55 protein-coding genes and 2 pseudogenes (1 of these 57 cut by a window edge) are annotated in these 55,222 nt (G+C 72.2%); 33 read left to right on the forward strand and 24 right to left on the reverse strand.

Features of this window, described 5'->3' with window-relative positions:
- Positions 1-50 precede the first annotated feature (50 nt).
- Positions 51-1,193, forward strand: coding sequence for an acyl-CoA dehydrogenase family protein (locus ACH34R_RS35780; protein WP_397566020.1), 1,143 nt, complete (start codon positions 51-53; stop codon positions 1,191-1,193).
- Between the two features lie 13 nt (positions 1,194-1,206).
- Here the strand turns inward: ACH34R_RS35780 and ACH34R_RS35785 are convergent, their stop codons facing one another.
- From ACH34R_RS35785 to ACH34R_RS35810, 6 genes are read right to left on the reverse strand one after another with little or no spacing between them, the layout of a single operon-like run.
- Positions 1,207-2,313, reverse strand: a complete 1,107-nt coding sequence (locus tag ACH34R_RS35785; protein ID WP_397566021.1) for a CaiB/BaiF CoA transferase family protein — start codon at positions 2,311-2,313, stop codon at positions 1,207-1,209.
- Complete coding sequence (locus ACH34R_RS35790) at positions 2,310-3,137, reverse strand: SDR family NAD(P)-dependent oxidoreductase (protein ID WP_397566022.1); 828 nt, start codon at positions 3,135-3,137, stop codon at positions 2,310-2,312. Before ACH34R_RS35790 ends, ACH34R_RS35785 begins: the two co-directional genes overlap by 4 nt.
- 23 nt (positions 3,138-3,160) lie before the next feature.
- Complete coding sequence (locus ACH34R_RS35795) at positions 3,161-3,559, reverse strand: MaoC/PaaZ C-terminal domain-containing protein (RefSeq protein ID WP_397566023.1); 399 nt, start codon at positions 3,557-3,559, stop codon at positions 3,161-3,163.
- Complete coding sequence (locus tag ACH34R_RS35800; protein WP_397566024.1) at positions 3,556-4,014, reverse strand: MaoC family dehydratase N-terminal domain-containing protein; 459 nt, start codon at positions 4,012-4,014, stop codon at positions 3,556-3,558. Before ACH34R_RS35800 ends, ACH34R_RS35795 begins: the two co-directional genes overlap by 4 nt.
- 4 nt (positions 4,015-4,018) lie before the next feature.
- Positions 4,019-5,203: a lipid-transfer protein gene (locus tag ACH34R_RS35805; protein WP_397566025.1), complete on the reverse strand. Its 1,185-nt coding sequence runs from the start codon at positions 5,201-5,203 to the stop codon at positions 4,019-4,021.
- On the reverse strand, positions 5,203-6,792 hold the full coding sequence (locus tag ACH34R_RS35810) for a class I adenylate-forming enzyme family protein (protein ID WP_397566026.1): 1,590 nt from the start codon (positions 6,790-6,792) through the stop codon (positions 5,203-5,205). Before ACH34R_RS35810 ends, ACH34R_RS35805 begins: the two co-directional genes overlap by 1 nt.
- 213 nt (positions 6,793-7,005) lie before the next feature.
- Between ACH34R_RS35810 and ACH34R_RS35815 the strand changes: the two genes are divergently transcribed.
- The 18 genes from ACH34R_RS35815 to ACH34R_RS35900 all read left to right on the forward strand — a co-directional run bounded on the left by ACH34R_RS35815 (position 7,006) and on the right by ACH34R_RS35900 (position 25,300).
- A complete protein-coding gene (locus ACH34R_RS35815; RefSeq protein ID WP_397566027.1) occupies positions 7,006-7,497 on the forward strand; it encodes an HIT family protein in 492 nt (163 codons plus the stop codon).
- Positions 7,498-7,519: 22 nt separating this feature from the next.
- Positions 7,520-8,458 carry an ABC transporter permease gene (locus ACH34R_RS35820; RefSeq protein WP_397566028.1) on the forward strand — a complete coding sequence of 313 codons (939 nt, stop codon included), beginning with the start codon at positions 7,520-7,522 and terminating at the stop codon, positions 8,456-8,458.
- Between the two features lie 10 nt (positions 8,459-8,468).
- On the forward strand, positions 8,469-9,341 hold the full coding sequence (locus ACH34R_RS35825) for an ABC transporter permease (RefSeq protein WP_397566029.1): 873 nt from the start codon (positions 8,469-8,471) through the stop codon (positions 9,339-9,341).
- Positions 9,338-10,327, forward strand: a complete 990-nt coding sequence (locus ACH34R_RS35830; RefSeq protein WP_397566030.1) for an ABC transporter ATP-binding protein — start codon at positions 9,338-9,340, stop codon at positions 10,325-10,327. The genes ACH34R_RS35825 and ACH34R_RS35830 overlap by 4 nt, the downstream gene beginning before the upstream one ends.
- Positions 10,324-11,310, forward strand: coding sequence for an ABC transporter ATP-binding protein (locus tag ACH34R_RS35835; RefSeq protein WP_397566031.1), 987 nt, complete (start codon positions 10,324-10,326; stop codon positions 11,308-11,310). The genes ACH34R_RS35830 and ACH34R_RS35835 overlap by 4 nt, the downstream gene beginning before the upstream one ends.
- A 50-nt stretch (positions 11,311-11,360) precedes the next feature.
- Positions 11,361-12,992: an ABC transporter substrate-binding protein gene (locus tag ACH34R_RS35840; protein ID WP_397566090.1), complete on the forward strand. Its 1,632-nt coding sequence runs from the start codon at positions 11,361-11,363 to the stop codon at positions 12,990-12,992.
- Positions 12,993-13,032: 40 nt separating this feature from the next.
- On the forward strand, positions 13,033-13,533 hold the full coding sequence (locus tag ACH34R_RS35845; RefSeq protein ID WP_397566032.1) for an HIT family protein: 501 nt from the start codon (positions 13,033-13,035) through the stop codon (positions 13,531-13,533).
- Between the two features lie 19 nt (positions 13,534-13,552).
- Positions 13,553-14,524, forward strand: coding sequence for an NAD(P)-dependent oxidoreductase (locus ACH34R_RS35850; RefSeq protein ID WP_397566033.1), 972 nt, complete (start codon positions 13,553-13,555; stop codon positions 14,522-14,524).
- On the forward strand, positions 14,521-15,225 hold the full coding sequence (locus tag ACH34R_RS35855; protein ID WP_397566034.1) for an RraA family protein: 705 nt from the start codon (positions 14,521-14,523) through the stop codon (positions 15,223-15,225). Before ACH34R_RS35850 ends, ACH34R_RS35855 begins: the two co-directional genes overlap by 4 nt.
- Entirely contained in the window at positions 15,215-15,991 is a 777-nt protein-coding gene (locus tag ACH34R_RS35860; RefSeq protein WP_397566035.1) for a gluconate 2-dehydrogenase subunit 3 family protein, read from the forward strand. The genes ACH34R_RS35855 and ACH34R_RS35860 overlap by 11 nt, the downstream gene beginning before the upstream one ends.
- Entirely contained in the window at positions 15,992-17,746 is a 1,755-nt protein-coding gene (locus ACH34R_RS35865; RefSeq protein ID WP_397566036.1) for a GMC family oxidoreductase, read from the forward strand.
- Between the two features lie 35 nt (positions 17,747-17,781).
- Positions 17,782-18,546 carry an SDR family NAD(P)-dependent oxidoreductase gene (locus tag ACH34R_RS35870; RefSeq protein ID WP_397566037.1) on the forward strand — a complete coding sequence of 255 codons (765 nt, stop codon included), beginning with the start codon at positions 17,782-17,784 and terminating at the stop codon, positions 18,544-18,546.
- Between the two features lie 19 nt (positions 18,547-18,565).
- Entirely contained in the window at positions 18,566-19,510 is a 945-nt protein-coding gene (locus ACH34R_RS35875; RefSeq protein WP_397566038.1) for a phosphotriesterase, read from the forward strand.
- Positions 19,511-19,521: 11 nt separating this feature from the next.
- Positions 19,522-20,976: an aldehyde dehydrogenase family protein gene (locus tag ACH34R_RS35880; RefSeq protein ID WP_397566039.1), complete on the forward strand. Its 1,455-nt coding sequence runs from the start codon at positions 19,522-19,524 to the stop codon at positions 20,974-20,976.
- A gap of 22 nt (positions 20,977-20,998) precedes the next feature.
- The gene (locus ACH34R_RS35885) at positions 20,999-21,775 is read left to right on the forward strand and encodes an HpcH/HpaI aldolase/citrate lyase family protein (protein ID WP_397566040.1); all 777 of its coding nucleotides are present in this window, start codon (positions 20,999-21,001) and stop codon (positions 21,773-21,775) included.
- Between the two features lie 37 nt (positions 21,776-21,812).
- Positions 21,813-22,484, forward strand: a complete 672-nt coding sequence (locus ACH34R_RS35890; protein ID WP_397566041.1) for a TetR/AcrR family transcriptional regulator — start codon at positions 21,813-21,815, stop codon at positions 22,482-22,484.
- Between the two features lie 295 nt (positions 22,485-22,779).
- Positions 22,780-24,102 carry an aspartate--tRNA(Asn) ligase gene (gene aspS / locus ACH34R_RS35895; protein WP_397566042.1) on the forward strand — a complete coding sequence of 441 codons (1,323 nt, stop codon included), beginning with the start codon at positions 22,780-22,782 and terminating at the stop codon, positions 24,100-24,102.
- A 169-nt stretch (positions 24,103-24,271) separates the two neighbouring features.
- Positions 24,272-25,300 (forward strand): methyltransferase, encoded by a 1,029-nt coding sequence (locus tag ACH34R_RS35900; RefSeq protein ID WP_397566043.1) that lies wholly within the window; start codon positions 24,272-24,274, stop codon positions 25,298-25,300.
- Between the two features lie 3 nt (positions 25,301-25,303).
- On the opposite strand, the gene ACH34R_RS35905 is transcribed toward ACH34R_RS35900, so the two are convergent.
- Both ACH34R_RS35905 and ACH34R_RS35910 read right to left on the reverse strand, forming a co-directional pair.
- A complete protein-coding gene (locus ACH34R_RS35905; protein ID WP_397566044.1) occupies positions 25,304-26,380 on the reverse strand; it encodes an ABC transporter substrate-binding protein in 1,077 nt (358 codons plus the stop codon).
- Positions 26,381-26,582: 202 nt separating this feature from the next.
- A complete protein-coding gene (locus tag ACH34R_RS35910) occupies positions 26,583-28,244 on the reverse strand; it encodes a TROVE domain-containing protein (RefSeq protein ID WP_397566045.1) in 1,662 nt (553 codons plus the stop codon).
- 1,120 nt (positions 28,245-29,364) lie between these two features.
- Here ACH34R_RS35910 and ACH34R_RS35915 point away from each other — a divergent pair.
- Positions 29,365-30,810, forward strand: coding sequence for an MDR family MFS transporter (locus ACH34R_RS35915; protein WP_397566046.1), 1,446 nt, complete (start codon positions 29,365-29,367; stop codon positions 30,808-30,810).
- A gap of 110 nt (positions 30,811-30,920) precedes the next feature.
- Positions 30,921-32,345, forward strand: coding sequence for a hypothetical protein (locus ACH34R_RS35920; protein ID WP_397566047.1), 1,425 nt, complete (start codon positions 30,921-30,923; stop codon positions 32,343-32,345).
- A gap of 196 nt (positions 32,346-32,541) precedes the next feature.
- On the opposite strand, the gene ACH34R_RS35925 is transcribed toward ACH34R_RS35920, so the two are convergent.
- The 5 genes from ACH34R_RS35925 to ACH34R_RS35945 form a co-directional block, all read right to left on the reverse strand.
- Positions 32,542-33,156: a TetR/AcrR family transcriptional regulator gene (locus tag ACH34R_RS35925; RefSeq protein WP_397566048.1), complete on the reverse strand. Its 615-nt coding sequence runs from the start codon at positions 33,154-33,156 to the stop codon at positions 32,542-32,544.
- Positions 33,153-34,613: an FAD-dependent oxidoreductase gene (locus ACH34R_RS35930; protein ID WP_397566049.1), complete on the reverse strand. Its 1,461-nt coding sequence runs from the start codon at positions 34,611-34,613 to the stop codon at positions 33,153-33,155. Before ACH34R_RS35930 ends, ACH34R_RS35925 begins: the two co-directional genes overlap by 4 nt.
- 74 nt (positions 34,614-34,687) lie before the next feature.
- On the reverse strand, positions 34,688-34,963 hold the full coding sequence (locus ACH34R_RS35935; RefSeq protein WP_397566050.1) for a hypothetical protein: 276 nt from the start codon (positions 34,961-34,963) through the stop codon (positions 34,688-34,690).
- Between the two features lie 101 nt (positions 34,964-35,064).
- Entirely contained in the window at positions 35,065-35,949 is an 885-nt protein-coding gene (locus tag ACH34R_RS35940) for an alpha/beta fold hydrolase (protein WP_397566051.1), read from the reverse strand.
- Positions 35,950-35,995: 46 nt separating this feature from the next.
- The gene (locus tag ACH34R_RS35945) at positions 35,996-36,991 is read right to left on the reverse strand and encodes a sigma-70 family RNA polymerase sigma factor (RefSeq protein ID WP_397566052.1); all 996 of its coding nucleotides are present in this window, start codon (positions 36,989-36,991) and stop codon (positions 35,996-35,998) included.
- Between the two features lie 97 nt (positions 36,992-37,088).
- Here ACH34R_RS35945 and ACH34R_RS35950 point away from each other — a divergent pair, with 97 nt between their 5' ends.
- Positions 37,089-38,477, forward strand: coding sequence for a dihydrolipoyl dehydrogenase family protein (locus tag ACH34R_RS35950; RefSeq protein WP_397566053.1), 1,389 nt, complete (start codon positions 37,089-37,091; stop codon positions 38,475-38,477).
- A 16-nt stretch (positions 38,478-38,493) separates the two neighbouring features.
- Here ACH34R_RS35950 and ACH34R_RS35955 read toward each other — a convergent pair whose 3' ends face one another.
- Both ACH34R_RS35955 and ACH34R_RS35960 read right to left on the reverse strand, forming a co-directional pair.
- On the reverse strand, positions 38,494-39,315 hold the full coding sequence (locus ACH34R_RS35955; RefSeq protein WP_397566054.1) for a universal stress protein: 822 nt from the start codon (positions 39,313-39,315) through the stop codon (positions 38,494-38,496).
- 66 nt (positions 39,316-39,381) lie between these two features.
- The gene (locus tag ACH34R_RS35960) at positions 39,382-40,038 is read right to left on the reverse strand and encodes a TetR/AcrR family transcriptional regulator (protein WP_397566055.1); all 657 of its coding nucleotides are present in this window, start codon (positions 40,036-40,038) and stop codon (positions 39,382-39,384) included.
- Positions 40,039-40,060: 22 nt separating this feature from the next.
- Between ACH34R_RS35960 and ACH34R_RS35965 the strand changes: the two genes are divergently transcribed.
- The gene (locus tag ACH34R_RS35965) at positions 40,061-41,410 is read left to right on the forward strand and encodes an MFS transporter (RefSeq protein ID WP_397566056.1); all 1,350 of its coding nucleotides are present in this window, start codon (positions 40,061-40,063) and stop codon (positions 41,408-41,410) included.
- A gap of 84 nt (positions 41,411-41,494) precedes the next feature.
- Here ACH34R_RS35965 and ACH34R_RS35970 read toward each other — a convergent pair whose 3' ends face one another.
- Positions 41,495-43,081 carry an amidohydrolase family protein gene (locus ACH34R_RS35970; RefSeq protein WP_397566057.1) on the reverse strand — a complete coding sequence of 529 codons (1,587 nt, stop codon included), beginning with the start codon at positions 43,079-43,081 and terminating at the stop codon, positions 41,495-41,497.
- Between the two features lie 27 nt (positions 43,082-43,108).
- Positions 43,109-43,687, reverse strand: a complete 579-nt coding sequence (locus tag ACH34R_RS35975) for an NADPH-dependent FMN reductase (protein WP_397566058.1) — start codon at positions 43,685-43,687, stop codon at positions 43,109-43,111.
- Positions 43,688-43,838: 151 nt separating this feature from the next.
- On the opposite strand from ACH34R_RS35975, the gene ACH34R_RS35980 reads away from it, so the two are divergent.
- A complete protein-coding gene (locus tag ACH34R_RS35980; protein WP_397566059.1) occupies positions 43,839-44,303 on the forward strand; it encodes a MarR family winged helix-turn-helix transcriptional regulator in 465 nt (154 codons plus the stop codon).
- A 6-nt stretch (positions 44,304-44,309) separates the two neighbouring features.
- On the opposite strand, the gene ACH34R_RS35985 is transcribed toward ACH34R_RS35980, so the two are convergent.
- Positions 44,310-44,495: a RidA family protein gene (locus ACH34R_RS35985; protein WP_397566060.1), complete on the reverse strand. Its 186-nt coding sequence runs from the start codon at positions 44,493-44,495 to the stop codon at positions 44,310-44,312.
- On the opposite strand from ACH34R_RS35985, the gene ACH34R_RS35990 reads away from it, so the two are divergent.
- Positions 44,494-44,679, forward strand: a complete 186-nt coding sequence (locus tag ACH34R_RS35990; protein ID WP_397566061.1) for a hypothetical protein — start codon at positions 44,494-44,496, stop codon at positions 44,677-44,679. The genes ACH34R_RS35985 and ACH34R_RS35990 overlap by 2 nt on opposite strands.
- Here ACH34R_RS35990 and ACH34R_RS35995 read toward each other — a convergent pair.
- On the reverse strand, positions 44,673-45,659 hold the full coding sequence (locus tag ACH34R_RS35995; RefSeq protein WP_397566062.1) for a helix-turn-helix transcriptional regulator: 987 nt from the start codon (positions 45,657-45,659) through the stop codon (positions 44,673-44,675). The genes ACH34R_RS35990 and ACH34R_RS35995 overlap by 7 nt on opposite strands.
- 83 nt (positions 45,660-45,742) lie before the next feature.
- On the opposite strand from ACH34R_RS35995, the gene ACH34R_RS36000 reads away from it, so the two are divergent.
- A complete protein-coding gene (locus ACH34R_RS36000; RefSeq protein ID WP_397566063.1) occupies positions 45,743-46,168 on the forward strand; it encodes a VOC family protein in 426 nt (141 codons plus the stop codon).
- Positions 46,169-46,194: 26 nt separating this feature from the next.
- Here ACH34R_RS36000 and ACH34R_RS36005 read toward each other — a convergent pair whose 3' ends face one another.
- Positions 46,195-46,725: a hypothetical protein gene (locus ACH34R_RS36005; protein ID WP_397566064.1), complete on the reverse strand. Its 531-nt coding sequence runs from the start codon at positions 46,723-46,725 to the stop codon at positions 46,195-46,197.
- Between the two features lie 195 nt (positions 46,726-46,920).
- Between ACH34R_RS36005 and ACH34R_RS36010 the strand changes: the two genes are divergently transcribed.
- From ACH34R_RS36010 to ACH34R_RS36025, 4 genes are all read left to right on the forward strand, one after another.
- Positions 46,921-47,055 carry a hypothetical protein gene (locus tag ACH34R_RS36010; protein ID WP_397566065.1) on the forward strand — a complete coding sequence of 45 codons (135 nt, stop codon included), beginning with the start codon at positions 46,921-46,923 and terminating at the stop codon, positions 47,053-47,055.
- An 87-nt stretch (positions 47,056-47,142) separates the two neighbouring features.
- On the forward strand, positions 47,143-47,736 hold the full coding sequence (locus ACH34R_RS36015) for a GDSL-type esterase/lipase family protein (RefSeq protein ID WP_397566066.1): 594 nt from the start codon (positions 47,143-47,145) through the stop codon (positions 47,734-47,736).
- 117 nt (positions 47,737-47,853) lie between these two features.
- Positions 47,854-48,468, forward strand: coding sequence for a DsbA family oxidoreductase (locus tag ACH34R_RS36020; protein WP_397566067.1), 615 nt, complete (start codon positions 47,854-47,856; stop codon positions 48,466-48,468).
- A 141-nt stretch (positions 48,469-48,609) separates the two neighbouring features.
- Positions 48,610-49,767, forward strand: coding sequence for a serine hydrolase domain-containing protein (locus tag ACH34R_RS36025; RefSeq protein ID WP_397566068.1), 1,158 nt, complete (start codon positions 48,610-48,612; stop codon positions 49,765-49,767).
- Between the two features lie 134 nt (positions 49,768-49,901).
- On the opposite strand, the gene ACH34R_RS36030 is transcribed toward ACH34R_RS36025, so the two are convergent.
- Positions 49,902-51,233 (reverse strand): MFS transporter, encoded by a 1,332-nt coding sequence (locus ACH34R_RS36030; RefSeq protein WP_397566069.1) that lies wholly within the window; start codon positions 51,231-51,233, stop codon positions 49,902-49,904.
- Between the two features lie 93 nt (positions 51,234-51,326).
- On the opposite strand from ACH34R_RS36030, the gene ACH34R_RS36035 reads away from it, so the two are divergent.
- The 3 genes and pseudogenes from ACH34R_RS36035 to ACH34R_RS36045 all read left to right on the forward strand — a co-directional run.
- Entirely contained in the window at positions 51,327-51,929 is a 603-nt protein-coding gene (locus ACH34R_RS36035) for a TetR/AcrR family transcriptional regulator (protein ID WP_397566070.1), read from the forward strand.
- A gap of 178 nt (positions 51,930-52,107) precedes the next feature.
- A pseudogene (locus tag ACH34R_RS36040) lies at positions 52,108-52,212 on the forward strand (acetaldehyde dehydrogenase (acetylating)); the annotation flags it as partial.
- Positions 52,209-52,328: pseudogene (locus ACH34R_RS36045) on the forward strand (4-hydroxy-2-oxovalerate aldolase); the annotation flags it as partial. The pseudogenes ACH34R_RS36040 and ACH34R_RS36045, both read left to right, overlap by 4 nt.
- Before the next feature lie 52 nt (positions 52,329-52,380).
- On the opposite strand, the gene ACH34R_RS36050 reads toward ACH34R_RS36045, so the two are convergent.
- The 3 genes from ACH34R_RS36050 to ACH34R_RS36060 all read right to left on the reverse strand — a co-directional run.
- Positions 52,381-53,826 (reverse strand): DHA2 family efflux MFS transporter permease subunit, encoded by a 1,446-nt coding sequence (locus ACH34R_RS36050; RefSeq protein WP_397566071.1) that lies wholly within the window; start codon positions 53,824-53,826, stop codon positions 52,381-52,383.
- Between the two features lie 2 nt (positions 53,827-53,828).
- The gene (locus ACH34R_RS36055) at positions 53,829-54,797 is read right to left on the reverse strand and encodes an NAD(P)/FAD-dependent oxidoreductase (protein WP_397566072.1); all 969 of its coding nucleotides are present in this window, start codon (positions 54,795-54,797) and stop codon (positions 53,829-53,831) included.
- Between the two features lie 189 nt (positions 54,798-54,986).
- Positions 54,987-55,222, reverse strand: partial view of an MFS transporter gene (locus tag ACH34R_RS36060; protein ID WP_397566073.1) — the end only. The gene runs 1,123 nt beyond the window's last position; only the last 236 of its 1,359 coding nucleotides appear in the window; the start codon falls outside the window, past its right edge — the gene reads right to left on this strand; its stop codon occupies positions 54,987-54,989.

Here is a 55,222-nt window from a genome sequence, read left to right on the forward strand (position 1 = left end):
TATCCAGTCAGTATTGTTACGAGTGCCGGACCATTGGAGGGAGCACGTCGATGCCGTTCACGTTCACGTCGGAGCACGCGGAGTTCGAGCGGGCCGTCGCGGACATCGCGCGCAAGGAGTTCTACGACGGCTACCTTGCCCGCGCCACGTCCGACGAGCCGTGCCGGGCGGAGGTGGCCAAGCTCGGCGCGGCCGGCCTGCTCGGGCTGGGGCTGCCGGAGGCCGCGGGAGGCCAGGGGGCCGACCCGATCAGCGTCGGGATCGCCGTCGAGCAGATCGCCAGGGCCGACATCGCCCTGGCGAGCCTGGTGGCGCAGACCTCCGCACTGCCGTCCTGCCTGTGGGACGGCCTGCCGCGCCACGTCGGCGGACCGGTGCTCAGATCGCTGACCAGCGGCGAGAGCGTGATGGCGCTCGCGCTGACCGAGCCGGGCGGCGGCTCGGACCTCACCGGCATGTCGGTGACCGCCCGCCGCGCCGACGGCGGCTACCGGCTGTTCGGCGAGAAGACCTCGGTGACCCTCGGGATGTGGGCCGAGCACGCGATCGTCGTCGCCCGCGCCGAAGGCGACGGCCCGAAGACCCGCCGCTTCCTCGTCCCCCTGGACCGGCCCGACATCGCCAGGCAGCGGTTCCAGGACCCGGGTTTCCGCCCGCTGGGCCGGGCGGCGCTCGGCTTCGACGGCACGTTCGTCCCGGCCGACCACGAGATCGGCGGTCCCCGCAGCGGCCTGTCGGCGCAGCTCGCCGACCTCGACTTCATGCGGACCCTGATCGGGCTGATGTGCGTCGGCCTGGCCCGCCGGGCGATGGACGAGACCGTCGAGTGGGTACGGCGGCGCGAGGCGTTCGGCGTGCCCATCGCCCGGCACCAGGGCGTGTCGTTCACCCTCGCCGAGCACGAGACCCGGCTGGAGGCCGCCCGCCTGCTGTCCTACCGCAGCCTCGCGCTGCGGGCGGCCGGGGAACGGCACAGCCGCGAGGCGTCCATGTGCAAGTGGTGGGCCCCGCAACTGGCCGTCCAGGCGGTCAACGACTGCATCGTGATCCACGGGCACACCGGCTGGTCCAACGAGATGCCCCTCCAGCAGTTGCTGCTGGACGTGAGCGGCCTCCAGATCGGCGACGGCACGCCGCAGATCCAGAAGCTGGTCATCGCCCGGGAGCTGATCGGGCGCGAGTACACCGGCTAGCCGGTGTACTCGCTCAGCCCAGCCAGTCGCGGACGATCTCCTCGGCGTCCCGGCCCGGCAGGCTCGGCCCGCGGCGCACCGATCCCGGCGTACGGGAGAAGCGCGGCGCGGGCGCGGGCTGAGTGACGCCTTCGACGTCGATGAACGTCTCCCGCTCCACCAGGTGCGGATGCCGCGCCGCCTCCCGCATCCCGAGCACCGGGGCCACGCAGGCGTCGCTTCCCGCGAAGACCTCCACCCACTCGTCCCGGGTGCGGGACGCGAAGGCGGCGGAGATGCGCGTGCGCAGCTCCGGCCAGGTCGCCGGGTCCAGGTGATTCAGATGATCGGCGTCGCCCAGGCCGAGGCGTGCCGCGAACTCCCTGAAGAAGGCCGGTTCCAGCGCGCCCACGGCCATGTACTCGCCGTCCGCGGTGAGGTGGACACCGTAGAAGGGGGCCGCCCCGTCGCCGAGGTTGGCGCCCCGCTCGTCCCGCCACACGCCGGCCGCGAGCAGGCTGTGGAACATCGTCATCAGGTGCGCCGCGCTGTCCACGATCGCGGCGTCCACGACCTGGCCGCGCCCGCTCGCCTGCGCCTCGCGCAGCGCGGCGAGCAGCCCCACGGCCAGGTAGACGCCTCCGGCGAAGTCGCCCACCAGGCCCAGCGGGATCTGCGGCGGCCCGCCGGCGGGCCCGATGGCGTGCAGCGGGCCGGCCAGCGCGATGTAGTCGATGTCATGACCGGCGGTGCGCGCCAGCGGCCCCCGCTGTCCCCAGCCCGTCATCCGCCCGTACACCAGGCCCGGCCGCCTGCGCAGGCAGACGTCCGGGCCGATGCCGAGCCGTTCGGCCACGCCGGGGCGGAACCCCTCGAACATCACGTCGGCCCGCTCGGCGAGGGCCAGCGTCAGTTCGACGCCGGCCGGCTCACCGAGGTCCGCCACGATGGACCGCTTCCCGCGGTTGAGCAGATCCAGCCCGGCGGGGACGAACCCGAAGCCCCCGCCGGGCCGGTCCACCCGGACCACGTCGGCACCCAGGTCGGCCAGCAGCATCCCGCAGAACGGCCCGGGGCCCAGCCCGGCGATCTCCAGCACCCGCATCCCGCCGAGCGGCCCGAGGACGGAAGTAGCGGTCACAGCGCGAATCCACCGCCGCACACCAGCGTCTGGCCGCTGATGTAGTCGGACTCCGGCGTGCACAGCAGGTACACCGCGCCCGCCGCCTCCTGCGGCGTGCCCGGCCGGCCGAGCGGGATCATGGTCCGCATCGCCTCCAGCAGCTCGGGGTTGACCCCGACCTTGATCTGCCGGCCTCCGACGGAGATGGTCCCCTCCCCCGCGCTCACGTCGGTCATCCGGGTCTTGATCCAGCCGAAGGCCACCGAGTTGACGGTGACGTTGTAGCGGCCCCACTCCTTGGCGAGGGTCTTGGTCAGCCCGGTCACCCCGGCCTTGGCCGCGGCGTAGTTGGCCTGCCCGGGGTTGCCGCCGAGCCCGGCCACCGAGGAGATGTTGACGACCTTGCGGCAGGGCACCGGCTCCCCCGCCGCGCGGGCGGCCTTCACCGCGGCGGCGATCACCGGCTGCGCGGCCCGCAGGATGCGGAACGGGGCCTTGAGATGGACGTCGAGGATGGCGTCCCACTGCTCGTCGGTCATCTTCTGGATGACCGTGTCCCAGGTGTAGCCCGCGTTGTTGACCACGATGTCCAGGCCGCCGAAGCCGTTCAGCGCGGTCTGGACGAACCGCTCGGCGAAGCCGTCCTCGACCACGCTGCCCGCGCAGGCGAGCGCCCGGCCGCCGGCCGCCTCGATGGCCTCGACGGTCTCCTTGGCCGGTCCCTCGTCCAGGTCGTTGACGACGACGGCGGCCCCGTCGGCGGCCAGCTTGCGGGCGACCTCGCGCCCGATGCCCCGGCCGGAGCCGGTGACGACGGCGACCTTGTTGTCCAGCTTTCCCATGCGGCGTCCTTTCGGAGGTGTGCTCAGCGGAGGTCGATGACCGCTTCGCCGGTGAGGGTGACGGTGCCGTCGGCGAGCGTGACGGCCAGTTCGAGCGTGGCCAGGCCGTCCTCGACGGAGGTCACGCGGCCGGTGCAGACCGGCCGCGCGTGGACCGGGGTGATCGCGGCGAACCGGACCCGGTAGGAGCGGATCCGGTGCTGCGGCACCCAGCCGGTGAGCAGCCTGCCCAGGTAGGCCATGGAGAGCATGCCGTGCGCGAAGACGTCGGAAAGGCCCGCGGCGCGGGCGACGTCGATGTCGATGTGCAGCGGCACGTGGTCGCCCGAGGCCCCGGCGAACAGCGCGAGCGTGGCGCGGGAGATCGGCTCCACGCGCAGCGGCGGGAGTCCGGTGCCCACGGCCGGTACGGTGGTGGTCATCCTCCGGCCCCCGGGTTTCGTACGACGAGTGTCATGGTCGCCTCCGCGACGGGTTCGCCGGCGCGGGTGATCTCGTTCCGCTTGACCAGGAACTCCAGCGCGCCGCCCCGCTTGGCGAACACGTCGACGATCCTGGGCCGCACGGTGAGGGTCTCGCCCGCGTAGGCCAGGGAGTGGTAGACGAAGGACTGCTCGCCGTGCAGCACCCGGGCCATGTCCACGTCCAGCTCGCGGAGGTACCGCAGGGCGTCCGGGCCTTCGAGGTCCAGGCCGAAGAAGAAGGTGGGCGGCACGGGCAGGTCGGGGTGACCGGCCTGGCGGGCGGCGTCCAGGTCGTGGTAGATCGGGTCGGTCTGGCCGGTGGCCTTGGCGAAGAAGCGCAGCCGCCCGCGTTCGATATCGACGGTCAGCGGCGCGAAGCGCAGCGCCTTGGCCGCCTCGGGATCGATGGGCACGCGCTCAGCCCACCTTCTCGTACAGCGTGACGACGGCCGCGCCGCCCAGCCCCACGTTGTGCTGGAGGGCCAGCGTGGCGCTCTCGACCTGGCGCGGACCGGCCTGGCCGCGCAGTTGCCACACCAGCTCGGCGCACTGCGCGAGCCCGGTGGCGCCCAGCGGGTGGCCCTTGGACAGCAGCCCGCCGGACGGGTTGGTGACCACCTGCCCGCCGTAGGTGTTGTCGCCGTCGGCCACGAACTTCTCCGCGGTGCCCTCCGGCGTCAGGCCCAGCACCTCGTACGTCAGCAGCTCGTTGACCGTGAAGCAGTCGTGCAGCTCGACCACCGGGATGTCGGCCGGGGCCACCCCGGACTCCTCGTACACCTGGCGCGCGGCCTCCTTGGCCATGCCCGTTCCGACCAGCTTGGCGAGGTCGCCCTCGAAGCTGTCGGGGGTGTCGGTGGTCAGCGCCTGCGCCCTGATCACCACGTCGGCGGGCAGGCCGTTGGCGCGGGCGAACTCCTCGCTGCACACCACCGCCGCCGCCGCCCCGCAGGTGGGCGGGCAGCACTGGAACCGGGTCAGCGGCCCGAAGATGTGCGGGGAGCCCATCACCTCTTCCAGGGTGAGCGGGTCGCGGAACACCGCGTACGGGTTGCCGGCGGCGTGCTTGCGGGCCTTGACGGCGATCGCGCCGAACGTCTCGGCCTTGGCGCCGTACTTGGACATGTACTCAAGGCCCGCCGCGCCGAAGTACCGGGCGGCCATGGGCACGTTGTCGTCCATGTCGCACACGGCGCTCACCACGCCATCGAACCGCTCCAGCACGCTGGGCCGGTCGTCCCACATCGGCTTGAGCGCGCCGCGCTGCATCTGCTCGAAGCCGAACGCCAGCACGCACTCGGCCGTGCCGCTCGCCACCGCCTGCCGGGCCAGCCACAGGGCCGAGGACCCGGTCGAGCAGTTGTTGTTGACGTTGACGACGGGGATGCCGGTCAGGCCGACGCGGTACAGGGCCTTCTGGCCGCTGGTCGAGTCGCCGTAGGCGAACCCGGCGTACGCCTGTCCCACCTTGGCGTAGTCGACCTTGGAGTCGGCCAGGGCGGCCCTGATCGCCGACTCCCCCATCTCCTCGTAGGTCTTGCCCTTGCTGGGCGTGGAGAACGGGACCATGCCCACCCCCGCCACGCACACACGCCGATTCATCAAGCACTCCGATCTGTTGAGGGGGTCGTTCCGCCGGTCGAGGGCGGGGCGCCGCATCCGGCGCAGTGCGCCTCGCGCGCGGCCCGCCGCAGCACCTTGCCGAGAGGGGTCTTCGGCAGCTCGGCGGCGAAGTGGACGGCCGTGGGCTTCTTGGTCGATCCCACGGCCGCCCGCATGAAGTCGATGAGTTCGCTTTCGGTGGCCGGGTCACCGAGGACGACGATGGCGTGCGGCGTCTCGCCCCACTTCTCGTGGGGCACGCCGACGACGGTGGCCTCACGCACGGCCGGGTGGCCGAGCAGGGCGCTCTCCAGCTCGGCGGGCCAGATGTTGAACCCGCCGGAGATGATCATGTCGTCCTTGCGGTCGGTCAGGTAGAGGAAGCCGTTCGGCGACAGATAGCCCATGTCCCGGGTGCGCATGTAGCCGCCGGGGGTGATGCGCGCGGCCGTCCCCTCCGGGTCCTTCCACAGGCCGGACATGGCCCCGGGGGTACGCACCACGATCTCGCCGATCTCGCCCGCAGGCAGGTCGCCGCCCTCGTCATCGGCGATGCGCACCTCCGCCCCAGGGCAGGGCCGGCCCGCCGAGCGCAGCCGGCCGATCTCCTCCTCGGTGCCTTCGAGGATGTGGTGCTCGGGCCGCAGGATGGAGATCGGCAGCGCCTCGCTCTGGCCGTACGCCTGGTACATGATCGGGCCCCACACCGAAAGCGCCTTGACCAGGGTGGGCCGGGGCATCGGGGCGGCGCCGTAGAAGATCGTGTGCATGCTGGAGACGTCCCGCCGCTCGACGTCGGGGTGCCCGAGGACCATCTGGACCATCGTCGGGACCAGCAGAGTCACCGTGGCCCGCTCCCGCTCGGCGAGTTCGAGGAAGCGGCCCGGGTCGAAGCCGCGCATCACGACCACGCCCGCGCCGCCCTCGATGACCGGCCACACGAGCAGTCCGGTGGCGTGGCTGATCGGGCCGGTCGCGAGATAGCGGTCGGCGGGGCTCCAGTGCCGGCCCCAGGCGGCCCGCCACAGGTCGCCCATCGCCATCCAGCCCTTGACGTCGTGGACGATGCCCTTGGGGCGGCCGGTGGTGCCCGCAGAGAAGCGGATCACATGCGTGTCGTCCTGTTTGAGCGGCACCTTCGGATCGTCGGCCGAGGCCGCGGCCAGTAGTTCGGTGTAGCGCGGACCGGCCGTCTCCTCCCCGATGACCATCGTCAGCCGCAGGCCCGGCACCGTGCCGAGCAGCGGGGCGAGCGCGGCGTGGTGCCGCGCCTGGACGATCAGCGCCGTGGCCTCGATGAGGCTGAGCAGGTACGCGTTGCCCTCGGCCGTGTGGTGGGTGTAGAGGGGGCAGTTGACGTAGCCGCCCAGCGCCAGCCCGGCGATGATCTCGATCGATTCCAGGTCGTTGTCGGCCAGCACGGCGACCCGGTCGCCCGGCTCGATCCCGGCGTCACGCAACGCGTTCGCCAGCCGGCACGCCCTGTCGTACATCTCGGCGTAGGTCTGGCGCCGCTCGTCGCAGACGACCGCGAGCGCGTCGCCGTGCGCGGAGACCGTCTCCCGTAACGTCGTGGCCGGGTCGATCATGGCTTTGATCCCTTCGGGATGGTGCGAGCAGCGATGATGATCCTCAACGATCGTCATTGTTAACTGCCCAGTATGTATTTATTACGCCGCCTGGAGGCGGCTCGTCAAGCGCTGCCGCCGACTCCTTGACGCACCCCCGGGCCCTCTGTAACGTCACCCACAGTAAGTTAATTCAGCGTAACAAACACGTTGCGCAGGCCCGAGGGAGATGCCATGGGCTGGCCGTCGAACTGGCAGGATCGGATCTCTGGCGCGGACTGCCCCGCCTGCGCCGCCGGGCGTTTCGAGGAGTCGGCCGACCCGCCGCTGGCGCGGTTCTACGCGGGCGAGGTGAGCGATGCCTACCTGGTGCTGGGAACGGTGCAACCCGGCTGGGCGGTCGTGCTCTGGCAGGGCCGCCACGTCGTGGAACCCACCGACCTCATGCCGCGGGAGGCCGCGGCCTTCAACGCCGAGACACTGATCGCCGCCCGGGCGATGCGGGCGCACTACCAACCGCTCAAACTCAACTTCCAGACCCTCGGCAACGAGGCCCCGCACCTGCACACGAGCGTGACCATGCGTTATTCCGACGCCGAGGACATCGCGCCGGGCCAGGACATCCTGCCCGGCCGGTTCGTGGCGGCCGGCGGGCCGCCGGCCGCCCGCGACGAGCGGGCCGACATCGACGCGCTCAGACGCCTGGCGCGCGCCGGGGCCAGATGAGCCCGCGGCCGAAGGAGGGGACGTGTTCATCCTCACCAGGGCGCTCCAGCTCGCCGTGGTCCTGTTCGTGGTCTCGGCGCTGACGTTCCTGCTGCTCAACCTGCTGCCCGGTGACCCGGTGCACGCCATCCTGGGCCTGCGGGCCACCGAAGAGGCGGTCGCGCGGCTGACCGCCGAACTCTCGCTCGACCAGCCCGTCCACATCCGCTACCTCGACTGGCTGGGCGCGGCGCTGCGCGGCGACCTCGGCAGTTCCTACATCAACCACGTGCCCACCGCGCAGGCCATCGCCGAGCACCTGCCGGTCACCCTCCAGCTCGTGGCGGTGTCACAGGTGATCGCACTGGCCATCGCGGTGCCGCTCGGCGTCTACTCGGCCCACCGGCCGAACGGCTGGGTGGACCGGCTGGCCTCCGGGTTCACCTTCGCCACGCTCTCGGTGCCGCCGTTCATGATGGGGGTGCTGCTCGTCTTCGTCTTCGCGGTGACGTTCAATGTGTTCCCGGCCACCGGCTACACCTCGTTCGGGACCGATCCGGCGCAGGCGCTGCGCTCGCTGTTCCTGCCCGCTCTCACGCTGGCGCTCGGCTCGCTCGCGGTGTACGTCCGGGCGCTGCGCGCCGACATGATCGCCACCCTGCGCCAGGACCACGTCACGACGGCGCGGGCCAAGGGGGTCCCGGCCCGGACGATCCTGTGGCGGCACGCGCTCAGGTCGTCCTCGCTGTCGCTGGTGACGGTCGTCGCGCTGCACGTCGGGGCGCTGACCGGCGGGGCGATCCTGGTCGAGCAGATCTTCGCGCTGCCCGGGATCGGGCAGCTCACGGTCAACTCGATCTTCCAGCACGACTACCTGGTGCTCCAGTCCTGCGTCCTGGTCATCGCCGTCTCCTACGTCCTGGTCACCTTCCTGGCCGACCTGCTGTACCCGCTGCTCGACCCGCGGACCCGCCATGGCTGAGGGGCTTACCGTGACCACCTCGCCGACCGCGGGCAACGGCCCCCGCAAGGGCCGCAAGGCGCGTCGGGCGCGCGGGCTCGGCGTGGTCTTCTGGCTGTCGGCGGCGTGGGTGACCCTGGTCGTCGCGCTGGCCGCGGTCGCCGGCCTGCTGCCGCTCGCCGACCCCGCCGCCGTGGGCGCCGGCGACCCCGGGCTCGGCCCGTCGGCCGCCCACCTGCTCGGCACCGACGAGCTCGGCCGCGACCTCTTCTCGCGGGTCGTCCACGGAGCCCGCATCTCGCTCGTGGCCGGGTTCGTCTCCATCACGCTCGGCCTGGTCGCCGGCGGCACGCTCGGGCTCATCGCGGGCTTTCGCCGTGGCGCGGCCGACACGGTGGTGACCACGCTGGCCAACAGCCTGCTCGCCTTCCCCGCGCTGGTGCTGGCGCTGGCCGTGGTCACCTTCCTCGGGCAGAGCCCCCAGAACGTCACCCTGACCATCGGGCTCGTCTCGGTGGCCCCGATCGCCATGGTCGTGCGCGGGGCGACGATCGGATGCGCCGGCCGGGAGTACGTCGTGGCGGCGCGCATGCTCGGCGCGAAGAACCGGCGGATCATCCTCCGGGAGATCATCCCCAACGTCGCCCCGGTCGCGCTGTCGCTCTCGCTGGTGTGGGTGGCGACCGCCATCGTGGCCGAGGGCAGCCTGGCGTACCTCGGGCTCTCGGTCCAGCCGCCCACTCCGAGCTGGGGGGCCATGATCGCCGAAGGCCGCAACACGCTGGCCGAGAGCCCGGGCACCGCGCTGTGGCCGTCACTGTTCATGTTCCTCACCGTGCTCGGCCTCAACTTCGCCGGCGACCGGCTCCGCGACCGGCTGGACGTGAAAGGGGACGTCTCATGACCGACCAGGCCCCGCTGCTCAAGGTCGTCGAGCTGAAGACCTACTTCCACACCCCGCGCGGGATCCTGCGCGCGGTCGATGGCGTCAGCTTCGAGCTGGCGGGCGACCGCACGTTGGCGATCCTCGGCGAGTCCGGGTCGGGCAAGACGGTGCTCGCCCGCTCGATCATGGGCCTGCTGCCGCGGTCGGGCGTCACCCGGCAGGGCAGCGTGCTCTACAAGGGCGAGAACCTCGCCGAGATGGGCGAGCGCGAACTGCGCCGCCGCCGCGGGGCCGACATCGCCATGGTGTTCCAGGACCCGATGACCTCGCTCAACCCGGTCCACCGGATCGGGCGGCAGGTCGGCGAGACGATCCGGCTGCACCGGCGGGTGAGCCGCGGCGAGGCCCGCCGCCGCAGCGTGACGCTGCTGCGCTCGGTCGGCATCCCCGACGTCGAGCGCCGTGCCCGGCAGTACCCGCACCAGCTCTCCGGCGGCATGCGGCAACGCGTGATGATCGCCATGGCGCTGGCCTGCGATCCGGGCCTGGTGCTCGCCGACGAGCCGACGACCGCCCTGGACGTGACGGTCCAGGACCAGATCCTCACCCTGCTGGCCGCCCAGCGGGCCCGGCGGTCGATGGGCCTGCTGCTGGTCACCCACGACCTGGGCGTCGCCGCCGGGCGCACCGACGAGATCGCGGTCATGTACGCGGGCCGGATCGTGGAGCAGGCGCCCACCGAGCGGCTGTTCGCCGCCGCCAAGATGCCCTACACCGAGGCGCTGATGAAATCGATCCCCAAGCTGTCCGACCCGCCGCACACCCGCCTGGCCGCCATCCCCGGACGCCCTCCCGACCTGGTCGATCCCGGGCCGGGCTGCGCGTTCGCGCCGCGCTGCCGATACTCCGCGGCGCGCTGCGCGCGCGAGGCCCCGCCGCTGCGGACGATCCCCGGCACCCGGCACCGCTACGCGTGCTGGCACCCGGTCGGCGGCGAGTCGTGACCACGGGCACGGCCCACCTGCGCGCGCCCGGCGCGGCCCTGCTGCGGGTGGAGCACCTGGTCGTCACGTTCCCCGCCGGGCGGGGGCGCGCGGTGCAGGCCGTGTCGGACGTCAGCTTCGACGTGCTGCCCGGCGAGACCCTGGGCATCGTCGGCGAGTCGGGCTGCGGCAAGTCCAGCATGGGCCGGGCGACGGTGCTGATGCCGCCGCCCAGGTCAGGGTCGGTGATCTTCGAGGGCCGCGACCTCACCGCACTGCACGGCGAGGAACTGCGGCGGACCCGCCGCCGGATCCAGATGATCTTCCAGGACCCGATCTCCTCGCTCAATCCCCGGCGGCGGGTCGGCGACATCGTCACCGAGCCGATGGCGATCTGGGACAAGGGCGGCCCGAAGGAGCGCGCGGCCCGCGCCCGCGAGGTGTTCGAGGCCGTGGGCCTGGACTACGACGCCGTCGCCGGCCGCCGGCCGCACGAGTTCTCCGGGGGTCAGTGCCAGCGGATCAGCATCGCGCGGGCGCTCGTGCTCGATCCGAAGCTGCTCATCTGCGACGAACCGGTCTCGGCGCTGGACGTCTCGGTACAGGCCCAGATCCTCAACCTGCTGGAGGACGCCAAGGCGCGGTTCGGCCTGTCCCTGGTGTTCATCGCGCACGACCTCGGCGTGGTCAAGAACGTCAGCGACCGCGTGGCCGTGATGTACCTCGGCCGGCTGTGCGAGGTCGCGCCCGCCGAAGACCTCTACCGGGCACCCGCCCACCCCTACACCCGGGCGCTGCTGGACGCGGTGCCCGTGCCCGATCCGGCGGCCCGGCCCGCCGAGTCCGATCCGGCGCTCGGCGGTGAGTTCCCCTCGCCGCTGGCACCGCCCTCCGGATGCCGCTTCCGCACCCGATGCCCGCTCGCCACCGGCCGCTGCGCCACAGAGGAGCCCCGGCTCCACGAGGTGCGGCCGGGCCGGTACGTGGCCTGCCATCACGCGTAGCGCTCCCCTCGAAACACCATTCACCCCGCACGGCTCAAGGAGCGACAGTGATGGTTTCCCGCGACCCGATCGGCCGGAGGACACTTCTGACATACGGCGGAGCCGGCCTGCTCCTCGCCGCCTGCGGCCCGCAGCCCGCGGCCCGCCCGGTCGTCGGGGCCACCGGCCCGCCGCGCCGCGGCGGCAGCCTGGTCTTCGCCACCCAGGGCGAGGCCGGCGGCCTGGACCCGGCCACCACCCTGTTCGACCGCTCCGGGCACGTCTACGCCCGCGCGGTCTTCGACCGCCTGGCCGCACTCGACGCGCAGGGCCGGGTCCGGCCGTACGCCGCCCGGTCGATCACCCCGAACCGGGAGGCGACCCGCTGGACGATCGAGCTGCGGCCGGGGATGACCTTCCACGACGGCGAGCCGTTCGACGCCGCCGCGGTCAAGGCCAACTTCGACGCGCAGCGCGGCCACGACTTCCTCGGGCTGCTGCTCGGGCCGATCGAGGCGACCCGGGTGACCGCGAAGGACACGCTGGTGGTCGAGATGAAGGAGCCCTGGGCGGCCTTCGACAGCTACCTGACCGGCTATCCGGGCGCGCAGCTCGGGTACGTGGCCTCCCCGAAGACGCTCGGCAAGGGCGGAGATCCGCGGCATCCGGTCGGGTCCGGCCCGTTCGTGTTCAAGGAGTGGCAGGCCGGCGACCATCTCACCCTGACCCGCAACGAACGCTACTGGCGGCGCGGCCTGCCCTACCTCGACCAGGTCGCGTTCCGGCCCATCCCCGACCCGCTGGCCAGGGAGAACGCCATCAGGGCCGGTGACATCGACGCCCTGCACTCCCAGGACGCCCAGACGATCGCCGCCTTCCGCGGCGAGCCGGGCTTCACGCTGGCCGACGACCTGAACACCACGTTCGGGCAGAAGGACATCACGCTGGTGGCGCTGAACGTGTCCCGGCCGCCCCTGGACGACCTGCGCGTCCGGCAGGCGCTCGCCTGCGCCACGGACGCCGCGAAGTACAGCAAGGTGATCGACAAGGGGCTGGCCCCGGTCATGGACGGCCTGTTCCAGCGCGGCTCGCCGTACCACGCGCGCTCGCCGTACCCGCCGCACGACGTGGAACGGGCCAAGCGCCTGATCGCGGAGTACGAGCGGGAACGGGGTCCGCTGCCTCCGATCAAGGTGACGATCCAGACCACACCACGCGATATCACCGCCTTCTCCCTGATCCAGGGCATGTGGCGGCAGGCCGGGATCGAGAGCGCGCCAGTGCAGGTGTCCAAGGACAACTTCGGCGAGGTGCTGCTGGGCGGCGGCTACGAGGCGATCATCGGCGCGTTCTTCGGCGCGGGCGACCCGGACCAGAACGCGCTCTACTTCAGCTCCGCGAGCGCCGCACCGAACGGCGAGCCCGCACTGAACTTCACCCGCAACCGCGACAAGGCGATCGACGCCGCGCTCGCCGAGGGCCGCCGGGCCACCGGCGCGTCCGCCAGGCAGGCGGCCTACCGGGCGCTGAACGAGCGGCTGAACACCGCCCTGCCCTTCGTGTGGCTGGACGCCACGCCGTACTCGCTCGTCACCAGGCCGGACGTGGGCGGACTGCTCGATCCGGCGCTGCCCGACGGCGGGCGCGAACTCGGCCTGCTGCGCGGCGTCGTGAACGTCACGAGCGCCTGGAGGGCCGCCTGAGATGCTTGCCAGAAAAGTTAATCCGGAATAACATAAATCCATGACAGCGCCCTTCCCCGACTGGCCCGCCGACTTCGTCCAGCGGATGGACGGCCGGGCCTGCGCGTGCGGCTCCGCCCCCGCGCCGGGCGACGCAGGCGACCGGATCCGCGTCTACGCGGGCCGGGTCTCCGACGCCTTCCTGATGCGGCACGCGGCCCAGCGCGGCTACGCGGTCGTCGTCTGGAAGAACGGTCACGCCGCCGAGCCGGCCGACCTCGCACCCCGCGACGCCGACCGCTACGGCCGGGAGGTCCTGCTGGTCGGCACGGCCGTCCGGCGGCACTTCGCCGCCCTGAAGATCAACTACCTGACACTCGGCAACCAGACCCCGCACCTGCACACCAACGTGGTGGCCCGCTACGCCGACGACGTGGCGCCGGGCGCGCTGCTCGACCCGGTCGGCGCGGCCCTCCCGGAAGACCGGTGGCGGGCCGACGCCGCGGCGCTGCGGGCGCTGCTCACCGGCGAATCCGCGCTCGTGCGGCGCTGGGACGAGTGATGATCAAGACCCTGAGGTGATGATGTCCCGAATCGTCTGCCTGAGCCCGCTCACCGAAGATCAGGTGCGCGGCCTGGCGAAGGGCTTCGACGTCGAAGCCGTGGTCCTGCCCGGCGGCTCCACCCCCGAGGAGGTGCGCGCCGCCGTGGCCGACGCCGACATCGTGATCGGCGACGGCCTGCACCGCTATCACCTCGACGCCGGCGTTCTCGCCGCGATGCGGCGCTGCCGCCTGGTCCAGCAGCCGTCCGTGGGCTTCGACGGCATCGACTGCGAAACCGCCGCCCGGCTCGGCATCCCGGTGTCCAACAGCGCCGGCTACAACCTCGACTCGGTCGCCGACTGGGTCGTCATGGCGATCCTCAACCTGATCAGGCACGGGGCCTGGGGCGACCGGCGGATGCGCGCGGGCGAGTGGCCGGTGCTCAAGATGCTCGGCCGCGAGCTGGGCGCGCTGACCGTGGGGCTGGTCGGCGTGGGCAACACCGGGGGCGCGGTCGCCGACCGGCTGCGCGCCTTCGGCTCCCGCGTCCTGTACTACGACGTGGTGCCGCGCAGCGTGACCGGGGCGGAGTCCTGCGAGCTGAACGAGGTGCTGGCCCGCTCCGACGTCATCTCGGTACACGTGCCGCTGGACGACTCGACCCGCGGCCTGATCGGCACGGCGGCGATCGAGCGGATGAAGCAGGGCGCCTACCTGATCAACAGCAGCCGCGGCCCGGTCGTGGACGAGGACGCCCTGGTCGCCGCGCTTGCGTCCGGCCGGCTCGCCGCCGCCGCGCTCGACGTCTTCGCCACCGAACCGCTCCCGGCCGGCTCCGAGCTGCGCCGGCTGGAGAACGTCTTCATCACGCCGCACGCGGCGGCGTTCACCCGCGACGCCAACGAACGCGTGCTCGCCATCGTCGCGGCCAACATCCGCCGCGTCCTTTCCGGCGAGCCGCCGTTCAACGTCGTCAACACCGCTCGTCCCCGGCAGGAGAACAAATGACCGACAAGGTGCTGGCGGCGCTCGCCCGCTACGACACCCCGACGGTGTGCAACGCGATCGAGACGTTCGGCATCCGCTCGCGCGACGAGGGCTTCGCGAGCTCCGGCATCCGCTGCGTGTTCCCCGACCTCGGGGTCATGGTCGGCTACGCCGCCACGGCCACCATCCGGGGGCGCGGCACACCCGAGCACGACTACGGCGTGGAGCCGCTGGTCGCGCACGTGGTCCAGGTGCCGGGGCCGCGCGTCGTCGTCGTACAGGACCTCGACGACGAGCCGGGCCACGGATCGCTGTGGGGCGAGGTGTCGGCCAACCTGTTCACCAGGCTCGACTGCCTGGGCGCGGTCACCAACGGCTGTGTGCGCGACCTGAAGGAGGCGCACGAGCTGGGCTTTCACTTCTTCTCCGGCAGCGTCGGGGTCTCCCACGCCAACGTGCGCGTGGAGTCGGCCGGTGAGCCGGTGCAGGTCGGCGGCCTCACCGTGCGGCCGGGCGACATCATCCACGCCGACCGGCACGGCGTGCTCGTGGTGCCCGCCGAGATCGCCGCCGACGTGCCCGCCGCGGCGGACCGGATCATCGCCCAGGAGCAGAGCCTGATCGGCTGGATGCGCTCGCCGAAGTTCAGCCTGGAGGGCCTGGCGGACGCCTGGCGGCAGTTCAGCGAAGCGGACACCAAGGAGGCCGGAGATGTCGGCTGAGCCGGACGAGAGCGGTGACGGGCGGCCGTCGCGCCGGGCCCTGTTGTCCACCGCGGGCGGAGTGGTCGCGGGCGGCGCGATCGGCGTCGGCGGCGTCGTGACCGGCGGCAGCGCGCTCGCGGAGCGCAAGCCCAAGCCGCCCACGTCCAAGGTGCTGGACGACCCGCCCCCGCCGCTGCGGGTGCTCACCGACGCCGAGGCGGCCACGGTGACCGCGATGGCCGAACGCGTCTTCCCCTCCGAGCCCGACGGCGACGGCGCCGCCGAGGCGGGCGTGACCCACTACATCGACGGGCGGCTCGCCGGAGCCTGGGGCGACGGCGACCGGATGTACCTCCGGGGGCCGTTCTTCGAGCCGGAGCACGCCGGGCACGGCTACCAGCTCCCGCTCACCCCGCGCGAAGTCTACGAGCGCGCGCTGCGGGCGATCGACGCGCACTGCAAGGCGAAGTACGCGGGCAGGGCGTTCCCCGCGCTGGCCACCGCCCAGCAGGACGAGGTGATGACCGCGCTGGAGAAGGGCCAGGTCGACCTCGGGCTGGCGACCGGCGCGCACGGGTTCACCTCGGCCTCCTTCTTCGCGATGTTCCTGCGCAACGTCACCGAGGGGCTGTTCTGCGACCCCATGCACGATGGCAACCGCGACATGGTCGGCTGGCTCTGGCTGGGCTTCCCCGGCGACCCGCTGGCCTACGGCGACCGGTACGGCGGGCTCATCGGCCGCTGGAACGAGCCCTACAACGTCTATCCGAAGGGAGTCCGGTAGATGGCCCGGCGCAACTCGCTGCCGAAGGTCGATGTGGTCTGCGTCGGAGTGGGCTGGGCGGGCGGGATCATGGCCGCCGAGCTGGCCAAGGCCGGGCTGACCGTGGTGGGCCTGGAACGCGGCGGGCCGCGCGGCGTCGAGGACTTCGCCCACGGGCACGACGAGCTGCGGTACGCGGTGGACCGCGAGCTGATGCAGAACGTCGCGGCCGAGACCTGGACACTGCGGCACGACGTCAATGATCGCGCGCTGCCGATCCGCCGGCTCGGCTCGTTCGCGCCCGCCTACGGCGTGGGCGGCTCCGGCGTCTCCTGGGCCGGGCAGACCTGGCGGTTCAACCCGCGAGACTTCGAGATCCGCAGCCGCACGGTCGCCCGCTACGGCGCGGGGATGATCCCCGCCGACATGACGATCCAGGACTGGGGCATCACCTACGACGACCTGGAGCCGTACTACGACAAGTTCGAGTACATGGCGGGCATCAGCGGCAAGGCGGGCAACATCAAGGGCGCCAAGGTGCCCGGCGGCAACCCGTTCGAGGGGCCGCGCAGCCGTGACTTCCCGCTCCCGCCGCTGATCGAGTCCTACGCCGGATCGGTGTTCCGCGAGGCCGCGGCCAAGGTGGGCTACCAGCCGTTCCCCGGCCCCGCGGGCGCGCTGTCCAAGCCGTACACCAACCCGGACGGCATGTCCCGGCCCGGCTGCACCTACTGCGGCTTCACCGGGCACTTCGGCTGCCACATCGGCGCCAAGAGCGACCCGACGCTTACGGTGATCCCCACCGCCCAGAAGACCGGCCGGTTCGAGCTGCGCACCAACGCCCAGGTGATCGAGATCCTGCACGACGGCGGCCGGGCCACCGGAGTGCGCTACTACGACGCGAGCGGCGCGGTCCGCGACCAGCCCGCCGACGTCGTGGTGCTCACCGCCTTCACCCTGAACAACTGCCGGCTGCTACTGCTGTCCAAGATGGGCGAGCCGTACGACCCGGCCACCGGCGAGGGCGTCATCGGCCGCAACTACTGCTACCAGTCCGACGGCGCGGGCGCGATGGCCTACTTCAAGGACAAGGACTTCAAGCCGTACATGGTCGCCTGCGGCAGCGCGATCGCCATCGACGACCTCAACGGCGACAACTTCGACCACACCGGGCTCGGCTTCATCGGCGGCGGCCTGATCAAGGTGGGCAGCAACCCGACGACGCCGATCAACGCGGTCCTCGCCCCGCCCGGCACCCCGGCCTGGGGCCTTGAGTGGAAGAAGGCGATCCGCAAGCACTACGCGCACTCGCTGATCATCGGCGCGCAGGGCGAGAGCCCCGCCTACCGGGGCCACTACCTCAGTCTCGACCCCACCTACCGGGACGCCTACGGCCTGCCGCTGGTGCGCATCACCTTCGACTGGGAGCCGAACGAGCGCAAGATGGTCGCCTACCTGGGCGAGAAGCTGAAAGAGATCGCCACCGCGATGAACCCCGACTCGTTCGTGGCCGGTGGCGTGCTCGCCGAGCACTACGACGGCACCCAGTACCAATCCACCCACAACACCGGTGGCGTGATCATGGGCGCCGACCCGCGCACCTCGGCCGTCAACAACTACCTCCAGATGTGGGACTTTCCGAACACCTTCGTGGTCGGCGCGTCCGCCTTCCCGCAGAACGCCGGCTACAACCCGACCGGCACCGTCGGCGCGCTCGCCTACCGGGCGGTGGACGGCGTCCTGCGCTACCGCGACAACCCCGGCCCGCTCGCCTGACGCGGCCCGGAGCAGATCAGACAGGAGCATGAGCGGTGAAAGGTCTGACGGGCAAGGTGGCCGTCATCACCGGGGGCGCGTCCGGCATCGGTCTCGCCACCGCGGCGGCGTTCGCCGAACGAGGCGTCTCGGTCGCCATCGCCGACATCGATGAGGAGGCCGGGCGCAAGGCCGAGAGCCTGCTCGGCGAGCGGGCGCTGTTCGTCCGCGCGGACGTCAGCGACGAACACCAGATCATCGGACTGATGCGGGCCACGGCGGCCCGGTTCGGCCGGCTGGACATCCTGGTCAACAGCGCCGTCGCGCTGGTGGCCAAGGGCGTCGAGGCCACCCCCGAGGAGTGGGGACGGGCGTTCGCCACGAACGTCTTCGGCTACGCGCTGTGCGCCAAGCACGCGCTGCCGTACATGCGCGAGCGGGGCGGCGGGGCGATCGTGAACATCTCCTCCATCTCCGCGCTCATCGCCCAGCCCGACCGGATCACCTACAGCGCGGGCAAGGGCGCGCTGCAGAGCCTGACCCGTGGCCTGGCCCTCGACCTCGCCGCCGACGGGATCCGGGTGAACGCGGTCTGCCCCGGCACGATCTGGACGCCGCCCAACGAGGCGTATCTCAGCGCGACGATGGGCCTGGACCGCGCCGGGGCCGACGCGCACCCGGCGGTCGGCGGCGAGGCCATGCTGCGCCGGGTCGGCGGCCCCGAAGAGGTGGCCGAGGCGGTCGTCTTCCTGGCCTCTGACTCGGCCGGCTACATCACCGCCGCGAGCCTCGTGGTCGACGGCGGCCAGACCGCCAGGTGAGCGGAGAAGAGGTACCGGCATGGCAATGATCGAAACCGTCGCGGGACCGGTCGAGCACACCCAGCTCGGCCGTACCCTCGCGCACGAACAACTGCTGACGGTGAGCGAACCACTGCTCACCCAGTTCCCCCACCTGTACGACCGCGAGGCCATGTACACCGCGGCGGTGGAGACCGTCCGCGGGGTGCAGGCCCACGGCGTGCGCACGATCGTCGACCCGTGCGTGGCGATGCTCGGCCGCGACGTGGCCTTCCACGCCCGCGTCGCCGCGGAGACCGGCGTCAACCTGGTCGTGGCGACCGGGCTCTACACCTACAACGTGCTGCCTCCCTACTTCCAGTGGCGCGACGCCGACGCCCTCGCCGACGCGCTCGTCCACGACATCGAGCAGGGCATCCAGGGCACCTCGATCAAGGCCGCGTTCATCAAGTGCGCGACCGACGAGCCGGGCGTCACCCCCGACGTCGAGAAGGTGCTGCGCGCGTCGGCCAGGGCGCACCTGCGCACCGGCCGGCCGATCATGGCGCACTCGCACGCGGCCACCCGCACCGGGCTGGAGCAGGCCCGCATCTTCCACGAGGAGGGCGTGGACCTCCGCGCGGTGCAGATCGCGCACACCGGCGACAGCGACGACCTCGACTACATCGAGCGGCTGCTCGACCTCGGCGTGTGGATCGGCATGGACCGCTTCGGCGTCGAGGGCCTGCTGCCGCTGGAACGGCGGGCGGCGACCGTCGCCAAGCTGTGCGCCCGCGGCCACGCCGGCCGGATGATGCTGTCCCAGGACTACTCGGCCTTCAACGACTGGGTGCCTGCGGACAAACTCGCGGAGTTCGCCCCCGCGTGGTCGATGACCCTGCTGTTCGAGACCGTGCTCCCGCGCCTGGCCGAACTCGGCGTCGGCCACGACCAGATCGACGTGATGCTGGAGCGCAATCCCGCCGCCTGGCTGAGCGGAAGCTGAAGGAGACCCCAATGACCGCGACCGATATCAGCAGTGAGGCCGGGCTGTTCATCGCCGGCTCCTGGCGGCGGGGCGGCGGGCCCGCGATCCCCGTGATCAACCCCGCCACCGAAGACGTCATCGCCACCGTCCCGGGCGCCACCCCCGCCGAGGTGGACGAGGCCCTGGCGGCGGCGCAGCGCGCGCAGCGCGACTGGGGCCGGGCCCCCGGCGGCGTGCGCGGCACGCTCGTGCGGGCGATCGGCGACGTCATCCGCGCGAACGCCACCGAGCTGGCCCAGCTCCAGACGGCCGAGGTCGGCAAGCCGCTGGCCGTCTCGCACGCCGAGGTCGCGATGGCCGCGCAGCTCGCCGACTACACGGCCGGCTGGGACCGCAGGATCGAAGGCGAGATCCTGCCCAGCGACAACGCCGACGAGGTCATCCACCTCAACCGGGTGCCGATCGGCGTGGTGGCCGCGGTGACCGCCTGGAACGCCCCGGTGGCGCTGCTGGTCCGCAAGATCGCCCCGGCCCTCGTCGCGGGCAACGCCGTCGTGGTCAAGCCGAGCGAGCTGGCCCCGCTGTCCTCGATCGCGCTGGTCCAGATGATCACCGAGGCGGTCGATCTGCCGCCCGGCCTGCTCAACCTGGTGACCGGCGGCCCGGAGACCGGGCTCGCGCTGGTCGCCAGCCCGCGTACCGGCCTGGTCACCCTGACCGGCCACCGCGACACCGGCAAGAAGGTGATGGCGGCGGCTGCGGCCAACCTGACCAGGGTCTCCCTGGAGCTGGGCGGCAAGGCCCCGGCGATCGTCTGGGCCGACGCCGACCTCGACACGGCCGTCCCGGCGGTGGCGATGGCCCGCCACTTCAACGGCGGGCAGGTCTGCACCAGCGCGGAGCGCGTGTTCGTGCACGAGTCGGTGTTCGAGGAGTTCGTGGCACGGTACACGGCGCTGGTCGGGCACTTGCGGGTGGGCGACCCGCTGGGCGAGGTCGAGCTCGGCCCGCTGGCCGGCGAGGCCCAGCGGAACAAGTCGATCAATGCGATCGAGCGGGCCAAGGCGGAGGGCGCGCGCGTCGTGCTGGGCGGCGGGCGGCCGGCCGGCGACGCCTTCGAGCGCGGCTTCTGGGTCACGCCGACCGTGTTGGTGGACGTCGAGCCGGGCATGGACATCATGCGCGAGGAGGTGTTCGGCCCGGTCACCCCGATCGCCAAGGTGCCCACGCTGGAGCGCGCCTTCGAGCTGGCCAACGAGACGCGGTACGGGCTGTCGGCCTACCTCTACACGGCCGACCACCGCATCGCCATGCGCGCCGAACGCGACCTCGACTTCGGCGAGCTGTACATCAACCGGTCGATCGGCGAGCAGGCCCAGGGGCACCACTCCGGCCACCGGGAGTCGGGGCTGGGCGGCGAGGACGGCAAGCACGGCGTCCTGCGTTACACGCAGCTCCGCAGCGTCTATCACAACTACGCGTGACGGAGAGAAGGGAAGCGATCCGATGACCTTGCGAGAGCTGTGGGAGCGGGGCGAGCCGACCGTCGGCACCTGGCTGGTCACCCCGAGCGACCTGTCCGCCGAGCTGCTGGGCAGGGCGGGCTTCGACTGGATCTGCGTGGACGGCCAGCACGGCCTGGTCGGCTACGAGGGCATGCTGACGCTGCTCCAGGGGCTGGCCATCGCCGGGGTGCCGGCGTTCGTGCGGGTGCCGTCCAACTCCCCCGAGCACATCGCCCGCGCACTCGACGCGGGGGCCCAGGGCGTCGTGGTGCCGATGGTGAGCACCCGGGAGGCGGCCGAGCAGGCGGTGACCGCCGCGAAGTACCCGCCGGAGGGCACCCGGAGCTGGGGTCCGAGCCGCAACGTGCTGCGCGTCCCCGACTACAGCGCGGCGGTGGCCAACCGCCGCAACGTGGTGGCCGTGATGATCGAGACCCCCGAAGGGGTCGCCAACATGGACGAGATCATGTCGGTCCCCGGAGTGGACGCGATCTACGTGGGGCCCAACGACCTCGCCCTCGGCTTCGGCCGCGAGCAGAACGACCCTGAGCAGGAGACCGTGGTCGCGTCGCTGCTGGACGGCTGCCGGCGGCACGGCGTCGTGGCGGGCATCCACTGCGACGACGCGCAGACGGTGGCCCGCCGCCGTGAGGCGGGCTTCCACATGCTCAACCTGGCCACCGACGCCTCGCTGCTCTACCACGGCGCGCTGCACGAACTGGCCGTCGCCCGGGGGGCCGAGGCGGCCCCGCCCCGCCGGACCGCCTCCTACGTCTGATCTCCGGTCGATCCCGATTGGTTGGTACCGTCACTGCATGGCCGAGCAGCGGAAAGCACGCCGCGGAGGACGTCCGCCGGGCAGGACGCCGCGCCGGGAGATGCTCATCGACGCGGCGCTGGACCTGTTCCACAGATCCGGCTACCGCAACACCTCCACGACCGATGTCGGGGCGGCGGCGGGCATCAGCGGCCCGGCGGTGTACCGGCACTTCGCCAACAAGGAGGATCTCCTCACCGCGGTGCTGGAGCTGTCCTCGGAGCTGATGGAGACCGCCGCCGCAGAGGCCGCCACGCTGCCCCCGCGCGGCGCGCTCGACTATCTGCTGGACAGCTACGCGACCTTCTGCGTGCAGCGGCCCGGGCTTTCCATGATCTGGCTGGAGGAGCGGCGCAACCTCTCCGACGAGATCCGCGAGCGGATCGGCGGGCACCACCAGGACTACATCTGGATGTGGACGACCACGGTCGCCGCGGTGCGCCCGGAGCTGGCCCGCGCCGAGGCGCACGTCCTGGCCCAGCTCGCCATCGGCCTGATGACCTCGGTGACCTTCCTGCATCTCGATCCGCGCCACCCCGGCCAGATCGACCAGGAGGGCATGCGGCGGCTGCTGGCCGAGACCGGGCGGCGGATCGTCCTGCAGACGCTCCCGGCGGAGCTGGCCGCGGCGGTGCACCCGGCGCGGCGCGACGCCGTACGCGTCACCTGATGACCCCGTATCCTGGTGGGAACGCGTTGACGGAGACGAGTAGCCGCGGGATCACGCGGGTTGCAGAGAGCCGCCGGTAGCTGCGAAGGCGGCCCCGCGCCCCACGGCGAAGACCCTCCCGAGTGCGGAGAGGAACGGCCCGCGCGGCCCGATGCTCCGCCGGCCCGCCCCCGTTACCGGGCGACGACGAGGCCACCGCCCGCGTGGCGGCGGCGAAGGCGTGGTGGCACCGCGAGTACCCTTATCGCCCACGCCCCTCAAGGGATCATGACGAGGTCCTTTGGAGGGACTTTCGATGATCCACCCTACGATCCGCGTGCCGGTCTCCGGCCTGCGCGGGCATCTCGGCCGCACGGTGACGATCTGCGGCTGGGTGCGCACCCTGCGGTTGCAGGGCCGCATGCAGTTCGCCGTGATCCGCGACCACACCGGCATGGTGCAGGTCACCCACCGGCGCGGCGGGCCCGGCGACCCGCTCGAAGCCGTCCTTGAGTCGCTGACCGCCGAGTCGGCCGTGCGCGTCACCGGAACGGTGACCGGCAACCCGATCGTGAAACTCGGCGGCCTGGAGGTCGTGCCCGAGTCGATCGAGGTGCTCGGCCGCGCCGAGACGCCACTGCCCATCGACGAGCGCACCGGGCCGGAGCAGCGGCTGGACTGGCGCTTCCTGGACGTGCGCCTGCGGCCGGAGGCGCGTCTGGCGTACGCCGTGCAGACCACGCTGGAGCAGGGCATGCGCGAGTACGCGTACGCCGCCGGGTGCGTGGAGATGCACACGCCGAAGCTCATGGGCACCGCCTCGGAGTCGGGGGCGGAGGTGTTCCGGCTCGGCTACTTCGGCCGCTCGGCGTACCTGGCGCAGTCGCCGCAGTTCTACAAGCAGATGGCGATCGCCGCGGGCATCGACCGGGTCTTCGAGATCGGCCCGGTCTTCCGCGCCGAGCCGTCGTTCACCTCCCGGCACGCCACCGAGTTCACCGGCGTTGACGTGGAACTCGGGTGGATCGGCGGCGTGGCGGAGGTGATGGCGTTCGAGGAGGGCATGCTGGCCCACGCCCTGGCCAAGGTGGCCGCGGCGCACGCCGGCGCGATCGAGGAGCACTTCGGCGTCGAGGTGACCGTCCCGGAGACGCCGTTCCCGCGGGTCACGATGGCCGAGGCGCGGGAGGTCCTGCGGCGCGGCGGCTGGGACCCGGCCGGGGCGAAGGCGGACCTGGACCCGGAGGGCGAACGCGGCATCGCCGCGCACGTCCGGGCCGAGACCGGGCACGAGTTCGTGTTCGTCACCGACTACCCGGCGAGCGTGCGGCCGTTCTACCACATGCGGCCCGAGGGGCGACCGGACCTCACGTTCAGCTTCGACCTGCTGTGGAAGGGGCTGGAGATCACCACGGGGGCGCAGCGCGAGCATCGGTACGACGTGCTGGTGCGGCAGGCGGCCGAAAAGGGCATGGGCACCGAGCCGCTGCGCGACTACCTGAACTGCTTCCGCTACGGCTGCCCGCCGCACGGCGGTCTCGGCATGGGCCTCGGCCGGGTGCTGATGGTCCTGCTCGGCCTGGACTCCATCCGCGAGGCCACCTTTCTCTTCCGCGGCCCCAATCGGCTCTCCCCCTAGCACCGCCCATATTTTCATGAAAAGAGCAAAGCGGATGTTCTGCCTATATGCCAACATTCGCTCGCCGCCATATGTTCGTGTGCCGCGGGCGTGATTCCATTGGCACGGCAATGGTTCTCAGCAGCGTCACACCCCGTGGAGGCGTCCCATGCGCGAAGAAAATGCAGAAATGAGCACCGAAAACGCCGAGCGGGATTCCCTGTTCTTCCTGATCGACGAGGCGCTCGGCTATGTTCACCCGGCCGCGCTGCGGGCCGTCGCCTCGCTCAAGGTCGCCGATCGGCTCGCGGACGGGCCGCTCACGGCGGCCGAGCTGGCCGAGCGCACCGGCACGGACGCGACCGTCCTGCACCGGATCATGCGCCTGCTGGCGACGCGCGGCGTCTTCGAGGAGGCCGAGGACGGACGCTTCCGGCTCACCTCCCTGGGTCACGCGCTGCGCTCCGACGTGCCGCTGTCCGGACGGGCGGCCGTCCTCATGCTCACCGACCGGACCCTCTGGCAGCCCAGCGGGGAGCTGGAACGCTGCCTGAGCATGGGCGGTTCGGTCTTCGATGACATGTTCGGCATGTCGTTCTTCGAGTACTTCGCCCAGGACGAGCAGACCGCGGCGACCTTCCACGACGGCATGGCGGCGATGTCGGACTGGGAGAACGCGCCCATCGCCGCCGCCTATGACTTCCCGGAGTCGGGCGTGGTGGCCGACATCGGCGGCGGTCAGGGCGGCTTCCTGCTGGCCGTACTCGACGGGCGGCCCGGCCTGCACGGCGTCCTGTACGACGAGGCCCACGTGCTGGCCGGGCACCGGCCGCCCGGCGCGGAGATCAGCGCCCGCTGGCGGACGGCGGCCGGCGATTTCTTCACCGAGGTCCCCCGCGCGGACGTCTACCTGCTCAAGCGCATCCTGCACGACTGGAACGACGAGCAGTGCGTGACCATCCTGCGCAACTGCCGCCGGGCGATGGCCCCGGGCGGCCGGGTCCTGGTGGTGGACGCGGTCATCCCGAAGGGCAACGAGCCGCACCAGGCCAAGACCGTCGACGTGATGCTGATGGCCTCGCTGCCCGGACGCGAGCGCACCTCGGCCGAGTTCGCCGAGCTGTTCGCGGCGGCGGGCCTGCGTCTGTCCCGCGTCGTCGCGACCGGCACGGTGCTGTCGGTCGTGGAGGCCGTCGCGGACGAGGGCGCCGGCGGGTGACGGTCAGGTGGCGGCGAAGGTCTGGAACCGCTTCAGCACGGCGTCGCGGTGCTGACCCCACCACTCGCCGTTCTGCATGAACTGCACCTCCAGGTTGTCCGGGTGGGAGGGCAGGGTCTTGGCGAAGTCCTTGTCCATCAGGTCAAGGGCCTTGCTGTTGGCCGGTCCGTTGGGGTAGTTGCTCCACACCGCGGCCTGCACCTCGGGCCGCAGGGAGTACTCCATCAGCTTGAACGCGGCGTCCTTGTGCGGCGCGCCCTTGATCACCGACCAGCTCGCCAGCTCGAACATGCCGCCGTTCCAGGTGAAGTCGACCGGCGCGCCCTGGTTCTTCAGCGCGCCGACGCGCCCGGAGAAGATGCTCGACGCCGCCACCTGCTCACTGACCAGCATCTGCCCCGGCTGCGCGCCCGAGACCCACCACTGCGGCACGTGCGGCTTGAGCCGGTCCAGGCTGCCGAAGGCGCGTTCGACGTCCAGCGGATAGAGCCGGTCGGCGGCCACCCCGTCGCCCAGGAGGGCGAACTCCATGTCCGGGGGCACGCCGTTGTCGGCGCCGCGCAGGGTCCGCCGGCCGGGGAAGGCCCGTACGTCCCAGAAGTCCTGCCAGCCCCGCATGCCCCGCTTCGCCCAGGGCGCCTTGGTGCTCCAGGCCAGCACCACGGAGAACAGGTAGTAGGTGAGCCAGTTGCGGTCGGCATAGGAGGGATCGACCCCGGGGATGTCGAGCAGCCGGTCGGGCAGTTTCTCGAAGTAGTCCCGGCCGATCGGCAGCACGGTCCCCGGCCCGCCGGCGATCACGTCCCACTCGATGGTGCCGGTCTCGACCATGGCCTTGATACGCGCGCCCGTCGGCGGACCGGCCACCACCACCTCGATGCCGGTCTCCTTGCTGAACGGATCGAAGATGTACTTCTTCTCCGCCTCGACCAGTGCGCCGCCCCAGTCGGCCACCACCACGCGGTCGCTTCCCCCGCTCCCCGAGGAACCGGAACCGCCGCCGCACCCGCTGACCAGCGTGGCGGCGGCCAGTCCCCCGGCCAGCGCCGTACCGCGGGTCAGCAGGTCCCGGCGGGTCATGAACAGACTGGAACGGTCGGATGGGAATCTGCCCGGCGATGCCTTCATGGCGAGCCTCCTGCTAGCTTCCGAGAAGCATGCCCGACACGATCGCCGACCGTCAGTGAGATGTCATCGGCTCAGTGTCACAAAGCCGTCACGGAGTCCATGTGTGCCGGTCACACCTCGCGGCATGGCGCGTATGCCGGTGCGACCGGCCCGGTCAGCCGACGAAACCGGTCACGACCAGCGGCAGCGACGCGTCGATCCCCGCCATGTTGAGCACACCCGCGTCCTTCGGGTCGCCGATCGTGTGGCCCGACGGGGTCAGCGTGGCGACGACCACCCGGACGCCGGGGTTGACGCCGTCGCGGTACGCCCGAAGGGCCTGCGATGCGTGGGCGCGGCCCGCCCAGGTCTCGTTGTCGGTGAACACCACGACGCCGTCGGCCGGCAACCGCTCCCGCCGCGCCCAGGTGAACGGGAGCGACAGGTCGGTGCCGCCGCCCGAGGGCCGCCAGGCGACGATCTCGCGCAGGTTGGTGCGCGGCGTCACCTTGGACGGGTGGACCCGGGTGTCGACGTCGATGACGTGCGCGCCGCCCCGCTCGATGCGGGCCAGCATGACCGCCATCGCGTTGGCGACCTCGTAGGGAGACCCGATCGGCGAGCCGCCCACCTGCACCCCGCCGCCCCACGTCATCGACCCGGAGGAGTCCACCGCGACCAGGAGCCGCCGCCCGCTCGGCGCCACGTTGCCGAAGGACAGCTCGTACGTCTGCTCCAGCGCGTCGAGGATCGCCGGTACCGGGGACCAGGTCTGCGCGCCGCCGCGCGGGTTCGGCCGGCTGCGCCCGCAGGCGTAGACGCGCATGGCGAGCCAGGCGTCCATCGGGTGGATGCGGGCGCGCAGGATCGCCTCGCGGTCGGTGAGCCGCCGCACCGCCCGCGAGGTGGCCGCCGCCATGGGCTTGAGCGTGCCGATCCGCGTCATGCGGGCCAGGTTGCGGATGAGCGCCGTCATGCCGATGGTGTCCACGAGCGCGTCCCACACCTCCGGCTCCCTCAGCATGGCGTCGGGCAGGAACTCCCACGGCACCCGCGCCTCGGTGACCACCCGGACCGCCTCGCGCACCGAGGTGACCGCCTTGGCGGTGCGGAACCGGTCGATCGCGGGCAGCTCATCGCGCGCCTCGTCGTCGCCGACGTTTCCGGCGATCCACCCGAACAGCGTGCGCCGCTGCGGCGAGTCGGCCCGCGGGTGCGCGATCCGCAGCGCGTCGCGCAGGTCGAACGCCTCGCCCTGCGGGGTCTTGCGCCGCCGCGCCTTGCAGGCCCGGAAGGCCACGTCGTCGGGGGTGCCGTCGAGGAACCACGACGCGAGCGCGGTACGCAGCGAACGACCGGCCACCGGCGCGCTGCCGCGCGAGGTGACCTTGCCGCCGAGGTTCTTGTGGTAGCCGAAGAAGCAGGCCAGGTGATCGGTGGTCCTGGCGACCTTGGCCAGGGCGGACTTCGCCGCCTGCCGGGTGGCCGGGTCGCCGTGCGCGTAGCAGGCGGCCAGCGCGAACAGCGCCGGGCGGTTCTTCGGCGCCCGCGGCGGCCGGGCCGTCGAGACGGCGGTGAGCAGCGCGACGACGCGCGGGCCGTCCGCCGCGATGGCCTGGAACAGCACGCCCGCGTTCTGCGCGGTGAGCCTGTCCTCGCCCACGTAGTAGGTGCCGCCGGTGGTGCCGAGGATCAGGAAGTCCTCGACGCGGGCCCACAGATCCTTGGCGAACACGTAGCCGCCGGCGGCATTGCGGACCTGGTCGGTGCGTCCGGGGATGGGCCGCCGCTGCGGCGTCGCGAACGCCGAAAGGCCCGCGAGGGGATCATTCGCCATGATGCGCTCCTTTCATTCGACCCCGCCGCCCTCTGCTCGCCGGTCCGGCCGGAAGCACGGATGTGGGGATCGCGACCGGTTCTTACGGCCCGGTGCCACTGCGCCACACGAGGATGTGGACCTCGTGGCGAGGAATCGATCCCCGCGACCTCCGGATCCGTAATCGATGACCGATCGAATTCGACCCGTGCCTCCGGCGGAACCGACGAACGATCAGGTCTGGAACCGGCACGGACACGGCGGCGCACACCGGTGCAAGGTGCTCTGACCAGCCGAGCTGCCTGGGCCGGCCGGACCCCAGGGCGGGACTCGAACCCGCGACCGCCCCAATGGGAATTGACGACCGACGCGCTTCGACCCGTGCCGGCGCCGGACCTGATCGGCTCGCGAGGCCATGAGAGAACGCGGATATGGAAAGCGGGCACCGGGTGTGTCTTTGTTACAGAAAGATGACCGACGCCCATTCGACCCGCGTCTCCCAGGTCTCTCGAACCACTTCTCATATTAGCGGCGCGCGTGCCGCGGCACATCCGATTATTCGGCGCACTGGAAATGCCGTCCTTTTGACCGCCTCTGCCGTGCCCGTCGTGATGTCCGGGGCCGATCTCGGGGGCCCTCGGTCGGGGGCGCCCCGCGAAGGTGATTCTTCTCTCATCGCGGTCGCTCTGATCGCCGATCGGCCGGGCCGACGCCGGGCATCGCCCGAGCGGGCGGCGGTTCCAGGGCCTTCCCCGGCGGGCACGACGCCCGCAGCCCCTCGACGCGCCGCCGGACGGTTCTCGCTAGCATGGAGATCCCCTCCGGCGGGCGGGGCGGCACGTACCGCTCACCTGGGGCCATGGCGCGGAACGGCCCCTCGGACGACCTGAAGATCATTGTCTGCCGCCGGTTAAATCCAGATGACATCTCCCATCACATGCCGGAATGTTGAGCACGGTCGATGAGTTTTGTCGGTGGCGTCCGGCAGGCTTTTGTACGACCGCAACCGCTTGAGACCGACGGCTGGGCCACCAGCCACGAGACGTTATGCCCGCAACCCTGATCGAGGTTTCCCTTGTCCTCCCCACAGCTCGACTCACCTGTCACGCCCGCCCCTGCCGCTCGAGGTCGCACGCCGGCCGTGATCCGGCTGCTGGTGCTCGCGACGTTCGTGGTCATCCTCAATGAGACGATCATGATCAATGCGATTCCGCAGCTCATGGAGGCGCTGCACATCACCGAGCAGACGGCGCAGTGGCTTTCGACCGCCTTCATGCTGACCATGGCCGCGGTGATCCCCATCACCGGGTGGTTCCTGCAGCGGGTGTCCACCCGCCAGGCGTACACCACGGCGATGGCCCTGTTCCTGCTCGGCACCGCGCTGGCCGGCGTCGCGCCGACGTTCGAGGTGTTGCTCGGCGCCCGGATCATCCAGGCTTCCGGCACCGCGGTGATGATGCCCTTGTTGATGACCACCCTGATGCAGGTCGTGCCGGAGTCCGACCGGGGCCGGGTGATGGGCAATGTCACCCTGGCCATCTCGGTGGCGCCCGCGATGGGCCCGACGATCTCGGGGTTGATCCTGCAGCTCGGGTCCTGGCGGCTGCTGTTCGCCGTGGTGCTCCCCATCGCCGCTCTGATCACCTGGGGCGGCCTCAGCAAGCTCAAGAACATCGACGAGTCCCACTTCAGCACCGTCGACTGGTTCAGCGTGGTGACCGCCGCGGCCGGCTTCGGCGGCCTGGTCTACGGGCTCAGCAAGTTCGAGGGCGGCGACGCCGGCCTTGCCATCGGCATCGTGGCGGCGGGGCTGCTCAGCATCGGCGTCTTCGTCGCCAGGCAGCTCTTCCTGCAAAAGCGCGGCACGCCGCTGATGGACCTGCGCACGCTGCGCCACCGCACCTACACGATCGCGCTGATCATGATGGCGATCGCCTTCATGGCGATGCTCGGCTCGATGATCCTGCTGCCGCTGTATCTCCAGAACATCCGCGCGCTGAGCCCGCTCCAGACCGGCCTGCTGGTGATGCCCGGCGGCCTCGCGATGGGGCTGCTCGGCCCGACCGTCGGCCGGCTGTTCGACCGCTTCGGCGGGCGGGTCCTGGTCATCCCGGGCGCGTTCGGGATCATGATCGCTCTGGCCGCCTTCACCCAGGTCACGATGACCACGCCGTTCTGGCTGCTGCTCGCGGTGCACGCGCTGCTGATGATCAGCCTGGCCGCGACCTTCACGCCGGTGTTCACCCTCGGGCTCGGCGCGGTTCCCCCGCACCTCTACTCCCACGGCAGCTCGATCCTGAGCACCCTCCAGCAGGTCGCCGCCGCCTTCGGCACCGCCCTGGTGATCACCATCATGAGCGCCCGGGCCGAGGCCCTGAAGGCCACGGGGGTCACCCAGGTGGCCGCCACCCTCGACGGCATGCGGCTGGCCTTCATCGTCGGCGCCGTGCTGTCGGTGGCCGTGGTCATCACCGCCCTGCTCCTCCCGGCCCGCGCGGAGCACGCGGCCGACCACGAGCACGCCGATGAGCCCGACCTGGCCACCGAGATCGACGAAGACCGGTCGGTGAAGGCGACCTCCCACTAGCCCCGGCGAGCCTGCACAGCCCTCGCACCCCCCACCCTCCGGCTCCGGCGCATGATCACAATCCCCTATCGCCGGGTATCGCGCCGGACCTCCTGGCCGATGTCCTTGATGTGAGGACACCGAGCCTGGCCTGGATCGGTCACCCTGTGACCGTCCTCGCCGTGGTCCTGCTGCCGCTCAACGATCACCTGTTCAAGGCGTGGTGGCCGGGACCGGTGACCGGAAAACTCAGCGACGTGGCCGGGCTGATCATCGCCCCGCCCCTGCTCGACCTGCTCATCCGCCGCCCCCTGGTGTCCACCGCGCTCACCGGCGCGGGGTTCATCCTGGTCAAGACCACCCTGGGCGGCGCCGCCCTGGCGTCGTACGCGTGGTCGGCGCTCTGGGGGCCCGCGCAGGTCATCGCCGACCCGACCGACCTGCTCGCGCTGCCCGCCCTGGCCGTGGCCTGGTGGGCGCGGGGCCGCCCGCACCCCCGTGCCGTACGGCAGGCCCGGGCCGTGATCGTGATCCCCTTCGCCGTACTGGCCGTGGCGGCGACGAGCGCCGTGCCCGTCATGCTGCCCGACAGCGCGTACGCCGCGGGCACGTACGACGGGGCGATCGTCGTGGCGGTCAGCGGCGGCGAGGCGTACCATCCCACGAAGACGATCTTCGCCTCCCGCGACGGCGGATGGTCGTGGGCCGCGAGCGGCGGCCTGCGCCCGCCCGTCGTACGGACCTCGGCCTGTGTGCCCGGCGAACCGGACCACTGCTATCGGATCGTCCCCGGCCTGCTCAAGGTCGAGCAGTCGGCGGGCGGCCTGTGGACGACCGCCTGGGAGGTCTCCCCCGGCGACCAGGACAGGCTGGCCAGGGCGCACGAACCGCGAGCCCCGGATCGTGCCGGGAAGGTCGCGTCGCTGGGCATCGCCGTGCAGGAGGCGCCCGGCGGCCATACCGTGGTGGTGGCCAACGGCGTGGACGGGATCGTCCTGCGCGACACCGGCGGCGGATGGCACCGGCTGGGGTGGGCGGGCCCGGCGGGGTTCGCCGCCGCGAAGGCGGTCGCGCTGACCGCGCCGGGCAGGTACCACAAGCTCGTTCCCGGCATCGCGCTGCTCGCGGCGCTCGCCGCGGCCCTGGCGGCGCTGGGCTGCGCGGCGGGGCGGTCCACCTTTCCGCTGGCCGCGCTGACCATGCTGGCCGGAGGCTACTACTGCCTGGCGGGATTGAACACACCGATCCTGTTCAACCCCGCGGCCGTGCTCTTCGGCCTGCTCCTGCTGGCGGGCGGTCTGATCTGGGCCGCGACGATCCGCGCGCTCCGCCGGGTCCGGCTGCCGGCGTGGGGCGTCGTCATCGTCACCGGGTTCGCCGAGTACTACGCGGTGATGGTGCCCTACCGCCTGTGGAGCGCGGGTCTGATCGGCCACTACCACCAGGCCACCGGGCTGGCCGTGCTACTGGGCGGGGCCACGGCGGCGACAGCCGCGCTCACCTTGCTCCGCCACGGTGCCCGGAGGCGGGCGGCGGCCGAGACCGATGGCCGGTGACATCGCCCAGGCGTTACGCCCCCGATCGGGTGGCACTTCCCCGGCCGCTTCCGGTGCCCTCATGGGCACGCAGCATCCGTAAGCGAGCAGCGCCCCGGCCGCGAGAACCCGCGTGATCGGCATGGCCGCCTCGGTGGTCGCCGTCAGTGCGGGAATCCGGCCGCGCCATTGCCGCCGGCCTTTGGTGCTGCGGTGGTCAGGATTCCGGGGAAGGCCGGTAGAGCCCGATCTGCTGGTAGACGGCCTTGATATAGCGCAGCATTTCCGCGGCGTCCGGTGGGGTCGGCTGGAGTACGCGCCACGTCACCGCGCCCACCATCATGTCGATCAGTACGTCGGGATCGGCGTCCGCAGGCACCGCGCCGTCCTTCTGGGCGTGCCGGAGCATCGCGGCCGCGAGTTCGCGGCGGGGCAGGATGTGGTGTTTCCAGTAGGCGGCCATCAACGCCGGATGGCTGACCGCCGAGCCCATCATCCGGGCGGTCAGCGCGCGAAACTCCGGACTGGCGGCCGTCTCCGCCGCCGCGGGAAGCATGCGCTCGATGATCTCCTGCGGTGCCATGGCCTCGACATCCTCCGGGGAGGGGACGAGGTCACGGGGGATCGTCTGCTCGACGGCCTGGGCGATCAGCTCCTCCTTGCTGCTCCAGCGGCGGTAGACGGTGAGCTTGCCCACGCCCGCGCGCTTGGCGATCTGCTCGATGCTGGCGCCCTCCACCCCGCGTTCGATGAACAGCTCCAGCGCCGCCCGCAGGATCGCGGTGTCGGTCTGCGGGTCGCGGGGCCGTCCGCGTCCTCGGGCAGCGGTCAATGGAGTGCTCCGTCCAGCCATCGTGCCAGCTCGGCAGGGCCGCCCTTGCAGGCCAGGTGGGCGTCCGGGCGTACGAGCACAGCGGGCAGCGAACGGCCGGCCGGCCGGAGGAGCACGACCTGGTCGCCGAGCCGGTCGCGGGCCGCGTCGAGGGCGTCCGGGCCGCCGAGTACCGCCCAGCGACCGCGCAGTTCGGCGTGCAGCCGGGTGGGGGCGCCGTCGAGCCGTTCGCAGGGCAGGTCGGGGATGCGGTCGCCGGGCCGGGGCCGGCCGCCACGGCCGCCCAGCGGGCCGCGACGGTAGCTGACCCAAAGCTGCGAGGTCCCGTAGGTCACCCATCGCTGGAGCCGTCCGTAGTTGGAGATCGGCAGCAGTACCCGGTCGCGCAGGAAACGGCCGACCGGCCCGGCGGCGATGTTGATCTTGGTTTGCGCGGTGCTGCCGCTCAGGACCTTGGTGGCCAGCGGACGCCGCTCGGCCTCGTAGGTGTCCAGCAGAGGCTCACCGGCCCGGCCCTGGATCACCAGGGCCAGCTTCCAGGCGAGGTTCTCCGCGTCGCCGAGCCCGGTGAGCATGCCCTGCCCGCCGAACGGCGCGTGCGCGTGCGCGGCGTCCCCGGCCAGCAGGACGCGTCCGCGCCGGTAGGTGTCGGCCAACCGGCGGTGTACCTGGAACAGCGACGCCCAGGTGGCCTCCAGCAGCCGGATGCGGATCCGGCCGGTGCGCTCGGGCAGGACGCGCCGCATGCGCTCGACGATCTGTTCCTCGCTCGGCCTGCTCTCGCGGAAGGCGGGGTCGTAGGCGAGCAGCCGCCACTGGTCGCCGGGCATGGGCATCGCGCCCAGCATGCCGTCCGGGTGTACCCAGCCGCTGGTCCCCGAGCGCTCCAGGGTCGTGTCCAGGCGGGCGTCCACCAGCAGGAAGCGCTCGCTGACCTTGACTCCGGGGAAGCCGATGCCGGCCAGCCCGCGCACGGTGCTGCCGGTACCGTCGCAGCCCACGAGCCAGCCCGCGCGGATCACCCGGCCGTCGGCCAGCGTCACGGAAACGCCGGAGGCGTCCTGCTCGGCCGCCACCAGCCCGGTGTTCCACTCGGGCCGCCCGCCCAGCCGGGCCAGGCGGTCGCGCAGGGACGCCTCCACCCGGGCCTGGGAGATCACCATCGGAGGCGCGGCGGTGCGCAGCCCGGGGTCGCCGAACCGGATGCGCGTCATCGGCCGGTCCCCGGCGTACGTGGTGATCGTCATCGCCCGCAGCGACTCCTCGGCCAGGCCGCCGAGGGCGTCGAGCCGATCCAGGACCTCCGAGCCGCGCGCGTGCACGAAGTTGGCCCTCGACGTGGTGGCGGGCCCCTGGGCCTTGTCCACCACCCGCACCGAGACGCCGTGCTGGAGCAGCGCACAGGCCAGCGCCAGGCCCACCGGCCCGGCCCCGGCCACCAGAACGTCGGTGTCCATGAGCCCTCCCCATTAATTAACGATACCGTCCCGTAAACAAAATAGACGGTGGGCCGGCCGGTGTCCATCGCCGGCTACCAGGGCCAGGCGGGATCACCGGTGGCGGCCTGGGACACCTCCCACAACCGCTCGCGGGCGGCGTCGTCGCAGGCGAAGGCCGGGGCGCGGACCGGGCGGAGGTCTTCGTCCACGTACGGCGCGGGCGGGCCCTCCGGCGTCGTGGCCAGGCGGGCGTAGGTCCGGCCGAGGTGTTCGGCGGGGACGTCCATCCGGTTCTTGGGGGCGTACAGGGTGCGCAGCAGCCAGGGCATGGCCGCCACCCGGCCGGGGTCCAGGCGTACGGCGGGCACGGTGGCCCTTGGCCGTGTCGGCCAGGGTCATGGGCCGCGGGTTCCCCGGTCTCCTCGACCGCTGGGACCGGGGGAACCGCGCGTCCGGTGATGGGCCGGCGTCAGCCGGTGGTGTGCGCGATGAGTTCGGCGAGCAGGGTGTCCCAGGCGTGTCGCGGTAGTTCGTGGCCGACGCCCTCCAGCGGCACCAGCCGGGCGCCGGGGATCTCACGGGCGAGGGCCACGCCGTTGCCGTACGGGAAGAACCGGTCGTGGGTGCCGTGCAGCACCAGCGTGGGCGCCTTGATCTCGGCGAGGCGTTCGCGCCAGCGGGCGCCGTGGTCGATGAAGGCGATGTTGGTCAGGCTCGCCGCGACATCGGGGGTGCGGTCGAAGGTGCGCTCGGCCACCGCGCGCCGCGCGGCCTCGTCGATCGGTGCGGTGCCCGCGAAGAGCCGGTCGGACTCCACCAGGTGCTCGATCACGCTCTCCCGGTCGTTCCAGTCCGGCTCCGGAGCGCTCATCATCCGCTGCATCAGCTCGGCGTCATGCTCGGGCAGGTCCGCGTCCGCCGGGCCCGGGGCGGTGGGCCGGGTGCCGATCAGGGTCAGGGACGTCACCTTCGCGGGGTGGTCGAGCGCGGCGAGTTGCGCGATCCAGCCGCCCACGGAGAACCCGGCGACGTGCGCCGCGGGCAGGCGCAGCACGTCGAGCAGGCCCATCGCGTCCGTGACGAGATCCCGCAGGGTGTACGGCGCGGCGCGGTGGCCGTAGGAGACCGACCGGCCGGTGTCGCGCATGTCGTACCTGATCACGAAGCGGTCCTCGGCGAGGCGCCGGCAGAAATCGCCGGGCCAGGTGAGCATCGACGAGCCGATGAGGAGGACCGCCGGATCGTCACGATCGCCGAAGGTCTCCAGGCACAGGTCGGCACCGTTCACGTGGGCCACCGTCTGAGTGTCCTGCGGGTTCATCGCCACCTCCAAGTCGTGGGTCATTCCTTTCATCGGTAGGACAATCCGGAGGTGCCAAAGGAATCGGAGGCGGCGGAGGTCACGGCAGCCGGGGTGGCAGCGCGAACGACGGGAACAGCCCGGTGGCCTCCAGGAACGTGGTCACGCCGATGATCCGCCCGCCCGACACGTCCGTGACCACCAGCGCGAACGGCTCGTGGCCGCCCTCGCCGCTCGGGCGGTACTGCCCGAACGCCGGCGAGCCGTTCGCGACGGTGGGCACCAGCCGCGCGCCACGGCACGCGCCGCCCCCGCCGAGGAGCACCCGGCGGATCTCCTCCCGGCCGCGCAACCACCACGGGAACGGCGGCATCGACATGGTGGCGTCCTCGTGCAGCAGGGCGACCAGCGCGTCGAAGTCGTGGCGCTGGAAGGCGTCCACGTACCGTGCCAGCAGTGCCCGCTGCGCCGCGTCCGCGGGCCGGTACGGCTCCGGTTCGATGACCTCGCGGCCGGCGAGGGCGGCCCGCGCGCGCTGGAGCGTGCTCTTGACCGCCGCCACCGTGGTGTCAAGGGACGCGGCGACCTCGTCCGCCCGCAGGGACAGCACGTCGCGCATGATGAGGACCGCGCGCTGGCGCGGCGTCAGGTACTGTAGCGCCGCCACGAACGCCAGACTGATCCGCTCCCTGGACACCACCAGCTCCGCCGGGTCGCCCCCGGCCGCGAGCGGCAGGTCCGGGATCGGCTCGATCCAGACGGCCTCGGGCAGCGCCGCCTGCGGCGGGGCCCCCGCCACGGCCGGGGAGGCGAGATCCATCGGGCGGGCCCGCCGCTGCCCGCTCTTCCGCATGTTGAGGCAGACGTTGGTGGCGATCCGGTACAGCCAGGAGCGCAGCGCGGACCTGCCCTCGAACGCGTCGAAGCCCTGCCAGGCCCGCGTCAGCGTCTCCTGCACCGCGTCCTCGGCCTCGGCGGCCGAGCCCAGCATCCGGTAGCAGTAGCCGATCAGCTCGGCCCGGTACCGTTCCAGCCACGACTCCCCTTCGGCCGGCCCGCGCTGTTCGTGCCGCGTCGCCGCCGTGAGATCGGCCACCCGCGATCACCCCCCTGACGTACTGCGGCTTCGTACCACCCCACCGTACAAAGGCCGGAAGTTGCGTCCGGCGGTTCCATGGTGTGCGGTAGATGGTGTGACACATGAGATGTTCGATGTCGTGGTGATCGGGGGCGGCCCGGTCGGGGAGAACGCGGCGGCGCGCGCGGCCCGGGGCGGGCTGAGCGTGGCCCTGGTGGAGCACGAGCGCTATGGCGGCGAGTGCTCGTACTGGGCGTGCATGCCGAGCAAGGCCCTGCTGCGGCCGGGCAACGCGCTCGCCGCGGCCCGCAGGGTGCCCGGCGTCCCGGTCGGTGACCGCCTGGACCCTGGCCCGATCTTCAAGACGCGCGACTCCGTCGCCGCGAACTGGGACGACGGCGGGCAGGAGCAGTGGGTCCGGGACACCGGGATGACGCCGGTCCGCGGCTTCGCGAAGATCACCGGAAAACGCGAGGTCACGGTGGGCGATCGGGTGCTGAGGGCCGAGCACGCCGTCGTGGTGTGCAGCGGCAGCGTGCCCAGGACACCGGACTTGCCGGGTCTCGCGGACGCCCGGCCCTGGACATCGCGGGAGGCCACGTCGGCCAGTGCGGTGCCCGGCCGGTTGGCCGTGCTCGGCGGTGGCGTGGTCGGTGTGGAGATGGCGCAGGCGTGGGCGCGGCTGGGCTCCCGGGTCGAGTTGATCATCCGCGGTGAGCGGCCGTTGCCCGGTTTCGCCGGTTTCGCGGGTGACGCGGTGGCCGACGGCCTGCGGGCCGACGGGGTGACCGTTCTCCAGCGGACCGAGGCCAGGAGCGTGTCGCGGAGCGACGGCGAGGTGCGCGTCGAGCTGTCGGACGGGCGGGTGGTGACCGCCGACGAGCTGCTGGTGGCCACCGGACGCAGGCCCGCCACCGACGACCTCGGGCTCGACACGATCGGCCTGACCCCCGGCGGCCCGCTTGAGGTCGACGATTCCGGGCTGGTCAAGGCCGTACCCGGCGGCTGGCTGTACGCGGCCGGCGACGTCACCGGGCGTGCGCCGCTCACCCACCAGGGCAAGTACGCCGGGCGCGTGGTCGGCGACGTGATCGCCGCCCGCGCCGCGGGGACCGACGTGCCGGAGCGGCCCTGGACCCGGTTCGCCGCCACCGCCGACCACCATGCCGTGCCGCAGGTCGTGTTCACCGACCCGGAGGTGGCCTCCGTCGGCCTCGCCGGCGCGCGGGAGCCCGCGCACCGCGAGGTCGAGATCGATCTGGCCGTCGCGGGTTCCACGCTGCACGCGGACGGCTATCGCGGGCGGGTCAGGATCGTCGTGGACACCGAGCGCGACGTGCTCGTCGGCGCGACCTTCGTGGGTCAGGACGTCGCGGAGATGGTGCACGCCGCGACGATCGCCATCGTCGGGGAGGTCCCGCTGGCGCGGTTGTGGCATGCCGTTCCGGTCTTCCCCTCGATGAACGAGGTGTGGCTGCGGCTGCTGGAGGCGTACGGGCTCTGAGCCGGGCGGGCCGCGCCTACCGAGGGCGTACGACGGCGACCGGGCACTTCACATGGTGCAGTACGGCGTGGCTGACCGAGCCGAGCACCGCCGAGGCCAGCGCGCCGCGTCCCCGTGAGCCCACCACGACTAGGTCCGCCGACTCTGCCGCCTTGATCAGGGCGGCCGACGGGTGATCCCGGGGCTGCTCGTCGGTGATGATCACGTCGGGGTCACGCCGCCGCCATTCGGCGACGCGCTCGCCCGCCGCCCGGACCTCGTCGCCGACGACGTCCTCCAGCAACCCCTGGTAGGCGACGGCATAGGGCGGATAGACCGGGATCTGGCAGGCAGACACGACGTGCACCTGAGCGCCGCGGGCCCGGGCCTGCTCGACGGCGTACTCCATGGCCGCCCGCGAATGCTCCGACCCGTCGTACCCCACCACCACGCGCCCGTACTCCACCGCGCGCGGAGCCCGGACGACCACGACCGGCCCGGCGGCGTGCCCCGCCACCGCCATGCTCACCGAGCCCAGCACCATCCCGGTGAACCCGCCGAGCCCCCGGCTGCCCAGCACCAGGCCGTCCGCCGACTCCGACTCGCCGATCAGCTCGCCGGCCACGTCCCCGATGAGCAGTTCGGCCGACACCGTGACGTCACGGGTGAGATCGCGCGCCCGGTCGGCGGCCTCCAGCGCCCCGCCGCAGTGCTCGATGCCCAGGTTTCGCCGCCACGGCTCGCACACGTGCACGACCCGCAGGTCCAGGCCGCGCCGCTGGGCGTCGAGCGCGGCCCACTCCACCGCGGCGTCGGACGGGGCGGACCCGTCCACACCGACCACGATCCGTCCGGCCATGACAGGTCTCCTGCCCGCTCAGCGCCCGCTTACCTCCGGCTCCGCGGAAAGAACCGGCCGGCGGCGTCAGGCCGGAGGAGCGGGTAGCAGGCCGCGTACCAGGGCCTGTATCCCCTTGTCGTAGGTGTCGCGGCCGGTCAGCTCCGTCCAGCGGGGGCCAAGCGCGGCCAGGCGCGGGAGCCGGGCGGGGTCCAGGCTTTCGAACACCTGGCTGCGGTGGGTCGGCCTGTCGTCCGCGCGGCGGCGCGCGGCGGCCGCGCGTGCGGAGATCTCGCCCGCCGTGTAGTGCCAGATGATCCGGTACGCGTCCACGGCCTCTTCCGACGTGAGGCCGGCCTGGACGGCCGCGTCGATGATCTCCTCCGGGTACCACAGGGCGCGGGCGGACATCAGGTCGTCGGCCCTGAGCAGTTCGACGATCCACGGCACCTCCATCAGCGCCTCGCGCATGGCGTGGGCGGTGGCCATGACCCGCTCGGCGGGGCCTCCCCCGGCCGGCGGCTCCGGGCGCGGCACGCCGGCGGCGTAGTCGTCGAGGAGCATGAGGAGCAGTTCGTCCTTGTCGCGTACGTGGCGGTAGAGCGCCATCGGCGTCGTCCCGACCTCGCGGGCCAGCCTGCGCATGGTCAGGGCCTGCGCGCCCTCCGCGTCGATGACCCGGTAGGCCGCGGCGAGGATGTCCGTCCTGGAGATTCTGGGAGGTCGTCCCGTACGCGCCGGCATCCTGCCATGCTACTTTGTCTACATGTATACAAAGTCCCCCTGGACCGCCGTGTGCGTTCTCGCGTTCGGCGTGGCCATCGGCACCGTGCAGATGACCGCCGTGGTGCCGCTGCTCCCCGCGCTGCAACGCGAGCTCGGCACGACGCTGACCTCCGCCTCCTGGACACTGACCGCCTCGCTGCTGTCCGGAGCGATCGCCATCCCCCTCCTCTCCCGCCTCGGCGACCTGTACGGCAGGCGGCCCATGGCCATCGCCTCCCTCGCCTTGCTGGTCGCCGGATCGATCGCCGCCGCCCTGGCCACCACGCTGCCCTGGGTCATCGCCGGGCGGGTGCTCCAGGGCATGGCCGCGCCCCTGCTGCCGCTGGCCATCGGGATCGCCCGGCAGCAGGTGCCGCGCGAACGGCTGCCCACGGCGATCGGCGTGCTGAGCGCCATGATGGGCGTGGGCAGCGGCGGCGGCATGATCCTCGCGGGGCTGGTCGGAGGCGGCTACCAGGCGTTGTTCTGGATCCTGGCGGGCCTCGCGGCCCTGAGCGCGGCCCTTGTCGCCGTCTTCGTACGCGAGCCCGTCCACCGGCAGGCCGGTGCGCGCCCCGACTTCGCGGGCGCGGCGCTGATCGCGGCCTGGCTGGTCTGCCTGCTGCTCGCCGTCAGCAAGGCGCCCGGCTGGGGCTGGACTTCGGCGGCCACGCTGGGGCTGCTCGCCGCGAGCGCCGCGCTGTTCGCGGCCTGGGTGCTGTCGGCCAGGCGCACCACTTCGCCGCTCATCGAGATCCCGATGCTGCTGCACCGGGGGACCGTCGGCGCGACCGTCGCGTCCCTGCTGCTCGGGTTCGCGTTGTTCGGCGTCATCACCACGCTGTCGGCCGTGGCTCAGCAGAAGCTCGGCGCCTCGGTACTCCAGGTCGGCCTGTACCTGCTGCCGACGGCGCTGCTGATGCTGGTGGTCTCGCTGCTCGCGGGGCGACTGATGCGCCGCTTCACGGCGTCGTCGCTGGTCGGCGCGGGATCGGCGGTCGTGACCTGCGCGGCGATCTGGCTGAGCGTCGCGCACGGGTCACCGGCGGATCTGTACGGGGCGGCGAGCGTGCTGGGCCTGGGCATCGGCCTCGGGTACGCCGCGCTCGGCACGATGGCCGTCGAGCACGTCGAGCCCGCCAAGACGGCGGCGGCGGGAGGCGTGAACGCGCTGGTCAGGATCGTGGGGAGCAGCGTGGCCGGCGCGGTGACCGGGGCGGTGCTGCCGAGCGCCGGGGCGGGCTGGAGCTTCGCCGCCGCGGCCGTCGCGGCCCTGCTGTCGGCCGCCTTCGCCTTCGCGCACGGCACGCTCGGCCGTACGCCGGCGGCCGTGGCCGGGGAGGCGGCGTGACCGGCGAGCGGGCGGTCGCCTGGGGCGACGAGCCGGTGAAACCGCACGCCACGTTCCGCCGCCCGCCCCGGCACAGGGCCTGGCCTAGCTGTATTTGAACAGGTCCTGCTTCAGGTTCATCTCCTTGAAGAGGTAGTCGCGTGAGTTCTCCAACCGGCGGGTCAGCCGGCCGAGGTCCGCGTCGAGCAGGCGGCCACGCCACTTACGGATCTTGCCTGCGACGATCACGGTCTCCACGTTGGTGCGGTCCATCAGCGACACGACCGCTCCGGGCACGCTGTTGAGCGGCGCGACGTTGAGCGCGGTGGCGTCGAGCAGCACGATGTCGGCCTCCTTGCCGGGCGTGAGCGTGCCGGTCTTGCCCCCCAGCCCGAGGTGGTCGGCGCCGTTGATGGTCCCGTACCGCAGCACGTCGCGGACCGTGAGGAGGGGCGGCGTACCCTCGGCCGGCTTCGGCCAGTCGTCCGGCGGCTCCCCGCTGCCCTGATCCAGGACCATCTGGTTGACGACCATGCGCTGCATGGTCATCGCGGAGCGCATCAGCGTGAACGGGTCCGCGGCCATCGTCGTCTCGACGTCGGAGCTGAGGGAGGGCTCCATGCCTAGTTCCTGCATCTTGATGATCGGCGGTGTGCCGTGCCGCATGTTCATCTCGATCGGGAAGGCGATCGAGACGTGCGCGCCCGCGTCCCGGAACTTCTTCCAGATCTCGTCGGACAGGCCGGTCATGTGAATGAACGTGTTGTCCGGCCCCACCTTGACACCGCCGGTGCCCCGGGCGATCTTCTCGATGACCGGCCGCATCCCGAACGAGCCGACCGCGTGCGCGGCGATCCGCACGCCCAGCTCACGGGCGATCGTCCAGGCCCGGGTGTACACCTCCTCGCCGAGATGCACCTCGCCGCCCATGATCATGGTCACGAGCTGGTCGTCCGAGGAGAACCACCGGCTCCTGAGCCGGCGGGCGTCCTCGGGGTACCGGGCCCCGGGGCGGCCGTCGCCCTCAAAGTAGCCGAACGCGGCACGCCGCCCGGTGTCGATCAGCGCCTGGACCGCCGCGTCGCTGTGCTCCGGGGAATGGTGGATCTGCGACACGTCGAGCACCGTGGTGACACCCGCGTCGAGCTGGGAAAGCCCGGCGAACAGTTCGTTGATGTAGACGTCCTGCGGCCGGTACTTCTTGGCGAATCCCTGGAGAATGTGCTCGGTGTAGTTGGGGAACGCGCTCGGCGAGCCCGACTTGTCGTCGAGCAGCAGGCCATTGGCGAGAAAGGCCCGCTCGGCCGTCTCGAACATATGGTGGTGCGTGTCCACGAAACCCGGCATGACAATGCGCCCGCGCGCGTCGATGACGTCGGCCCCGGAGGCGTTGACATGAGGCTTGACCGCGACGATCCGCTTGCCCTCGACCAGGACGTCGGCGGACTCGAAATTCCCCACCTTCGGGTCCATCGACATCACCGCCCCGCCGCGGATGACATATCGGCGTCCCCGGCCGCCGGTGTTACTCGGTGGTGCCTGGTCACGGGCCTGGGCCGCGGCCGGGGGCGCCGCGAGCAGGCCCGCGCCCGCGATGGCGGCGGCCATTGTGGAGTTCTTCAGAAAGCCACGACGCTCGAATCGCCGAGTGGCGTTCTCCGGCCGCTCTTCTTCATCCTGCGAGCTGGACATGAGGGTTTCTCCTTGCGGGAAGACTGGTCACGATGCGCTGGCGGCGGGCACGGCCCGCAGCGGGGCGAGGGCGGCACTCCAGGCGACCACCTGGCCGATCATGGTCTCCAGGGGTTCGAGCTGGTGGTCGGCGGGCTTGAAGACGGTCATGTCCTCGAACTCGGTCAACAGGTTGAGCATGACCTGCTGGCGAACGTCGGCCAGGTGCAGATTGCCGGCGATCGACCGCAGGTGCTCCACCGCGCGGGCCCCACCGGCCACTCCGTAGGAGACGAAGCCGACCGCTTTGTCGGCCCATTCGGCGAACACGAAGTCGATGGCGTTCTTCAGCACGGCGGGAATGCCGTGATTGTATTCCGGCGTCACGATGATGAAGCCGTCGTACGACGCGATGACGCTCGCCCATCGCTTGGTGTGGTCGTTCTGGTACCTGCCCATCGCGGGCGGGAACTGCTCGTCGAAAAGCGGGAGCGGGTGGTCGCGGAGGTCGATGAGTTCAAAGGTGGCGTCGTCGCGCAATTCGGCGTACTGGAGCACCCAGCCGGCCACCTGCTCGCTGTTACGGTGCTCACGTGCACTGCCCAGAATGATGCCTATGCGGGTCATCGAAGTACGTTGCCTTTCTGCCGGTCGTCCCGAAGCCACCGCACGACGGCACACCGCACGGTGTCCACGGGAAGGCCCTCCATCGAGTTGATGTGTCTACTGGATACAGGCCATCGAGTAGACATGTCAACTCGCTGGTAGGATGAGCGGCATGGCGCAGCTTGGATTGACCGACCACGAGCTCCACGCATGGCGGACGTTCTTCCGGATGGTGCTGCTCCTTCCGGCCCGCCTTGAGAGGCAACTCCAGGCCGGCAGCGGCCTGTCCAACGCCGACTACATGGTGCTCGTCCTGCTGGCCGAGGCGCCCGGCAGACGAATGCGCTCCTATGAGCTCGGCCGGACCGCGGGCTGGGAGAAGAGCCGCATGCACCACCAGCTCACCCGGATGAGCCGCCGCGGCCTGGTCACCCGCGAACCATGCGGCTCCCGCGGCATCTACGCCGTGCTGACCGACGAGGGCTTCGCCGCGCTGAAGAAGGCGGTGCCCGGCCACGGCAAGGAGATCCGGCGTCTGTTCATCGACCGCCTCACCCCCGAAGAACTCGACCGGTTCGCCGGGCTCGCCGCCAAGATCCTGGACGGTCTGGACGCGGACCAGCCGCCCCCCGAGTGAGCGCGCTCAGCGCGCGTCTTCCGCGACGAGCGCCGGCGCCTCCACCTCCAGCAGCAGTTCCGGGCGGAAGAGCGCGGCCACCTGGACCGCGGTGCCGGCCGGGGGACGCTCGGTGTCGACGTACGCGCCGCGCTCGTCCCGCTGACCGGCATGCAGGTCGAGATCCGGCATGTGCCGGCCGAAGGCGATCATGTCGTGGTGCACTCGCGGCGCAGGCCGCCGGGTGCCGGGTGCCGGGCCGGGGACCGAGCCGGGGATCGAGGTCGTCGACATCTGGCGGCTCGACGAGGGCCTGATCGCGGAGGCGTGGGAGATCATCGAGCCGGTGGCCCAGGCGTCGGCCAATCTGACGTGGTGGGAACCCGCTGATCACTGACCCGGCCACGAGCCGGAGGCCGCTGCGTAGCGGCGGGCCAGGTGGGCGAAGGCGGCTTTGAGCTCGGCCGGGCCGACGACCTCGATGCCGGCGTCGAACCTGCCGATGGCCGCGGCCAGGCCGGCCCACGACCACGAGCCCAGGACGAGCCGGCAACGGTCCGGGCCGAGTTCCTCGACGGCTCCGTCGCGGGTGTAGCCGGACACGGTGGCGGCGGGCAGGTCGAGGATCACCTCGCCGACGCACGGCCAGTCGCCGGAGCCGTCCGCGCCCCGGAAGCGGCCGGTCACGAAGGCGGCCACCTCGCCGCCGGGCACTTCGCGCGGCGTGAAGCGGGGCCCGGCCGGGGTCCGCGGACTGATCCGGTCCGCCCGGAAGGTACGCCAGTCCGCGCGGTCGAGATCCCAGGCCACGAGGTACCAGCGCCCGCCCCAGGTGACGAGGTGGTGCGGCTCCACCCGGCGCGAAGTCCGCCCGCCCGCGTCGCCCGCCGCTCCTTCGTAGGTGAAGCGCAGCACCTCGCGGGCGTGGACGGCGGCGCTGAGCGCCGTGAGGACGCCGCCGCCGACCTGCGGAACCGGTCGGGCCGGAGGCGGTTGCACGGCGGTGACCAGCAGGGTGTCGATCCGGTGGCGCAGCCGGGCGGGCATGACCTGCCGGACGGTGTTCAGCGCACGCGCCGCGGCCTCCCCGATGCCCGCACCCGTGGCGCCGGCGAGCTGGAGCGCGACGGCCAGGGCCACGGCCTGCTCGTCATCGAAGAGCAACGGGGGCAGCTCCGTTCCGGCCTCCAGCCGGTAGCCTCCGTCGGGGCCCTTGATCGCCATGATCGGATAGCCCAGCTCGCGCAGGCGGTCCACGTCACGGCGCACGGTACGCGGGCTGATGTCCAGCCGCTCGGCCAGCAGCGCCCCCGGCCAGTCCCGGCGCACCTGGAGCAGGGAGAGCAGCGCCAGCAGCCGCGCTGAAGTCTTCGGCATGGGCCCATATTGCCCCAGGTAGCGGCCATACCCTGGCCGCTTCCCCTGCCACTGTGGTCCCCGGACAAGAGAAGGGATCGCATATGTCCGTCAATGTTGTGACCCACCTGAACTTCCGGGGTGACGCCCGCGCGGCGCTCACGTTCTACCGGTCCGTGTTCGGCGGGGAGCTGGCCGTGGTGACCTACAAGGACGCCGGGAACGTCCAGGAGCCGTCCGAGGCCGACCAGGTGATGTGGGGCCAGGTGGCGGCCGGCAACGGCTTTCGGGTGATGGCCTACGACGTGCCCTCGCGCCTGCCCTGGGACCAGGGCGAGAACGCGTTCTTCGTGTCACTGCGGGGCGAGGCGGCCGAGGAGATCACCGCGTACTGGAAGGGGCTCTCCGACGGCGCGGCCGTTCTCCAGCCGCTGGGGCCCGCGCAGTGGGCACCGCTGTACGGGATGCTGAAGGACCGGTTCGGCGTCACCTGGGTCGTGGACGTCGTCGGCGAGTACACCGCTCCCTGACCTCGGAAACCCGGACGGGCGGCCGATCACGGCTCGGCGGCGAGCACGTCGGCGACCATGCGGATCGCCTGGTCGTCGTCCTGTGCGATCTCGTTGACGTGACCGGCCAGGAGCAGCAGCGTCGCCTCGACCGCGTTCATCTCGGCCCGCATCCACGGGCCGTACTGGGCGCGCCACAGGTTCGGTGACAGGCCGACGCCCGCCGCGACGATCAGGCCGGCCATGGTCGGGATGGCGGCGTCCTCGACGGCGTTCATCACGTGCAGCCCGTCGACGACGTATCCGAGGACGCTGCCGAGCGCTTCGGCGGAGTCGTCCCCCTGGTGCTCGTACGCCTGCCGCAGCCAGTCCACGTACACGTAGACGAGCGTGCCCGCGCCTACGATGACCTGGTCGAAGTCGGCTCCGTCCAACTGGGCGGGCCGCCCGTCGATCAGCAGGGTGCGGGCGGACGCCGGGTCACCGGAGCGGATCATGCGCAGGTGCTGGTCCAGAATGCCCAGCACCGTGTCCACGTCGCCGATGCCGGACGAGCCCGCGCTGAGAGGGGATGACATGGCTCGCTCCCTTTCGATGGGTGAGCGGATGGATACGCTTGGTGACCGCAACGCCGAATTGCACAGTAGCCGGAAAGCCGCCCGTCCGGGGCGAGGTCCGCGGAGATTGACACCCATCCCCCATCGCGGACCGCCGGCGATCGTACGGAACGCGTCGTCGCCGTACCGGCAGGGCGGGAGCTGACCGGCGACCCGGTGCCTTTCCCGGTGCGCCCGCTGGAGTCGCTGACCGTGACGCTCTTCCTGGCCCGGCCGACCGGCCCGGCCACCTTCCACATGGGCGCCACCGCCACCAGCTCCGCGCCCGTGGCGATCACAGGTCCGACGTGAGCGGGCGGCCCTTCACCGACCACCCACTCCTGGTACTACCTCGCGGGGGTCGACGTCACCGGTGCCGCCCGGCGGCCGAGCGGCGTGGTGGCCCTCGGCGACTCGCTCACCGACGGAGGAGGCCGTATCGACGCCAACGATCGCTACCCCGACGAGCTGGCCGAACTCCTCGTCCGGCAGGGCCGGGCACGCGGCGTGCTCAACGACTCCCCCTGCTTGGGCGACAAGGCGCTGACCCGGTTCCGGCGCGACGCGCTCGACGAGCCGGGCGTGGGCACGGTCGTGGTGCTGGAGGGGATCAACGACATCGGCCTCAGCGAGTCCGAGCACTTCTGCTTCACGCCCAATCCCCGCGTCACCGCGGCCGAGCTGATCGCCGGGCACCGCGAGCTGATCCGGCAGGCGCGCGCCCGGGGGATCAAGGTGATCGGCGCGACGCTGCCGCCGTTCAAGAAAGCCGCGTACTTCACCGAGCGCGGCGAGCGGGTGCGCGACGAGCTGAACCACTGGATCCGCACCTCGGGCGCGTACGACGCGGTGGCCGACCTCGACCGCGCCATGGCCGCGCCCCGTGACAAGGACCTGCTGCACCCCGCCTACGACAGCGGCGACGGCCTGCACCCCAACGAGGCCGGCAACCGCGCGATGGCCCGGCGGATCGCCGCCGCCCTGCCCCGATAGCGGTGCCGCCGATACCGGAGATCGCGGAAGGGCCGGCGGCTTGATCACCTTGCGCGGCGAGACGGCCTGGTCGTCCGCGGTTGACCTCGACCGTGGTTGAGGTCGCACGATGGTGGCGTGAGGCTTGAGATATACGCCGATGTGCTCTGCCCCTGGTGCTACATCGGCAAGAGGCGTCTGACCGCCGCGCTGGCCCGGCACCCCGGCCGCGACCGCGTCGAGATCATCTGGCGGAGCCACGAACTCGCGCCGGACGAAGGCCGGACCCCCGGCCCGACCGCCGCGCAGGCCATGTCCGGCTGGTGGGGTGAGCAGGCGCCCGCCCGCATCGCCCGGATCCGCGAGCTGGGCGCGGCGGAAGGGCTGGAGCTGAACCTCCACCTGGCCCGCCCGGTGAACACCTTCGACGCGCACCGGCTGGTCAAGCTGTCCGCCGGGCGCGGCCTGGCCGACGCGATGATGGAACGGCTGTTGCACGGCTATCACACCGAAGGGCTCAACGTGGCCGATCCGCAGGTGCTCCTGCGCCTCGGCGGCGAGGCCGGGCTGGAGGCAGCCGAGGTGCGGGCCGTCCTGGCCGGTGACGACCACGCCGATCAGGTACGCGCCGACCGGCGTCGCGCGGCGGAGTGCGGCGTCACCGGCGTACCCGGTCTGGTGATCGACGGCGGCCCGCCGGTCCCCGGGGTTCAGCCGGTCGAAGACCTGCTGCGACTGCTGAAGGCGGCCTGAAGCCGGGCGATCGGGGATCGGCCGAAAGGCCGAAGCCCCGGGGAGCGGTTCGTCCCGAGGGAGGACGCTGGATCACGTCCCCGCCTGTGAGTCTCGGATGCGGCGATCCGCCTTCGGAGACGACCTTGTTGAGGGACATCCATGATCAGACGACTCTTGGTGGCGTTCGGCCTTTTGGCGGCCACCGTGGCAGCCGCTCCCCCCGCGTCCGCCGCCGCCGGTCAGGACCCGGTGCGGGCGGCCCTGGACAAGGCGTTCGCCGAGGCCACGGCCGATCCGGACGGCCCCGGGGTGCAGGCCGTGGCGATACGGGGCGGGCGGCTCATCTGGTCGGCGAACGCCCGCAGGGCGATCAATGAGCCGCCAGCGCCGGTCACCGGCTCGACGCTGTTCAGCCTGGCGAGTTTCGGCAAGTCCATCCTGGCCACGTACGCCCTGCACCTGGCCGAGAAGGGCGTGCTGGCGCTGGACCGCCCGATCTCCGCCCACGTCGGGACGGATGTGCCCGGCTCGCGCGTGGTCACGCTCCGGATGCTGCTCACGCACACCGCCGGGTACCCCGACCTCTACACCGACCCGGCCACCGCCCCGCTGCTGCCGGGCGGCGCGCAGTACGACCCGGACCGGCCCTACACCTTCGCCATGCTCGCGCCGGGCATTCACGAGCCGGTGAACCCCGGCGCGCGCTTCGAGTACTCCAACACCGGATTCATCATCCTGGCCGAGGTGCTGACCAGGGTGTCCGGCGGGGAGCGGGCGCTCGAACGCGACCTCAGGCACTTCTACCAGCGGACCGGCGAGCGCGGCGACCAGCTCACCGCCGTACGCTCCCCGAGCGCCCACGCCCGCTTCGCCCACGGGTACGTCCCCGGCGAGGATGGCACGCTCACCGACTACTTCACCGCCTTCGGCGCCACCGGCATCCCCACCGACGTGTACGGCCTGCCGTTCGGTGACGGCATGTTCGCGGGTACCGCCTACGGCGCCGCGCGCTTCCTGGACGCCCTGTTCACCGGCAAGCGGCTGCTGCGCCCGGCCACCCTCACCGCGATGACCACGCCGTCGCCCCAGGCGGTCGCGGCGGGCTTCGCCTACGGCATGGCCACCGTCCGCACCGAGGTCGCGAACCGCACCTGGCAGGGCCACGGAGGGGCCTACGGCGGCTTCACCTCCATGGGCGCCACCGACCTGACCCGCGGCGTGACCCTGATGGTCGTCGACAACCGGCTCTCCCCCGATGGGAACGCCATGGCGACCTGGGACAAACTGGCGCGGGCCTACGCCTCGGCCACCCCCTGACGTCAGACCCTGGCGGGCCTGGTCACGGCCGGCGGAAATGTGACGCCGGTGCCATGGCGCCGTTCGGGCTGATGTACGACCTGATCGCGCGGGGCCGGGCCCAGGGCGTGCTGGAGCCGGGCGCAGCGTCGTGGTCAGCGCGCCGGGGTAGCGGCCACGGCGGCGTCGCGCCGTTTCGGCAGCGCGGTCGCCAGGAGGGCGACGGCGGCCAATATCACTGCGATGGCGGTGAACGCCTGCCCGTAGCCGGTCTCCCGTCCCCCCGTCGCCGTGACCAGGGCGGCCAGGCCGAGCGCGCCGCCGATCTGCTTGGCGGTGTTCAACAGCCCGGAGGCCGCGCCCGCGTCGGCCGGGGCGACGCCGGAGGTCACCGTGACGGTCAGCGGCGTGTTCAGCAGGCCGCCGCCGAGGGAGATCAGCACGGCCGGGCCGAGGACGGCCGTCAGGTAGTCGTCGCCGGGGGCGATGCCGCTCTGCCACCAGAAGCCCGCCGCGCCGATCAGCGCCCCGGCGGCGATGAGGACGCGATCGTCGGTACGGCGCATCAGCCACGGGGTCAGGCGCAGGCCCACCAGCATGGTCAGCAACGTGTGCGGCAGGAACGCCAGCCCGGTCCGCAACGGCCCGTAGCCCAGGACGTTCTGCAGGGACAGAGTCAGGAAGTACCACATCGGGTTCAGGCACGCCCCGGCCAGCAGCATCGCCACGTTGCCCAGCCAGATCGGCCGCGCCCGCAGCAGCGACGGCGGAACCAGCGGCGCCCCCGCCACACGCGCCTCGACCAGCGCGAACAGCCCCAGCAGGACGACGCCGCCGAGCGCGACGGCGGGCGCGCCCGACAGGCCATAGGCCAGCGCGCCCAGCCCGCCGGTGGCCAGCGCCGCGCCGAGCACGTCCAGCCGCCGCCCGCCGCGCCGGTCCTGGCCGGGGGCGAGCCGGCGGGCCCCGGCCAGGCAGGCCAGCCCGATCGGGACGTTGATCAGCAGGATCGACCGCCAGGACAGGTGCTCGGTCAGCGCGCCGCCGATCAGGTTGCCCGCCGTACCGCCGGCCAGGCTCACCGCCGTCCATACGGCGATCGCGCGGGTACGGCGCTCGCCCTCGGGGAAGGCGGACGTCAAGATCGTGAGCGTGGCCGGGGCCAGGACCGCCGCCCCCACCCCCTGACCGGCCCGGGCGGCGATCAGCCAGCCGGGCGCGTCCGCCAGCCCGCCGCCCAGACTGGCGACGGTGAACACCGCCAGACCGGCGGTGAAGACGCGCCGGTGCCCGTACAGGTCGGCCAGCCGCCCGCCGAGCAGCAGCAGCGCGCCGAAGCTCAGCGCGTAGGCGTTGCCCACCCACGCCAGATGCCGGGCGTCGAAGCCGAGCGCGTGCTGGATGGACGGCAGCGCGACGTTCACCACCGACACGTCCAGCACCACCATGAACTGCGCGGCGCACAGCAGCGCCAGTACGACCGGCACCGATCACCTCCCTACATTCCGATGCGATCACATCGGATTACCGAGCCTCAGCATATAATCCGATGTGAACGCATCGGAAAGCCGGGAGGGGCCATGGGCAGGGGGCCGGGCGCGCAGCATGTGCGGCGGCGCGGTGAGATCGCCGACGCCGTGCTCGCCATCGTCACCGACCGCGGCCTGGCGGCGGTCTCGCTGACCGAGGTGGCCGCCCAGGCCGGCGTCTCACCAGGCAGGGTGCAGCACTACTTCCCGGCCAAGCGGCAGCTCATCGAGGCCGCCTTCGAGCGCGGCAACGACCTGTCCAGCGCCCGCATCCGGGCCAAGACCGGTGCCGACCTGGAGGCCGCCGAGCCGCGCCTGGTGCTCACCACCGTGCTGGGCGAACTCATCCCCTACGACGCCGCGACCGAGGCGCACATGCGCGTCAGGCAGTCCTTCCAGGCCATCGCCTTCGCCGAGGAGGCCATCGCCGCCCGGCTGCGCGTCCTTTACGCCGGCCTCCACCACCAGATCGCCGGCCTCATCGCCCGCGACCAGCAGGCCGGCCGCATCCCGGCCGCCGTCGATCCCCAGGGCACGGCGCTCACCCTGGTGGCACTGGCCGAGGGGCTGGCCGCCTACGTGCTCACCGGCGTCACCCCCGCGACCACCGCCCGCGAACAGGTGCTGGCGGCCATCGCCGCCCTCTACCGCTGACCTGCCCCACGGCCCGGCACGATAGTGGCAGGCCGGCACGCCGAATCCCGATCGATCGGCCACGCCTTCACATCGCCTTGAGCAGTGCCCGTGACACCCCCAGCGCCGCGGTCTTCACGGCGGGCGCCAGCCAGGCCGGTGCAGGTCAGGGGGAGTCGCCCGCCGACCGCGGAGGTAGGTGCGGGGCGCCGCCCACTACCTGCCCGCCTACGCCGGCAACCTCGACATCATGACCTCGGCCGCACTGCGCGTCGCCGAGCGCCTCGCTGGAGCCACCGCATGAGCCTCTACATCCAGGACGTCATCCTGCGAGATGGCATGCACGCCGTCCGCCACCGCATCACCCCGCGCGAGGTCGGCCGCATCGCCGCCGCCCTCGACGCCGCCGGAGTGGGCGCCATCGAGGTCGCCCACGGCGACGGCCTCGTATCCCTCGGTCGCCTGCCGGCGTTCATGCCGTCGCCTCCCTTGGCGTGGGGTGCTGGGCTTTGCGGGGCAGCAGGGCCATCAGCGCCACCAGGCCGGCGGCGGCAGGGGCGCCCCAGAACAGGACGTCCGGGATGGCGGCGGCGGTCGCCATCGGGCTCGGGGGCCGGCCCTGGAGTTCCCGGGTGAGGAGGGTGCCGAAGATCGCCACGCCGAGCGACAGGCCCAGGCCGCGGACGGACACCGCGGCGGAGGTGGTGGCGGCCAGGTCCGCGGGTGAGGCCGCGTTCTGCGCGACGACCACCAGGTTCTGCATCAGCAGCCCGAACCCGGCTCCCAGCACCGCGATCTCCACGGCCAGCAGGGCGTAGGGGGTGCCGGGTGTGAGGCGGCCGAGCAGCGCGAATCCCAGCACCGCGATCACCGCGCCGGCGATCAGGTACGGCTTGAACCGGCCGCTCGCGCCGATGCGGGCGCCGGCGAGCGAGGAGACGGCCATGAACGTCAGCACGTACGGGTTGAGCGCCAGGCCCGCCTGGGTGGCCCCCATGCCGTACGCGGCCTGCAGATAGGTGGGCAGGTAGACGATCGAGCCGCCGAGCAGCGCGCCCAGCAGCGCGGTGGCGGGCAGCGCGACGCGCAGGGTGGGGTCGGCGAACAGCCGCAGCGGCAGCAGCGGGTCGGCCGCGCAGCGTTCCCGCCACACGAACAGCGCCGCCAGGACCGCTACCGCGCCGATCAGCGCGAGGATCACGCCGGACGTCCAGGCGTACGTCCGGCCGCCCCACTCGGCCACCAGCAGCAGGGTCACCGTCGCGCCCGCGATCAGCACGGCCCCGGCCAGGTCGATCCTGCCGCCCCCGCCCGGCTTGGGCAGCCGCAGCGCGTACGCGGCGAGCGCCATGGCGAGCAGGCCGAGCGGCAGGTTGACGTAGAAGATCCAGCGCCAGCCCCAGGCGTCGGTGATCGCGCCACCGGCGAGCGGGCCGCCCACACTGGCCAGCGCGAAGACACCGCCGGTGAAGCCCTGGACCCTGCTGCGCAACCGCTGCGGGAACAGCTCCGACAGCGCGATCGTGGGCAGTACGAACAGCGCTCCGGCCCCGATGCCCTGGAAGGTCCTGGCGGCGATCATCTGCGGCGTCGTCTGGGCCAGGCCGCACAGTGCGGAACCCACGACGAAGACGGCGACCGCCGTGACGAACACCGGGCGGCGGCCGAACCGATCGCTGATCCGGCCGTAGAGCGCGCCGGTCGCCGTCGAGGCCAGCAGGTAGGAGGTGACGATCCAGCCGATCGCGTCCATGCCGCCCAGGTCGGCGGCGATGTCGGGCAGGGCGATGGCCACCACCGTCTGGTCCAGGACCGACAGCAGCATGCCGATCAGCAGGCCCGCCGTGGCGAGCGGCACGTTGCCGCCACCCTTGGGGCGGGCGGTGGCGGCGTTTCGCGCGAGGTCCGCGGACGCCATGATCAGCCCTTCCCCTGGGCGAACGGGCCGGGCAGGCCGAAGTCGGCGCTCAACAGGTCCTGGTCGATGACCGCGGCGGCCACGGTACCGCTCGCCGCCGCGGCGATCACCGCGGCCGGCGGCACCGGTACGGTGGCCCGCCGGGCCATGTCACCGGCCGCGTACACGCCGGGCACGCTGGTCTGGCCGAACTCGTTCACCTCCACGCACCCGTCCTCGAAGATCGCGCACCCGAGGCCGGCGGCCAGGCCGGAGCGCTGCCGCGGCACATTGACGACGAACGCCGCGTCCCTGGCAAGCGGCGGGCCGCTTTCGAACACGACCTGCTCCAGCCGGCCGTCCGTCCCCTCCAGGCGCGCGACGGCCTCGCAGCGCACGGCGACACCGTGCGACTCCAGCGTGGCCTGCGCCACCGGATCGAGCGGCCCGCCATCGGTGCAGAGCGCGACATCGGCGGCGAAGCGGCTCAGTTGCAGCGCCAGCCGTACCCGGGGCGGGTCCGAGCCGAGCACGGCGACCTGCTTGCCGGTGCACTCGTAGCCGTGGCAGTAGGGGCAGTGGAAGGCGGAACGGCCCCACAGCCCTTCCACCCCGCGTGGACCGGGCAGCTCATCGGCCAGTCCGGTGGCCAGCAACAGGCGCCGCGCGCCCGCCGTCCCCCCTCCGGACAGATCCAGGCGGAAGCCACCGCCGTCCTGCGCGCTGACATCGGTGACCGTCCCTGTCGTTGTCCGCACCGTTCGGTAAGCGGCCAGCTCCGCGCGGCCCAGCCTGCGCAACTCGGCGGGAGGGGTGCCGTCCCGGGTGAGGAAGTTGTGCACACTGCCCGCGGCGGCGTTGCGGCCCTCCTCGGCATCGACCAGCAACACCTCCCGGTGAACCCGCCCGAGCGCCAGAGCACCGGCCATCCCGGCCGGCCCCCCGCCGACGATGACGACGTCGAACATTCCCTGCCTCCGATCAGCGGTCATCGCTTGATGTGGAGACAAGTCTGCAAGTTAATGTCAACATGAAGTCAAGCGGCCGGATCCGGCCACGAGGCAGTTCGGCCAGCCCAGGTGCCGATCAATTTGCGAAGCTCGGGCTCAGTTGCGCAGTGCGGTGCCACGCGCCCCGCCCGCTGTACCGAGGCCGGCAATGATCCGGTTCGTCGTGGCGGTTCAGGGGGCCGCAGTCGAGACGCCGCCGACGGTTTCGGGGAGGCGGGCGAAGGCCGTCGTCGCGATCAGTACCACCGCCGCCACCACCGCCCACGCCGTCCCCGCGCCGGACGCCATGGCCAGCGGGGCCAGCGTCAGATTGGCGAGCGCGCCGCCTCCCGATCCGGCCAGTGAGGTCGCCGAAGCCATCGTGGCCCGCTCGTCCGCGGTGACCCGGTGGTGGGCCAGCTCGGCCC

Origin of the sequence: Spongiactinospora sp. 9N601 (assembly GCF_044326295.1) — a bacterium.
In the GTDB taxonomy this organism is placed as follows: domain Bacteria; phylum Actinomycetota; class Actinomycetes; order Streptosporangiales; family Streptosporangiaceae; genus Spongiactinospora; species Spongiactinospora gelatinilytica.

What these genes read in the sequence shown, in the direction of transcription:
- ACH34R_RS35865 (WP_397566036.1), top strand. Translation starts at nt 15,992, where the DNA reads ATGGCCCGGCGCAACTCGCTGCCGAAGGTCGATGTGGTCTGCGTCGGA.
- ACH34R_RS35970 (WP_397566057.1), bottom strand. Translation starts at nt 43,081, where the DNA reads ATGTCCAGCTCGCAGGATGAAGAAGAGCGGCCGGAGAACGCCACTCGG.
- ACH34R_RS35980 (WP_397566059.1), top strand. Translation starts at nt 43,839, where the DNA reads ATGGCGCAGCTTGGATTGACCGACCACGAGCTCCACGCATGGCGGACG.
- ACH34R_RS35860 (WP_397566035.1), top strand. Translation starts at nt 15,215, where the DNA reads ATGTCGGCTGAGCCGGACGAGAGCGGTGACGGGCGGCCGTCGCGCCGG.
- ACH34R_RS35855 (WP_397566034.1), top strand. Translation starts at nt 14,521, where the DNA reads ATGACCGACAAGGTGCTGGCGGCGCTCGCCCGCTACGACACCCCGACG.
- ACH34R_RS35880 (WP_397566039.1), top strand. Translation starts at nt 19,522, where the DNA reads ATGACCGCGACCGATATCAGCAGTGAGGCCGGGCTGTTCATCGCCGGC.
- ACH34R_RS35910 (WP_397566045.1), bottom strand. Translation starts at nt 28,244, where the DNA reads ATGGCGAATGATCCCCTCGCGGGCCTTTCGGCGTTCGCGACGCCGCAG.
- ACH34R_RS35805 (WP_397566025.1), bottom strand. Translation starts at nt 5,203, where the DNA reads ATGAATCGGCGTGTGTGCGTGGCGGGGGTGGGCATGGTCCCGTTCTCC.
- ACH34R_RS36055 (WP_397566072.1), bottom strand. Translation starts at nt 54,797, where the DNA reads ATGACCGCTGATCGGAGGCAGGGAATGTTCGACGTCGTCATCGTCGGC.
- ACH34R_RS35990 (WP_397566061.1), top strand. Translation starts at nt 44,494, where the DNA reads ATGTCGTGGTGCACTCGCGGCGCAGGCCGCCGGGTGCCGGGTGCCGGG.
- ACH34R_RS36005 (WP_397566064.1), bottom strand. Translation starts at nt 46,725, where the DNA reads ATGTCATCCCCTCTCAGCGCGGGCTCGTCCGGCATCGGCGACGTGGAC.
- ACH34R_RS35795 (WP_397566023.1), bottom strand. Translation starts at nt 3,559, where the DNA reads ATGACCACCACCGTACCGGCCGTGGGCACCGGACTCCCGCCGCTGCGC.
- ACH34R_RS35780 (WP_397566020.1), top strand. Translation starts at nt 51, where the DNA reads ATGCCGTTCACGTTCACGTCGGAGCACGCGGAGTTCGAGCGGGCCGTC.
- ACH34R_RS35885 (WP_397566040.1), top strand. Translation starts at nt 20,999, where the DNA reads ATGACCTTGCGAGAGCTGTGGGAGCGGGGCGAGCCGACCGTCGGCACC.
- ACH34R_RS36050 (WP_397566071.1), bottom strand. Translation starts at nt 53,826, where the DNA reads ATGGCGTCCGCGGACCTCGCGCGAAACGCCGCCACCGCCCGCCCCAAG.
- ACH34R_RS36000 (WP_397566063.1), top strand. Translation starts at nt 45,743, where the DNA reads ATGTCCGTCAATGTTGTGACCCACCTGAACTTCCGGGGTGACGCCCGC.
- ACH34R_RS35905 (WP_397566044.1), bottom strand. Translation starts at nt 26,380, where the DNA reads ATGACCCGCCGGGACCTGCTGACCCGCGGTACGGCGCTGGCCGGGGGA.
- ACH34R_RS35900 (WP_397566043.1), top strand. Translation starts at nt 24,272, where the DNA reads ATGAGCACCGAAAACGCCGAGCGGGATTCCCTGTTCTTCCTGATCGAC.
- ACH34R_RS35850 (WP_397566033.1), top strand. Translation starts at nt 13,553, where the DNA reads ATGATGTCCCGAATCGTCTGCCTGAGCCCGCTCACCGAAGATCAGGTG.
- ACH34R_RS35975 (WP_397566058.1), bottom strand. Translation starts at nt 43,687, where the DNA reads ATGACCCGCATAGGCATCATTCTGGGCAGTGCACGTGAGCACCGTAAC.
- ACH34R_RS35930 (WP_397566049.1), bottom strand. Translation starts at nt 34,613, where the DNA reads ATGGACACCGACGTTCTGGTGGCCGGGGCCGGGCCGGTGGGCCTGGCG.
- ACH34R_RS35875 (WP_397566038.1), top strand. Translation starts at nt 18,566, where the DNA reads ATGGCAATGATCGAAACCGTCGCGGGACCGGTCGAGCACACCCAGCTC.
- ACH34R_RS35965 (WP_397566056.1), top strand. Translation starts at nt 40,061, where the DNA reads ATGTATACAAAGTCCCCCTGGACCGCCGTGTGCGTTCTCGCGTTCGGC.
- ACH34R_RS35955 (WP_397566054.1), bottom strand. Translation starts at nt 39,315, where the DNA reads ATGGCCGGACGGATCGTGGTCGGTGTGGACGGGTCCGCCCCGTCCGAC.
- ACH34R_RS35960 (WP_397566055.1), bottom strand. Translation starts at nt 40,038, where the DNA reads ATGCCGGCGCGTACGGGACGACCTCCCAGAATCTCCAGGACGGACATC.
- ACH34R_RS36035 (WP_397566070.1), top strand. Translation starts at nt 51,327, where the DNA reads ATGGGCAGGGGGCCGGGCGCGCAGCATGTGCGGCGGCGCGGTGAGATC.
- ACH34R_RS35940 (WP_397566051.1), bottom strand. Translation starts at nt 35,949, where the DNA reads ATGAAAGGAATGACCCACGACTTGGAGGTGGCGATGAACCCGCAGGAC.
- ACH34R_RS35790 (WP_397566022.1), bottom strand. Translation starts at nt 3,137, where the DNA reads ATGGGAAAGCTGGACAACAAGGTCGCCGTCGTCACCGGCTCCGGCCGG.
- ACH34R_RS35845 (WP_397566032.1), top strand. Translation starts at nt 13,033, where the DNA reads ATGACAGCGCCCTTCCCCGACTGGCCCGCCGACTTCGTCCAGCGGATG.
- ACH34R_RS35995 (WP_397566062.1), bottom strand. Translation starts at nt 45,659, where the DNA reads ATGCCGAAGACTTCAGCGCGGCTGCTGGCGCTGCTCTCCCTGCTCCAG.
- ACH34R_RS35810 (WP_397566026.1), bottom strand. Translation starts at nt 6,792, where the DNA reads ATGATCGACCCGGCCACGACGTTACGGGAGACGGTCTCCGCGCACGGC.
- ACH34R_RS36025 (WP_397566068.1), top strand. Translation starts at nt 48,610, where the DNA reads ATGATCAGACGACTCTTGGTGGCGTTCGGCCTTTTGGCGGCCACCGTG.
- ACH34R_RS35890 (WP_397566041.1), top strand. Translation starts at nt 21,813, where the DNA reads ATGGCCGAGCAGCGGAAAGCACGCCGCGGAGGACGTCCGCCGGGCAGG.
- ACH34R_RS35985 (WP_397566060.1), bottom strand. Translation starts at nt 44,495, where the DNA reads ATGATCGCCTTCGGCCGGCACATGCCGGATCTCGACCTGCATGCCGGT.
- ACH34R_RS35840 (WP_397566090.1), top strand. Translation starts at nt 11,361, where the DNA reads ATGGTTTCCCGCGACCCGATCGGCCGGAGGACACTTCTGACATACGGC.
- ACH34R_RS35830 (WP_397566030.1), top strand. Translation starts at nt 9,338, where the DNA reads ATGACCGACCAGGCCCCGCTGCTCAAGGTCGTCGAGCTGAAGACCTAC.
- ACH34R_RS35815 (WP_397566027.1), top strand. Translation starts at nt 7,006, where the DNA reads ATGGGCTGGCCGTCGAACTGGCAGGATCGGATCTCTGGCGCGGACTGC.
- aspS (WP_397566042.1), top strand. Translation starts at nt 22,780, where the DNA reads ATGATCCACCCTACGATCCGCGTGCCGGTCTCCGGCCTGCGCGGGCAT.